Source organism: Ensifer sp. 1H6, from assembly GCF_001976035.1.
GTDB classification, from domain to species: Bacteria; Pseudomonadota; Alphaproteobacteria; order Rhizobiales; family Rhizobiaceae; genus Ensifer; species Ensifer canadensis.
The window spans coordinates 57,672-115,342 of record NZ_MOAI01000001.1 but is presented as its reverse complement, the minus strand read 5'-3'; the positions used below and the strand labels follow the sequence as shown (position 1 = coordinate 115,342).

Below are 57,671 nucleotides of genomic sequence, written 5' to 3'. Positions count from 1 at the left end.
AATCAGAGAGGAACGACGATGCAAGAGACGTTGGGAAAAGCTGTCATTACCGGTGCATCGAGCGGTATCGGTGCGCTTTACGCTGATCGCCTGGCTCGGAAGGGTTATGATCTGATCCTCGTCGCGCGAAACGGCGATCGGCTGTGGCGAGCTGCTGCAACCATTCACGAGCAGACGGGCCGCACGGTTGAAACGGTCACGGCCGACCTGACGGTCGCGGACGATGTGGCGCGGGTCGCGGCGCAGATCGCCGGTGATCCGCGGATAACTATGCTGGTCAATAATGCCGGCGTCGGCGCAACTGCGCCTCTGCTCCAATCTGACGCTCACGCCATGAGCGCGATGATCGCACTCAACGTCGACGCTCTGATGCGCCTCACCTATGCCGCGGTGCCTGCCTTCGTCGAGCGGAACAGGGGCACCATCATCAATATCGCTTCGATCGTGGCGGTTGCACCTGAGAGACTGAATGGCGTCTACGGCGGCACGAAGGCCTTTGTTCTCGCCTTCAGCCAGAGCCTGCGTCAGGAGCTCGCCGACAGCAACGTTCATGTGCAGGTCGTGTTGCCAGGCGCCACTGCGACCGACTTCTGGGATATCGCCGGCTTGCCCGTGCAGCACCTGCCCCAGGAAATCGTCATGCCGGCCGATGCCTTGGTCGACGCCGCGCTCATGGGTCTCGCCCGCAACGAATTCGTTACGATCCCCAGCCTTCACGATGTCGGCCAGTGGGACACCTTCGAGGCTGCCCGCCAGGCGATGGCCGACAATCTGTCTACGAACAAACCCGCCGACCGCTACCTGGCCAACTGACCACCATTGAGGGCACACGGGCGACAACGTCGACGCCCGGCAGTGCCCTCTCTTAGATCAAGGGAAGCGCGAAGGCTCTATCGCTGTGTAGCATAGAGAAACATTGGCCATGGAACGAGCAGACGGCGGGACCGCCTCGCTTGGCTTGGCAGATCGGGGCCAGTTATGGACAGGCAGTTTTATATCGGCGTTTTCGCGGCGATTTTTGCCGCATTCGCCTTTTCCCTCAACTTCATCGTGCCGTTCGTCATCGGCGATTACTCTACCTTCGATTTTGCTCTGATCCGCCATGTCGTTTCGGCGGTGGTTGGCGTGTATATCTTGGTGATCACCAAGGGGGTGGCGCAGTACCTTACCCCCGGCAACTGGCTCATCGCCACGTGGCTCGCCTTCATCGGCTATGTCGGCTATTTCCTCACGGTTACGGGCGCGGCCATCTATGCCGGGCCGGTGATTGCGCCCGCATTCCTCGGACTTGTCCCGATCGTTCTGGCCCTCATCGGCAATCGGCGGCAGGGATCCCTGCCGTGGCGATTTTTGATGATGCCGCTCATGCTGGTGTTGTTCGGTCTTGTTCTTGTCAACAGCGCCGCGTTCACCGAGGTCGGATTGGATTCTGTGCGTTCACTCTGGATTGGGGTTCCACTTTCTATCGCAGCCGTCGTGTTGTGGGTATGGTTTGCCATTGCTAACCAGGCAGCACTGGCCGCCAGACCGGGCATGCCTTCAGGTGTGTGGTCGGCTCTCATCCTCATCGGCGGCGGCATTTTGATGCTGGTTTTCTACCCGATTGGCGCAGCGATGGGGCTGTTCCAGCTTCCCAAGCTTGGTTTCGGATGGGGCACCGCTGCACCATTGTACCTGTGGGGTGTGTCGCTCGCTCTGGTGGCGACAGTTGGCGGCGTCTGGACCTGGAATGTGGCCGCGCGCAGCCTGCCGGTCGCGCTGGCGGCTCAATTGATCGTTTCAGAAACGGCCTTCGGCGTCATTGGTGGGCTCATTGTCCATGCTCGAATACCGACGGTTTTGGAAGGCGCCGGCGTTGCGATACTGATCGCCGGGGTCGTTCTGGCGATCCGTGTGTTCCACGGAAGAAGGGCCTGTTGAAGCGACCCATCATTCCATTTCTCCGGTAGCCTGGCGCGATTTTCGTCAGTTGGCTTCACCCATTGCCAGGACGATTTTTCCCTTCGGTCTCGGCAGCTCGCCTTCGAGCATCAAGTGCGCGTCCTTCGCTTGCTCAAACCGTAATGTCGCCCCGACATTCATCCGGAGGGCACCCCGGGAGACGAGAGAGGAGATGCGGGCAAGGCTTTCGGTCGATACGTCGACGAGAAAAAATTTGGACAGGACCTGGTGCCGTGCGGCCAGAGCCTGGTCCGGAACCGAAACGGCCGAAATCAATCGCCCTCCCTTTTTCAGCACCCGGAACGATCGCGTTTGGGTTTCTCCGCCCACCAGATCGATGACGGCATCGACATCGCGAATTTCGTCCTCAAATCTGGTTTTTGTATAGTCGATGACCGTTTCGCCACCGAGAGCAACAACGCTTTCGATGTCACCCGACGCGGCGGTGCACACTGTCCGAAGGCCCGCTTCTCTGGCGAATTGCACGGCATAGGCGCCGACGTTTCCCGCCGAACCGTGGATCAGCACAGTTTGGCCCTTTTCCAAACCAGCCTGATCGAAAAGTGCCTGCCATGCTGTCACCGCGATCACGGGCAGCGATGCCGCAGCGACGTGGTCAATCGACACTGGTTTGTGATCGAGCATGGAAGCACTGGCGACTGCGTATTGCGCGTATCCACCACAAAAGCGCTTGTTGGTGACGCCATAGACATCATCTCCAACCTTGAACCGCGTCACCCCAGCGCCGACCGCCCCGACCTCGCCTGAGATGTCCGAACCGAGAATGAGAGGGAGAGGCTGGGGCAGGGCGCTGTTGCCGGCGCGAATCCACCCATCCCAAGGGCCAACACCAGCCGCATGGACCTTGACGATGACCTCGTTCATCCCTGGCTCTGGAGTGTCCACGCGCTCCAACTGCATTACATCTGGCGGCCCGAACTGATGGACGCGCCATGCCTTTCCTGAGAAGGTCTTTGAGACATCCGGCATGTGTTTTCCTCTCGATGTTAGTGCAGTGACGAGCGCGCTGCTCACAGTGAAACAGCCCGGGCTCCACCGCCAAATCGCGTTGGGCCGCGCTGCGGACGCGCGATCGGCCGCGGTCCGCGAGCGCTGTTTCGAGGCTATCTGCCAATCGCCGCGTGGGGCACATTCCTGAAGCTTATGGCCATCCGATTGTAGGCGTTCATGAGGCTGATCGCGATCGTGAGATCGACGCGTTCGCGTTCGCTGAAGACGGCGCTGACAGCGTCATAGGCGTCACTAGGCACACCCGTCTCTGCCACGCGCGTCACTGTTTCGGCCCATGCGAGCGCCGCACGCTCGCGCTCGTCGAAGAGAGGGCCGGCTTCCCGCCAGGCTTGAAGCAACGCGATCTTCTCGATCTGCTGCCCTTTCTTCAAAAGATCCCGCGTGTGCATGTCGAGACAATAGGCACAGTTGTTGATCTGGGAAACACGCAGATAGACCAGCTCGAGCAAAACGGATGGGAGGCCGCTTTGCATGACGTAACCGTAGACACCGCCCAGCGCTTTCGCGCCGGCAGGAGCGATTTGGTTATAGTCCAGACGGGCTGACATCGGTTCATTCCTTTGCTTTGGCTGTGGTGGTCAGTTCCTTGTCGTCGGTGTCGACGACAAAGACAGCCAGAAGCTTCGCGGGTTCGGTCTTGCTCGCGTTGCGGCTTACGAGGTGGCTGGAGCCAGGGGTCTCGTAGAAGCTTTCGCCGGGACGATAGGTCCTCTTGGGCTCATCGTTCACCTGTGACTCGATTTCTCCCGACAGAACATAGGCAAAAATGAACGCCGATTTTGCATGGACATGTGGCAGTGACGCTCCGCCTGGACCGTAATCGACGACCACGGCGCGAACCGACTTGCCGGGAATGTTCGGAATATTCTGCTCGAAGGCCGGCGTAACTGTTTCGAGGGGATCATGCGCGGCGACGGGCATCGCAACGGCAATGGCGACTGCGGCGCAGGCTGCACCGATGATGGATCGTGCATTCATGATGACATTTCTCCTTTGTGGCCTGTTCATCTACTCGCTATAAATACCCCTCGACTGGTCCTGTATTAAGCACCAGGAACGCACGAAAATCTTGTACCACGGGACGGAATGGCTAAACCGCTTGAGCTGCAGATTGATCGCACTGCGAAGACCCCGCTGGCGGACCAGATCTGCATGGGCATCACTGCCGCGATCGACAGTGGCGTATTGGCATCAGGCGCGCGCCTACCCTCCTGGATAGACTTGGCGGCCCAACTTGGCGTCGCCCGTGGCACCGTTCGGCTAGCCTACGATAAACTGGCGGCGGCTCAGCTTATCGTTGCATCTCGCACAACGGGAACGCGTGTAACGGAGCGACCGATCCTATCCCGGCGACAGGATTCCCCACCGGAGCCTGGCTCCTTCATGGAGCGGTATCAGGAGATGATCGCGGGCCCGGCAATCTTCCAGATGGGCGTGCCGGCGAAGGAGACCTTTCCCGCAAAACTCTTCGCCAGGATCCGGTCCCAAAGTGTGCGCGCCGAGGCGAGCGCACCGGCGATGTATCCGGACCCACGCGGCGAACTCGAGCTGCGGCGAGAGATCGCCGCCTATCTTGCCATTGCGCGCGGGATCGAGTGTTTGCCCTCTCAGATCCTCATCACTTGCGGTTTTGCCAGCGGCCTTGGATTGACCCTCCACGCGCTTGGGCTCGAAGGACGCAAGGCATGGATGGAGGATCCTGGATTTCCGTTCACGCGGCGCGGGCTTGAGTTGGCGAGATTGTTGCCTGTCCCTGTCCCGGTTGACGCCGACGGCATCGATGTCGACTACGGCCTTCGCATCGCTCCGGACGCGGGGCTAGTCGTTGTGACACCTGGACAGCAGGCTCCAACTGGAATGACGCTTTCGCTCGGGCGACGGCTGCATCTTCTTGATTGGGCGGATCAGGCGGGAGCTTGGGTAATCGAGGATGATTATTTGGGCGAGTTGCAACTGACAGGCCGCGCCGCGCCGGCACTCGCCTCGATTGATCGTGCAGGCCGGGTCATCCATATCGGCTCGTTCAGCAAGACCATAAGTCCGACATTGCGCCTCGGCTTTGTCCTCGTGCCGCGGTCTCTGGAAGCCCGCTTCGCCGAGGTGGCGGCATGTTTGGCGCCTCCGCCCGGGCCATCCGTACAACTCGCCACCGCGGAGTTTATTTGCGAGGGGCATTTCTTGCGGCATCTGCGGCGCACGAAACGCGCATACACGGCACGCCGAGACGCATTGCTGCGGTGTCTGGAAGCGCGCGCAGACGGGATCATCGTCACGACAGCGGGTCTGGCCGTTCTGTTGCGCCTCGCCGATGGCGCGCCGGATGTTTCCATCGTGCGCGAAACGCTACCGTTCGGCCTGGCACCGGCACCCTTGTCGGTATGGCACGCGTCGCCAGCCTTCGCGAAACCCGGTCTGCTTTTGGGCGTTGCCACGTGTCCTCAGCAATATGTCGAGCGGTCTTGTGACCGCCTTCTCGAAATTATTCATCGCTGCACATCGTCGCGATGAGGAAGGCACCGGCCCAATCCGTCGGTCTTTTCTGACAGCCTGATCACGGATCCAATGTGCCAACCTTCAAAGGTGGCGGTCAACATACTCCGCCACTCGCGTGCACAAGGGCGAAAGAACGGAGCCTGAGGCCAGCAAGGGGCAGTTTATTGGAGCGCTGGTGATCGCGATCAATCACAGCCGGTGCTTGTCAGCTAGAGGCGCGGGGTTCTGGGTGAGAACTCCTCATCGAGATCCTCGAAATGAAAAGGCGGAGCGAGCGTTCCGTGTGCCTCAGTTGTGGCGAGGAGACCGGCACTGGACCGACTGATTGGCACGAACGGTGCCCTCTTGAAATCGCCCGAGTAAAACAGGGAGGCCGCTGCGGCGACGCAGAAGGCAAGGAAAAGATTGATGATGCCGGACATTTCACGTGCCTTGCTTTGATATTGGCGCCCAATCCGCGGCCAGTGTTCCAAGTGCTGCTTGCCCCGACCATTTACCGCCAAACCACATGGCCCGCAGGCAAGTCTCGACGCCTTGACACAGATCGATAACGCACCTGGAACACTGGTATTCGTTGCGCATGTAGACGTAACCTAGATTTCTCAAGCGTTTGTATCTGATGCCAACGAACCCATCTTCCTGCGATCGCGTATACCGGATATGTCTGCCTAGGGGCGTTTCTGTAATCATTTGTATCCGCGCAGGCGGATTGCGGCGGCGCCTCTATCGAGAGCGGTTATCGCAACGGCGCTTTCACGACCGTTTCTATCCTTGCGACACCCTCCAGCGTACGATGGACCGGGCATTTGTCGGCGATTTCAGCGATCTTGCCTCGAAGCTCCTCTGAGACCTCGCCGTCGATTGATATGACGCGTTCGAAGCGATCAATCCTGCCGCCAGTGCTGCGCTCAGATTCCGTGCATTCCACACAATCCCTGGCATGGATCTTCGTGTGGGAGACATCAACGCCGATGCGTCCGAGCGGCAGATTCTTGTATTCGGCGTATTGGCGCAGCGTCATCGACGTGCAGGCGCCGAGCGCAATGGACAGGAAGTCATAGGGTGACGGACCGGAATCGAGCCCGCCCATTGCCTTTGGTTCATCGGCGAAAAGACGATGGCTGCCGGCCTGGGTGGTGTTCTGAAATTTGCCGCCGCCTGTCTCCGTCACCCGCACATGCTCTATCGGCTCCGCGCCTTGCGGCGCATCGGCAGCGAGATAGCGCGTCATCCATCCTGAAATGACACGTCCGGCAAAGGCCGCGTCCTCAAGATTTGTGAGCAGGTGATCTGCCTTGTCCAGCGATATGAAGCTTTTGGGATGTCTGGCTGCGCCGAAGATTTCGGTAGCGTTGTCGATGCCGACGGTTTCGTCCAAGGGGCTATGCAAAATGAGCAGTGGCTTTTTCAGCGACGCGACGGCGCCCTTGATGCGGTGCGCACGCGCATCCTCGACAAATTGCATTTTGACGAGGAACTTGCGTCCGGCGAGATCCACTTCCGCCGAACCGGACGTCTCGATCTCCTTGAGGCTCGCGCCCAAGTTCTTCAACACGTGGCCGACATCGGCCGGTGCGCCAATCGTTGCAACCGCGCGGACTTCAGCAATGTCCTTGGCCGCCGCGAGCACTGCGGCCCCGCCGAGCGAATGACCGACCAGCAACGAGGGTGCCTGGAAGTGATGACGTAGATAGTCGGCCGCCGAGACAAGGTCGGCAACATTCGAGGAGAAATTCGTCGATGCGAATTCGCCTTCACTCGATCCCAACCCCGTGAAGTCGAAACGTAGGACAGCGATACCCTCTCGGGCCAGTTCCGCTGCGATCCGGCGCGCCGACGCCAGGTCCTTGGAACAGGTGAAACAATGGGCAAACAGAGCGTAGGCGCGCAGGGGCCCGCTGGGGAAGTCGAGCCGGGCGGCAAGAGTTGCTCCGGAATGGCCGGCAAATTGAAGCCGTTGCGAACTGAAAGCCATAGGAATGCTCCTTCGCTGCTGGGACGTGCGCAGTCTATATGAGCAGCGACGACCGGCTACCCGGATTCGTTCCGGACCCATTCTGCTCGTGCCCTTCACCTGAGCCAAGCGTTGCGGCAAGCTGCGTTCTCGCGGGTGACAAGCGCGCCAACTTTGCGACTGCAGCCAGGCAACCAACGTGGAGCATCAGACATGGATATCAATCAGGTCGGATACTTCCTCAATCTGGCTGAAACGTTGAACTTCACGGAAGCCGCGCGTCGAAGCGGCGTGTCGCAACCGAGCTTGACGCGCGCAATTCAGCGCCTCGAAGAAGAACTGGGCAGTCCACTGATCTACCGCGATGGCAAGGACAGCCGCCTGACAGCGCTTGGTCGCGACGTCCAGGCTGAATTCATGCGGGTGGAACTCGCTCTTCGAAACGTGCGCGAACATTCAGAAAGCACGGTCCACGGCCGCCGCCGTATTCTCGACATTGCCGTTGCCCCGACGATCGGCCCCGCCAAGTTCACGGCATTCTTTGACAAAGTGCTCAGCCAACTCCCTGCCGTAAACCTCAACATGCATCAGTTGTCGGCCGGCGAGGGTGCGCTGGAGGTGCTGTCGGGCAAGTATCATGCCTGCATCCTTCCGGAAGCGCCGCGTTTCAACCCCAAGCTCAACATCGTGCCGCTGTTTCGTGAGCGATTTCTCCTCGCCTGCGCTGATGGGCACCCACTTGCTGAAAATGACGTCGTCAGCGTCAAGGCCCTCGCCTCGTATCCATATGTCGACCGGCTCGCTTGCGAGTTCCATACCCAGATCACAGAGCACCTGATGAACCACAACGCGGTGATGCAGCCACGTTTCAGTGCCGATCGTGAGGACTGGGTCCAGCAACTGGTGGCGGAAGGCCGCGCGATCTGCATTATGCCCGAGCGTTCGGTCGTGGTTGAGGGGATAGTGACCCGCAGGATCGAAGGCATGTCATTGGAGCGAGAGGTGGTCTTGGCATCCGTTTCCGGTTCTGGCACGCCACTTGAGATGCGCAAGATCGCCCAGATGGCAGCCCGTCACGATTGGGCCTGAGGCGCCGGAACGCCCCATGGCATCGCTATTGAATCTATGCACGCCCTCTATTGGGAAAATCGCCGACCCAGCGCCATATTCTGGCAGCAAGTCCAATAGGAGTAATGGCTGTGAAGTACACGAAGACCGACGACGCGATCGCCAGGCTGACGTCGATTCAGTACCAAGTGACCCAGAAAAATGCGACGGAACGGCCCTTTACCGGGTCGTACAATGACAACAAGGAACCGGGCATCTACGTCGACATCGTTTCAGGCGAACCGCTGTTTGCCTCTGCCGACAAGTTCGAATCCGGTTGCGGCTGGCCGAGTTTTACGAAGCCGATCGTACATGCAAATGTTCGCGAATTGTCTGATGGTACTCATGGCATGATCCGCACCGAAGTGCGCTCAGCTCATGCCGATAGTCACCTCGGCCACGTGTTCACCGACGGTCCCGCAGATCGGGGTGGATTGCGTTATTGCATCAACTCCGCGGCACTGCGGTTCATTCCGCTCGGCGAAATGCAGGCCGAGGGCTATGGTGCCTATCTCAACCAAGTGGAGACTTTCAAATGACCGAGAAAGCTGTTTTGGCCGGTGGCTGCTTCTGGGGCATGCAGGATCTCATCCGAGCGTTGCCCGGCGTCATCAAGACCCGGGTGGGTTATACCGGCGGCGATGTACCGAATGCGACCTATCGCAATCACGGCACCCACGCCGAAGGTATTGAGATCGTGTTCGACCCCGAGACGATCAGTTATCGCCGGATTCTGGAGTATTTCTTCCAGATTCACGACCCAACGACGGTCGACCGGCAGGGCAACGACATCGGCAGTTCGTACCGATCTGCGATCTACGTTCTTGGCGATGAGCAAAGACGAATAGCCAAAGACACCATCGCCGACGTCGACGCGTCGGGACTGTGGCCAGGAAAAGCCGTGACGTCAGTCGAGCCGGTTGGAGATTTCTGGGAAGCGGAACCGGAGCACCAGGACTACCTGGAGCGCTATCCCAACGGCTACACCTGCCATTTTCCGCGCGCGAACTGGGTGCTGCCCAAGCGGGAAGCGGCCGCGTAACCGCCGGTACGTCAGCTTCAAGAGAATGGCATCCCAGCGTTCTGGTGATTTGCCGGAACACTGGGATGCCTCTGTACGCGGATGCGATCGCGAGCACATTGCCCGCGGTCGCTTTTCGGCAACCGTGCGTGGTTGGTAAAGACGCCGGGTCTGGGAACACATATCCGAGGTCTTCGCTCCCTCCCAATAGTTGCAAAATTCCCGGATTTTACCAAAATATTCTAATTAAGATTGCAGGGAGAGGGTGGTAAGGTGCGATCTGCGTCGCTGACCTTCCCATCCGCTATTTGACCGAGTGGCCCATGTCGATTTCAGATGCGATCTACCGTCCGTTCGAAACCTTGATCCGGCCCCTGGATATTCCTTACCGACCGCTGCCGTCCAAGGGGCCCGCAACCGTCCTTCTGCATTTCATATCGATGTTCCGCGGCGTGCTGATCGCGCTCGCGCTTTCGTCCATGGCGATTGAGGCCATCAACCTGACCATCGTCTGGGGGCTTTCTGTCATCGTCGATGGCGTATCGCAGAACGGTGCATCCGCCTTCTTGCACAGCGAATGGCCCCTCCTGGCTTTTCTCGGGCTGCTGATCTTTCCGGCCATGCCAGTCGCCTCGTTTCTATTGAACACGCTCAACTCGCATACGCTCGGCGTCGGCATGCCGGCCGCAATCCAATGGCAGGGTCACAAGGCGGTCGAGCGGCAGGATCTGGCTTTCTTCCACGATCTTTTTGCCGGACAGGTCGCTTCGCGCCTGTCACAAGTATCATCCGCCGTTCAGCAGCAGATCATCGCCGCCTTCCAGTCCATTCCACGTTTCCTGCTGCAGATGGTCGGTTCCGTCGTTTTGCTGAGCGCCCTATCCTGGCAGCTCGCCCTGCCGGTCATCGTCTGGATCGGGCTCAATGTGGCACTCGCCGTCAAGATGGCCCCGATTTTCGTGGAACGCTCGCGCAGCACTGCCAAGCAGCGAAGCTTGGTGTCAGGCGCCATCACCGACCTTTACACCAACATGCAAATGATCAAGCAGTTCGCTGCGGAAGACAGCGAGGCCGGCGCGATCCGTCGCATCATTCACAAAACCATACAGACGCAGCACAGGGAACAGCGCATCTACCGCACGTCTGAACTCATTGTCGTGGCACTGAACATGGCACTTTGGCTGGCGATGCTTTCGATTGGTTTTTCGGGCCTCGTCAACGCCTTTCTCACGGTCGGCGAGTTCGTCGGGGCGGTCTATATCCTCCAAAGGCTGTCCGGGCACACCTTCACCTTCCTGCAGATGGGCCAGCAGATCTTCCAGGCGATCGGGACGATCAAGGATGCGATGCCCGTGATGACGACGCCGCCGACCATAACAGATCGGCCTGACGCGACGGCCCTCGTGGTCAACAGCGGCGAGATCCGTTTCCAAGACGTCTGCTTCGCATACAAGTCCGGCAAGCCCGTCATCGCCAACCTATCGCTGACGATGCGGCCGGGGGAGAAGGTGGGGCTGGTCGGCCTCTCCGGGGCCGGCAAGACCACGCTGGTGAGCCTGCTGCTGCGCTTCTACGACATCAACGAAGGCGCGATCCTGATCGACGGGCAGGACATCCGCGATGTCACACAGACAAGTCTTCGCCGCAACATCGGGGTCATCGCGCAAGACGTCGCGCTACTGCACCGTTCGGTCGGCGACAATATCCGTTACGGCCGACCGGAGGCGACGCAGGAAGAGGTCGAAGAGGCGGCCAAAACGGCAAGGGCCGATGTGTTCATCGCCGATCTTGCTGATGGCGAAGGCCGTAAGGGCTATTGCGCCTTCGTCGGCGACCGCGGCATCAAGCTCTCGGGCGGTCAACGGCAGCGCGTGGCGATCGCCCGCGTTCTGCTGAAGGATGCGCCGATCCTCGTGCTGGACGAAGCGACCTCCGCTCTCGACAGCGAATCTGAGGCTGCCATCCAAGAAAAACTCAACCTGGTGATGGAGGGAAAGACGGTGATTGCCATAGCACATCGCCTTTCGACCATCGCCATCATGGACCGGATAATCGTACTCGATCAGGGGCGCATCGTGGAAGAAGGCAGGCCGGAAGAACTGGTTGAACAGGATGGCCTGTTTGCCCGTCTGTGGAAACGCCAGACCGGCGGCTTCATTCCTGAAGAGATAGGCTAGCCCTGAGACAGGCAGTTGGTGGCGAGATGGGCCATCGGAGCGGTTTCCAACATACCGTCACCTGGAAGCCTGCCGTGTGTTCAATCGTTTTCCGCCGTTGCGTCCATGTTCACGCAAATGCTCCGGCTGAAGGCTGCCGGTAAAGATTTCCGTCTGGAACGCCCATCGTAGCGGACCTTTATCGGCCTGTTGATGCAGCGGTGAAAACCGCTAATTGAGCGTCGAAAGCACGCTGGTAGGCGGGTCGCGCTTCGCCGCGGGTGATATAGGCGGCGAGGTTCGGATATTCGTCCAGTATGCCTGATCCTGCCAATCTGCGCAGCACCGTCACCATAAGAAGGTCACCGGCGCTGAACTCGCCGTCGAGCCAATCGGCATTGCCAAGCCTCCCGGAAAGTTCGCTCAGCCGTTTACGGATGCGGCCCTCGACGGCAGACATCCGCTGCTCGTACCAGGTCTCATCGCCTTCCAGATACCTGGCGATTTCGCGATCCACGATCGGCGGCTCCATCGTGTTGAGCGCGGCAAACATCCATGTGATCGCGCGTGCCCGGGCATTCGCATCGTGTGGCAGCAGGCCCGAACGGCGTTCGGCGATATGGAACACGATGGCCCCGGACTCGAACAGGGCGAGATCGCCTTCTTCATAGGTCGGGATCTGTCCGAAAGGATGAAGCGCTAAATGCGCGGGTTCCTTCATCGTTTTGAACGAAACAAGACGAACGTCGTAAGGTTGGCCCACTTCTTCGAGCGCCCAGCGAACGCGCATGTCACGCGCCATGCCCCTGCCGCGATCGGGCGACTGTTCAAATGCGGTAATGGTGATAGTCATCGCTGTTCTCCATAGCTCGTCTGTCTTGAAGACGATCGACTAAGCGAGATTCCGACACTCCGTGCTCGAGATTGCTCGGGGGTATTACCGCAATTCTGGCCTATGCCCTGCGGGCATCATATCGACGCAGATCAGACTTGGCAGCAATTGCATGGGGCCCCTCGCCACTACGTCGACTACTGAGAAGCCAGGCGATCGCAGAATGCCCCGTGAGCATCTTGCCGGATTCTATAGTCTTGGGAATAATCTCTGCGGAAAGAAGCCTACGGCTTCGGAAGCGCTGTCTGGAGCAAAGTTCCGACCTTACAAATGACGCGGCATCGACTAAAAAATAGGCAGCGGAAAATTTGTTAAGAAAATAGGCAATTCTGTTGCGGAAATTGCTGCGCTGCATCATGATCGCCTCATGACAAACCGCGACCTCACCATTCTCGTCATCGACGAGAACGCCATTCGTGCCTCGATCATCGAGGAAGGATTGCATGAGGCCGGGCATCGCAAGGTGACTGTCATTCATGAGGTTCAGGGTGTCGCGCGCGTCATAGACAGTCTCAGGCCGGATGTCATCGTCATCGACATCGAAAACCCCAATCGCGATATGATGGAGCATCTGTTCCAGCTGACGCGTACGGTCGGGCGGCCGATCGCGATGTTCGTGGATCGCTCCGACACCGCTTCGATCGAGGCAGCGGTGGAGGCAGGCGTGTCCGCCTATATCGTCGACGGTCTCAAAAAGGAGCGCGTCAAGCCGATCCTGGACATGGCCGTCAGTCGTTTCAACGCCTTCAGCCGATTGCAACGGGAACTGGCCGATGCCAGGTCCGCGCTCGAGGAGCGCAAGGTCATCGAGCGCGCCAAGGGCATCCTGATGAAGATCCGTGGTCTCTCGGAAGAGGAAGCCTTTGCCCTGCTGCGGCAGACGGCGATGAACGAAAAAAAAGAAGATGTCTGAAATCGCGCAAAGCGTGGTGACGGCCGCCGGCCTGCTGATGTGATGGCGGGCGCGGCGCATCTGCTTGGTCGCAAGGAGTGAATGGAGTGAACAGCATGGCCAATTTCGGCGATATCGGCAGCGGCCTCACCTCGTCCGGTCACGGTTTGCCGGCGCCGCAAAAGATGCGCAGCGAGGGCGCCCGCACGCTTCGTGCCGGCTTCATCCCGCTCGTCGATGCCTCGGTCCTGATCGCCGCCTCCGAGTTCGGTTTTGCGCGCAGGGAAGGTCTTGTGCTGGACCTGGTCAAGGATGTGTCCTGGGCAAATGTCCGCGACCGTTTGGCTTTCCGCCAGTTCGATATTGCCCACATGCTTTCTCCCATGCCGGTTGCTGCCGTGCTTGGGCTCGGCTCCAATCCTTCGCCGACGATCACGCCCTTCTCGCTCGGGCGCGGCGGCAATGCCATCACGCTGTCCAATCGGCTCTTTGCCCGCATGGTGGAGGAGGGGGGGGCTTGAAGGCGCCGAGGACGCGCTTGCCAATGCCCAAGCGCTCGCCGCCGTACTTGGGCGCATGAAAGCGAATGGCGATGCGCCGTCGACCTTGGGCGTCACCTATCCGTTCTCCTCGCACAATTACGAATTCCGGTACTGGTTGGCTGCCGGCGGCGTTGATCCGGATCGTGACGTCAAGCTTGTGGTCGTGCCGCCGCCGATGGCATCCGACGCGCTCGAAGCCGGCGCGATCGACGGTTTCTGCGTCGGCGCGCCCTGGAACATGGTCGCATCCGAGCGCGGTGTCGGACGTATTGTCGCCGCCAAGCAGGATATCTGGCCGTCGGCGCCCGAAAAGGTCATCGGCATGCGCCCCGAGTGGGCCGAAGCCAATCCAGAAACCGTTTCGCGGTTGATCGTGGCGCTGGATGCTGCCGCGCGCTGGTGCGACGATCCGCAAAATCGCGATGCCTTGTCCGAAGTGCTCGCTGACCAGCGCTATGTCGGCGCTCCGGTTGAAATCATCCGCCGCGTGCTTTCCGGTGAGTTCACCATCGACGCTCAAGGACAGCGTCGGGTCATCGACGACTATTTCGTCTTCCACCGCAACTTCGCCAACTATCCCCGCCCGGGCCACGCACTGTGGATCTACAGCCAGATGGCGCGCTGGGGACAGGCCGATCTAAGCCGGGAAGCGATGACGGCGGCAGCTTCGGCCTATCGCTCGGACCTTTATCGACTTGCGCTCGGGGCCGACGCGGCACCTGCGGATGCCGATATCAGGATCGAGGGCGCATCCGCTGAGGATCGCTTCATGGACGGGCATGTTTTCGATCCTGCGGCGATTGAGGCCTATGTCGAGGCGTTTCCTGTGCGCGCAGAGGGCAGCGTGGCCGCATCTGGCGCTGACAACTGATGGTTCGGCCGCTGCTTGTTTGGGCAGAGCGGCCGAGCCGGTTGTGTGCAGCGCACAATAATTCAGCAGATTCTATAATAGCTGTTTTGCTGGGCAATTACGCTCGTTCGTATTTTTATCATTCGATATCAAGCTATTAGTTCCTAGTTTGTCGAACTGGCACGGCTCTTGCTTTTAAGAAATTGCTTCGGTCAACGGCGATTGAAGCGAGTTCAAACGCCAGATCGCGTTTGCCAGAGACACTGACGTCGCACGGTTTTTGTTTCCCGAGGAATCCTCCTGATCCCGGACGCAATCTCCAAGCGGCGTTTTTTTTATGTCCGGTTTTGCCCGGCAGCAGCAGAGGAACCTGCGCATGATCAAGTTTTCGACTGGCGGACTGACCCGCCGCGGCCTGCTGAAAACCACAGCGACGGCCGCTCTACTCGGTGCCGTCAAGACGGCCTTCCCGACCGGCGCCTTTGCACAGTCGGCCGGTCCCGAGACTACCAAGGCGGTTCTCGGTTTCATTGCTCTGACAGACTCCGCGCCGCTGATCGTCGCCAAGGAAAAGGGCTTGTTCGACAAATACGGCATGACCGAAGTCGACGTGGTCAAGCAGGCCTCCTGGGGCACCACACGCGACAACCTCGTGCTCGGTTCGGCCGGCGCCGGTATTGATGGCGCCCATATCCTGACGCCGATGCCTTACCTGATCTCGACCGGCAAGGTGACGCAGAACAACCAGCCTCTGCCGATGGCGATCCTCGCGCGCCTCAATCTCGACGCGCAGGCAATCTCGGTCGGTGGCGCCTATGCCGATCTCAAGGTCGGCCTCGATGCATCGGCGCTGAAGCAAGCCTTTGCCAAGAAGAAGGCTGAAGGCGCTGCCGCCAAGGTGGCGATGACCTTCCCCGGCGGCACGCATGACCTGTGGCTGCGCTATTGGCTTGCCGCTGGCGGTATCGATCCGGACTCCGATGTCGAGACCATCGTCGTGCCGCCGCCGCAGATGGTCGCCAACATGAAGGTCGGCACCATGGACTGTTTCTGCGTCGGCGAGCCCTGGAACGAGCAGCTCGTCAACCAGAAGATCGGCTACACCGCCGTCAACACCGCCGAAATCTGGAACGAGCATCCGGAAAAATCCTTCGCCATGCGGGCTGACTGGGTGGAGAAGAACCCGCGCGCCGCAAGGGCGCTCACCATGGCCATCCAGGAAGCCGCGCAATGGTGCGACGACATGGCCAACAAGGAAGAACTGGCGAAGATCGTCGGCAAGCGCAGCTGGTTCAACGTGCCGCCGAAGGACATCGTCGACCGGCTGAAGGGCGAATACGACTACGGCAACGGCAAGGTCGTCGAGGCGAGCCCGCACTTCATGAAGTTCTGGCGCGACCACGCCTCCTATCCCTTCCAGAGCCATGACAGCTGGTTCCTGACGGAGAACATCCGCTGGGGCAAGTTTGCTCCCGACACCGACATCAAGGCGCTCGTTGCCAAGGTCAACCGCGAGGATATCTGGCGCGATGCGGCAAAGGAGCTCGGCGTCTCCGACATCCCGACCTCGACCTCACGCGGCATCGAGAAATTCTTCGACGGCAAGGTGTTCGATCCCGCAGACCCGCAGGCTTACCTGAAGAGCCTGAGCATTTCGCGCGTCGCCTGAGCCTTTTTGGCGGCGGGCTCGCCCGCCGCCGCTCGACTTGAACCTTTAGGAGAACGGTATGTCCGTCACCAATCTCAAGCTTCCGCAGGAGGCTGCTCAGCGGCCCGTGGCCCGGGTCATCGCCTTTACCCGTGCGACGAAGCCCGGCGGCAGCCGCCGGTTGCCGGCAGCACTCGCCACAGTCTTGACCAACCTCGTCCCGCTGGTGGTGACCCTGAGCTTTATCCTCGTCGCCTGGCAGGTGATCTGTTCTGCGCCCGACTCGAGCCTGCCGGCGCCGACACGTGTTCTGGAGGAAAGCTGGGAGCTGATCGCGCATCCGTTCTATGTCGGACAGGGCGTCGATCAAGGCCTGTTCTGGCATATTTCGGCCAGCCTTCAGCGCGTTGCGATCGGTTATGCGCTCGCCGCTGTCGTCGGTATCGCGCTCGGCGCACTCGTCGGCCAGAGCGCCCTTGCCATGCGCGGGCTCGATCCGATCTTCCAGGTGCTGCGCACCGTGCCGCCGCTCGCCTGGCTGCCGCTGTCGCTCGCCGCCTTCCAGGACGGCACCCCCTCGGCGATCTTCGTGATCTTCATCACCGCGATCTGGCCGATCATCATCAACACCGCCGTCGGCATCCGCAACATTCCGCAGGACTACCAGAACGTCGCCAAGGTGCTGCGGCTCAATGCCTTCGAGTATTTCGCCAAGATCATGCTGCCGGCCGCCGCCCCTTACATCTTCACCGGCCTTCGCATCGGCATCGGCTTGTCCTGGCTTGCGATCGTTGCCGCCGAGATGCTGATCGGCGGCGTCGGCATCGGTTTCTTCATCTGGGATGCGTGGAACTCGTCGCTGATCAGCGACATCATCGTTGCGCTCATCTACGTCGGCATCGTCGGCTTCCTCCTCGATCGTCTCATCGCCCTCATCGGTCGCGTCGTCACCCGCGGCACGGCAACTGCGTGAGAAAGGCAAAGACCATGACCAAGAGCTATCTCTCGCTTGAGCTTATCGACAAGAGCTTCGAACGCGGCGGTGTCAGGACGGACGTTCTGAAGCAGGTTTCGCTTTCCGTCGACAAGGGCGAATTCATCTCGATCATCGGCCATTCCGGCTGCGGAAAGTCGACGCTGCTCAATATCGTCGCCGGCCTGACGCAGGCGACCACCGGCGTCGTGCTCCTCGATGGCCGCGTTGCCGACGAGCCGGGACCGGACCGCGCCGTCGTCTTCCAGAACCATTCCCTGCTGCCCTGGTTGACGGTTTACGAAAACGTCCGCCTCGGCGTCGACAAGGTCTTCCGCGCGACCAAGGGCAAGGCCGAACGTCACGAATGGACCATGCGCAATCTCGAGCTGGTGCAGATGGCGCATGCCGCCGACAAGCGTCCGTCTGAGGTTTCCGGCGGCATGAAGCAGCGCGTCGGCATCGCCCGGGCGCTGGCCATGGAACCGAAGGTTCTTCTGCTCGACGAGCCGTTCGGCGCGCTCGATGCCCTGACCCGCGCCCATCTGCAGGACCAGGTGATGCAGATCCACGCCGAGCTCGGCAATACGGTGCTGATGATCACCCATGATGTCGACGAGGCGGTGCTGCTTTCCGACCGCATCGTCATGATGACCAATGGACCTTCGGCGCGCATCGGTGAAATCCTCGATGTGCCGCTTGCCCGCCCGCGCCGGCGCATCGAACTGGCGGCCGACCGAACCTACCTCAAATGCCGCGAAGCGGTGCTCAAGTTCCTCTACGAGCGCCACCGTTTCGTCGAAGCTGCGGAGTGATTTCCCATGGCTCATCAAACGCCCGAAAAACTCGTCATCATCGGCAATGGCATGGCGCCCGGACGCATGCTGGAGCACCTGTTCGAACAGCGCCGGGGCAATATCAGGTCACGATCTTCAACGCCGAACCGCGCGTCAACTACGACCGCATCATGCTTTCGCCGGTCCTTTCCGGCGAAAAAGACTACGAGCAGATCATCATCCACGGCGATGGTTGGTACATCAAGCACGGGATCACGCTCTACAAAGGCCACAAGGTCGTGGCGATCGACCGCGCGAAGAAGACTGTGACCTCTGATCACGGTGTGACCGAAAGCTACGACAAGCTTGTCATTGCGACAGGCTCAGTGCCCTTCATTATCCCGGTTCCCGGCAAAGATCTGCCCGGTGTTATTACCTACCGCGACCTCGATGACGTGCAGGCAATGTTGCTTGCCGCGCAGTCGCGCGAAAAGGCTGTCGTCATTGGCGGTGGCCTGCTCGGGCTTGAAGCGGCCGCCGGACTTGCCTCGCGCGGTATGGATGTGACCGTACTGCACGTGATGCCAACTCTGATGGAGCGCCAACTCGATCCGGCGGCTGGTTATCTCTTGCAGAAAGCCGTCGAGGAGCGCGGCATCAAGGTCATCTGCAGGGCCAATACCAAGGCAATCATCGGCGATGGCAAGGTCGAGGGAATCGAGCTCGACAACGGCACGATCATTCCCGCGACACTCGTCGTCATGGCTGTCGGCATCCGGCCGAACGCGGGCATCGCCAAGGAAGCCGGCCTAGCGGTCAATCGCGGCATCGTCGTCGACGACGGCATGCAGACCTCCGATGGCGATATCCTGGCGCTTGGCGAATGCGCCGAGGTCGGCGGCATGGTCTACGGCCTCGTCGCACCACTCTACGAAATGGCGCGCATCGCCGCATCGCATCTGGCGGGCGATCGCTCGCCCGCCTTCGTGCATTCCGACACGCCGACGAAGCTCAAAGTCACCGGCATCAACCTGTTCTCCCTCGGAGACTTTGCCGAAGGCGACGATCGCGAGGAGATCGTGCTGCGCGATGCAGCCGGCGGCGTCTACAAGCGGCTGGTGCTGAAGGACAACCGCATCATCGGCACAGTGCTTTATGGCGAAACCGCCGATGGCGCCTGGTTCAACGATCTGAAGAAGAAAGCCACCGATATCTCGGAAATGCGCGAAACGCTCATTTTCGGCCAGGCCTATCAGGGAGGGTCCCCGCTGGACCCTATGGCGGCCGTTGCAGCCTTGCCGGATGATGCAGAAATCTGCGGCTGCAACGGCGTGTGCAAGGGCAAGATCGTGGCGACGATCCAGGGCAAGGGACTGACGTCGCTCGACGATGTCAGGGCGCATACGAAGGCGTCCGCTTCCTGCGGTTCGTGCACTGGGCTCGTTGAGCAGGTGATGTCGCTGACGCTTGGCGAAACCTACAATCCCGCCGCCGTCCAGCCGATGTGCACCTGCACCGAGCTTGGCCACGACGATGTCCGCCGCCTGATCAAGGCCAAGGGCCTGAAGACCATTCCCGCCGTGATGCAGGAACTGGAGTGGAAGACATCCTGCGGCTGCGCCAAATGCCGCCCGGCGCTCAACTACTACCTCGTCTGCGACTGGCCGGACGAATATGCCGACGACTACCAGTCGCGCTTCATCAACGAGCGTGTGCACGCCAATATCCAGAAGGACGGCACCTACTCCGTCGTTCCGCGCATGTGGGGCGGCGTCACGAATTCCGGGGAATTGCGCGCGATTGCCGACGTCGTCGACAAGTTCGAGATCCCGATGGTCAAGGTCACCGGTGGTCAGCGTATCGACCTGCTCGGCATCGAGAAGGAAGACCTGCCGGCCGTCTGGGCCGATCTCGGCAAGGCCGGCTTCGTGTCGGGCCAGGCTTATGCCAAGGGCCTGCGCACGGTGAAGACCTGCGTTGGTTCCGACTGGTGCCGCTTCGGCACCCAGGATTCCACCGGCCTCGGCATCCGCATCGAAAAATTCATGTGGGGGTCCTGGACGCCGGCCAAGCTGAAATTGGCCGTCTCCGGCTGTCCGAGAAACTGCGCAGAAGCCACCTGCAAGGATATCGGTGTCATCTGCGTCGACAGCGGCTTCGAGATCCACTTCGCCGGTGCAGCCGGGCTCGACATCAAGGGCACCGAGGTTCTTGGTCTGGTGAGGACCGCGGACGACGCCCTCGAACATATCGTGGCGCTGACGCAGATGTATCGCGAGCAGGCCCGTTATCTCGAGCGCATCTACAAGTGGGCCAAGCGCATCGGTCTTGAAGAAATCCGCCGGCAGATCATGGACGATGCCGAACGGCGCAAGGCGCTCTTCGACCGCTTCGTCTTCAGCCAGAAATTCGCCCAGGTCGACCCATGGTCGGAGCGTGTCTCCGGCAAGGACAAGCACGAGTTCCGGCCGATGGCGACGGTCGGATTTTCAGAAGCAGCGGAGTGAGGGGATGGACATGAACTGGATCTCAATCGGTGACATCTCCGACATCCCGCTTCGCGGCGCACGCTGCGTGCGCACGCCCGAGGGCAAGATCGCCGTCTTCCGCACCGCCGAAAACGAGGTCTTTGCGATCGAAGACCATTGCCCGCACAAGGGCGGGCCGCTGTCGCAGGGCATTGTCCACGGGACGGCCGTCACTTGCCCGCTGCACAACTGGGTGATCTCGCTCGAAACCGGCAAGGCGCTGGGTGCAGACGAGGGGGGCGTGCGCACCATCCCAGTGCGCAACGATGGCGGTGCGCTGTTTATCGCACTCGAAAGCCTGATGATCGCGGCGGAGTAGTCATGGCAACCGAAGTCAAAACCACGTGTCCCTATTGCGGTGTCGGCTGCGGCGTGGTCGCGACGGTTGGCGATGACGGCGGCATCGGTGTGAAAGGCGACCCGGATCATCCGGCCAGCTTCGGCCGGCTTTGCTCCAAGGGGGCAGCGCTTGGCGAGACGCTCGATCTCGACGGGCGGCTGCTCTATCCCGAGATCGGTGGACAGGCCGCGGAGTGGGATGAGGCGCTCGACCTCGTCGCCGATCGCTTTTCGCAGGCGATTGCCGAGCACGGGCCAGATTCTGTCGCCTTCTATGTCTCCGGTCAGTTGCTGACCGAGGACTACTATGTCGCCAACAAACTGATGAAGGGGTTCATCGGTTCGGGGAATATCGACACCAACTCGCGCCTTTGCATGTCTTCATCGGTGGCCGGTCATCGCCGCGCCTTCGGATCGGACACCGTTCCAGGTTGCTACGAGGATCTGGAGCTTGCCGATCTCGTGGTGCTGACGGGCTCCAACCTCGCCTGGTGCCATCCGGTACTCTACCAGCGCCTCGTTGCTGCCAAGGCTGCACGGCCGCAAATGCAGGTCGTCGTCATCGACCCGCGCCGCACCATGACGGCCGATATCGCCGACATGCATCTGGCGATCCGGCCGGATGGCGACGTCGCGCTCTTCAATGGTCTATTTGCGCACCTGGCCTCCAGCCCGGCTTTTGATCAGGGCTACATTTCGGCGCACACCAGCGGATTCGCCGAGGCCTTCGCCGCAGCAAGCGCCTTCGATCAAGCCACACTGGCGCGACTAACTGGGCTCGCCGAACAGGAACTAGCCGCCTTCTTCCAACTTTTCGAGAGCAGCGAAAAGGTTGTCACCTGCTACAGCCAGGGGGTCAACCAATCGGTCTCCGGCACCGACAAGGTCAATGCCATCATCAACTGTCACCTGGCGACCGGCCGCATCGGCGACCCGGCATGGGACCGTTCTCCCTGACGGGCCAACCCAACGCCATGGGCGGCCGCGAGGTCGGCGGTCTTGCCAATATGCTGGCCGCCCATATGGACATCGAGAAGGCGGGAGACCGCGATCAGGTCAGACGTTTCTGGGGCGCGCCGGCCATCGCCGCAAGACCGGGCCTCAAGGCCGTCGACATGTTTCGCGCTGTCGCCGACGGGCGCATCAAGGCGATCTGGATCATGGCGACCAATCCGGTCGTGTCGATGCCGGATGCCGATGCGATCGAGGCGGCGCTCAGGGCCTGTCCCTTCGTCGTGGTCTCCGATGTCATCAGGCAAACAGATACGACCCGTCATGCGCATGTGCTGTTACCTTCGCTTGGTTGGGGCGAGAAGGATGGCACCGTTACGAACTCCGAGCGCCGCATCTCCCGCCAGCGCAGTTTCCTGACGGCTCCTGGTGAAGCCCGGGCGGACTGGTGGCAACTTGCCGAAGTCGGCAGCCTCATGGGTTTTGCCGGCGCCTTTGCCTACGCATCGGCATCCGAAATCTTTGCCGAACATGCCGGTCTTTCCGGTTTCGAGAACGATGGCCGGCGCGATTTCGATGTCGGCGCCTATGCCGAAATCGATGGTGCCGGCTATGATGCACTCATGCCGTTCCAATGGCCGCAGCCGCGGGGCACGGCAAGTACTGCGACGCGCTTCTTCGCCGAAGGCGGATTCTACCATCCGGATGGTCGCGCGCGCTTCATCGCGACCACAAGCCAGGTCGCCGATCGCGTCAGCGATGCCTTCCCATTCGCCCTCAATACGGGGCGCGTTCGCGACCATTGGCACACGATGACCCGGACGGGAAAGAGCGCGCGGCTCTCCGCCCATATCGGCGAACCCTTCGTCGAGATCCACCCCCGCGATGCGATGGAGCTTGATCTTTCTCCGGCTGATCTCGTGGTGCTGGAAAGCCCTTTTGGTGCGGTGGTCGTCCGAGCACTGATCACCGACCGCCAGGCGCGCGGCAATCTCTTCGTGCCGATGCATTGGAACGACCAGTTCGCGGCTAAGGCGCGCATCGATGCCTTGGTGCCGCCGATCACCGATCCTGTTTCGGGCCAGCCCGCCTCCAAGAACGTTGCCGTTTCCGCCCGCCGTTTCTCAGCCTCCACCTATGGATTTGCAGTCAGTGCCGCAAGGCCGGAAGGGCTTGATTGCGCCTATTGGGCCCTGGCCAAGGCAAGGGGCGGGTGGCGGCTCGAACTGGCGTCGCAGACCGAGCCTGATGATTGGGTCGCGTGGTGCCGACGCATCTTCGATATCCCGGCGGATATCGAACCAATCGGCTATGCCGACGGGCCGTCCGGCCATCGCCGGCTTGCCTTCTTCGATGGCGCCAAGCTGTTGCTGGCGCTTTATCTCGCGCCAGAACCCGTCGCCGTTGCCCGCAGCTGGGCGGTGGAGCAGCTCGGCGCCTCGCATGCCGATCTGCGACTTCGCTTTGCGCTCGTGGCCGGCCGACCGGGTGCGGATAAGCCCGATCCGGGAGCAACCGTCTGCTCCTGTTTCAATGTCGGGATCAACCAGATCGTTGCTGCCGTCCGTGGCGGCTGCCGCTCGGTCGAAGCTATCGGCCAGACGCTGAATGCCGGAACCAATTGCGGCTCGTGCCGCGCCGAGATCAGGGGGATCGTCGATGGATGCCTTGCTGCTGCCGCGGAATGAAAGGCGCCTGCGCGCGGACCCGCCGCGCATGATGCCTTTAGCGAAGCTGCCCGTGTTCTTTGCGCTCGAAGGCCGCCGTGTCGTTGTGGCCGGCGGCTCCGACGCCTGCGCCTGGAAGGCGGAACTGTTGGCGGCCTGCGGTGCCGAGGTGCATGTCTATGCACCGCCTGAGGAAATCGGAGAGGCCTGCGCCCGCCTGTTCGAGGCCGGTTCCTCTCACCCAGGCGGCAGGTTCACTCATCACCGCGAGGCCTGGACAAAGGAAGCGATCGCTGGCGCGGCGCTTGCGATTGCCGACTGCGAGGGCGATGAGGACGCGCGGTCCTTCTTCGAGGCGGCCAATGCGGCTGGCGTGCCGGTCAACATCATCGACAAACCGGCCTATTGCCAGTTTCAGTTCGGCTCCATCGTCAATCGCTCGCCGGTCATTGTCGCAATATCGACTGACGGCGCCGCGCCCATTCTTGCCCAGGCGATCCGCCGGCGCATCGAGACCTTGCTGCCGCCGGTCCTGAAGGATTGGGCGTCGCTGGCACAGGCGATCCGCGACAAGGTCAATGCGCGCCTCAAGCCCGGCGCGGCACGCCGCGCCTTTTGGGAGCGTTTTGTCGATCGTGCCTTTCAGGAGACACCGGAGGAGGGTGTCGAGATGCGGCTGGTGGCGGAGATGGATCGCCTTGCGGCGAACCGGACCGACACCGGCCGCGTCACGCTCGTCGGTGCCGGGCCGGGTGACGCGGAGCACCTGACGCTGAAGGCGGTGCGGGCTTTGCAAGCAGCCGATGTCATCCTTTTCGACGATCTTGTTTCCGATGAGGTGCTGGAGCTTGCCCGGCGCGAAGCCAAGCGTCTGCTTGTCGGCAAACGTGGTGGGCGCACGAACTGCAGCCACGAAGACCTCAACGACATGATGGTATCCTGGGCACGTGCCGGCAAACGGGTTGTCCGGCTGCAATCCGGTGACCCGGCGATTGTCGGCCGTGGCCGCGAGGAGATCGCCCGGTTGGAAGAAAGGGGCATTGCGGTCGATGTCGTCCCGGGCATCGCGGCGGCGAGCGCCATGGCGGCACGCCTGTGCGTCCCGGTTGGAGACCGGGATCATAGCGATCCCATCTTCCGTTGGGCGTGACGACGCAGACCGCCTTGATTGACAACGATCGCAAGGCGACAGTTGAGGGACGCATCTTAGATGCGCATTTCGCGCTGTGGTTCTATAGGCAGCAAACCGCCAGCAGCGTCGTCATTTCCTCTGGGACCGGCCGCTGCAGCATCTCTGTCATTCGCCCTGGGCGAAGCGCCACCATGAACTCTGATCAAGGCGCCGCTGCGGGATCCGCGCCGAAAGCAGGGCCGATCGGCAGCGCACGTTTATGTCCGCTCCCCCGATAAGCTGCAAGAATTCGCTCGGCGGCAGACTTGCTTATGGTCTTTCCTTCGAGGAAGTCATCGATCGCGTCATAGCCAATTCCATAGACCTCTTCATCGGGCTTCAGCGGGGCGTCTGTCTCCAGATCGGCTGTGGGGACCTTGGAGACGAGATCGGACGGTGCGCCCATGTAAGTGGCGATGGCGCGTACCCGTCTCTTGTTCAGCCCACTGAGAGGGACGACATCTGCGGCGCCGTCTCCGTGCTTGGTGAAGAAGCCCATCAGGGCCTCGGCGGCATGGTCCGTTCCAATCACCAGCCCGTTTGCGGCACCGGCGATCGCGTACTGGTAGATCATCCGCTGACGCGCCTTCACATTGCCGAGGTGGAAGTCGTCGCGAGCCGTGCCAAAAAGATCGCCAGCGGATTTTCGAACCTCAGTGAACAAAGCGTCGGCAGCCGGTTTGACATTTGCTTCCAGGCCAAGATCGGGGTTGATCACCGCCAGACATTCGCGAGCGGCCGCTTCGTCAGCCTGTGTCCCATAGGGCAGCCGAACGGCGATGAACTGCGCGAGATAGCCGTCCTCGCGCAACGCCCGGACGGCGGCCTGTGCAAGCAAGCCGGCAGTCAGGGAATCGACCCCACCGCTTATACCCAATACATAGGCCCGGGCATTTGCCTGTCGCAAATAGCCGGCCAAAAAAGCAATCCGCTCTCTTGCTTCCCTCTCTGCATCGAACGCGCCTGGCACGCCGAGTGCCCGAATGATCTCGAATTGCTCATCCACTGACCAATTTCCGGTCAAATCTGCCTCCCATTCGACGCGGACGCGTCAAGCGCTGTCATCGCCTGTTCGTCTTGTGTGGCGGTCTTCCCAATGTTGCTCGGCGCCCGGCACTGGGGCAAGCCAGGGCTCACGTCTCTTCACCCACAATTCATAGGTCGGAACCAGTTTGGTCGGTGCATCGTTCAAGGTGCCAAGCTGGACCTCGGCTTCATCTTCGTCATAGGCAAACATGTGGGAGCTGCAGCGTGTGCAGAAACGCTGTCCGTTATGGGCAAGCGTCGTCTCCCCGCTAGCGGCGAAATCGTCTCTGGCCCAAATGGCGTAGAATGTGAATGCCGATCCGCTCTCCCGACGGCAATTGGCGCAGTGACAGATACCAACTCGGATGGGTTCGCCTTTCACCTCGTATTTGACCTGCCCGCAGAGGCAGCTACCTGATCTCTTCGTCATGGTTGTGGCTCCGTTTCCCTCCACAGGCGGGGGCTGGTTCGATCATCAATGACTCACCGGGATCCAGATTGCCATTGCTGGGCCTCGAAAATGAAGGGAGCCAAAGCCGGTAGTATTTGCCAAGCCCAATGCATCCAAATGGAGGGTCAAACGTTGACGCCTTGAAATCATCGGAGCGTCTGATGTTGCCGAAACGCATCACAACGGATCCTGCGGCGGCAATAGCCGTAGTTGCGGTAGCGATGGTCGCCGTCAGTTTCCTTTTATCCCGGCAGACAGCGATACGCGCGCGAGGAGTATCGATGTCCAATGACCAGCATTCGATTGTGGAGGATGAGCACGGACGCTATGCATCGGTGCCGGAACAATTGCCAGCGCGAGGTTTGCGCGATGTGTTTTGGCGAGTCGTGCATGAGGTTGCTGAAGATCGGGTGGCTTTCGTTGCGGCCGGAGTGACCTTCTACTTGCTGCTCGCCTTGTTTCCAGCGCTTGCTGCTCTCGTATCGCTCTATGGGTTGATGGCAGATCCGGCCGTTATTTCCGACCATCTCCGCGACCTGGCAGGCATGCTTCCACCCGGAACGTTCGAAGTTTTCTCGGAGCAACTCCATGCCCTTGTCGAGCGGCGAGACACCACCCTCGGGATAGCGTTCCTCGTTGGGCTCATGATCGCTGTCTGGAGCACGCACAACGGCACTTTGGCTGTGTTTGACGCAATGAATGTGGCCTATGAGGAAAACGAGAAGCGTCGCTTCGTCAAATTGAACCTGATAGCGCTTGCGTTTACGTTCTGCGCAATACTCGCCGCAGTCTTCCTGATAGGCGTAATGGCGCTACTGCCTGCGATCCTGCAACTTGTCTGGCTCGAGCCATGGAAGGAAACGCTGGCGTTGCTTGTTCGCTGGCCCATCCTCATGCTCGTATCGTTGCTGGCGATGACCGCCGTATACCGCTTCGGGCCCAGCCGGCAGCCCGCCAGGCTTAGGTGGCTGACCTGGGGCGCGCTCTTCTCCACCTTGGCCTGGGTAGTCATGACCCTGTGCTTTTCCTGGTACCTCGACAAGTTCGCCGACTACAATGCAACCTACGGCGCTTTAGGCGGTCTCGTTGGGTTTATGATGTGGATCTGGTTATCGGTATGCATTCTGATCGTCGGGGCCGAACTCAATGCCGAACTCGAGCACCAGACATCTCGAGACACTACGACTGGCGCTCCACTGCCGATGGGAGCGCGTGGAGCGTACATGGCCGACAACATTGGCAGGATCGTCAACTAGTAAGCGCCAGATCAATGCGGCGCGGTGCAATCTGTCGGTTCGCCTACAAGCCGGCGGCGGGCGGTGTCTAAATCGCGCGGATACTTATTGTTGAGGACGAAATACTCGTTGCCACGCTCATTGAAGATACGGTCAGCGATCTTGGCCATCAGATCATTGGGCCGGCGATGCGGTAGAAGTCGCCTTGGCTGCCGCGGACAATGAAGACTTCGATTTCGCCATCCTGGACATCAACCTGGCCGGCAAACAATCATCCCCCGTGGCATACCGCCTGACGGAGCGCGGGATACCCTTCATGTTTGCCAGCGGATACCCGCGTTACCGGCCTGGTCGAGCCTTGCCTCGATGCACCGACGGTTCTGCATTTAGGCGCACGTTCTCGTCTGAAGCATGCATTGTTTGTGGCGAGCAAAACTGGCTGCCGCCTCCTGCACGCCGGTGCTCACAATGCGAAACCCGAAATTTATCCTCGTCAAATCTAAGAGGGCTTGGCGAGCGATCGTGATCGTGTTCAGATTGTTGCGCGTGGGGATCTCCGGGGTGGCGAGCGGATGATTCTGCGCTGTCGTGGCAAGTGATGGTCGTTTTGACCTGGCACATAGCCATAAGAGGGCAAGATAATGGTCCCGTTACCGCATGCCGACCAATCCGCCCATTCATCGGCCGGTACCCTGCGCCCGGACATGATCGCGGGCCTGACGGCGGCTGCCGTGGTGCTGCCGAAGGCCATGGCCTATGCGACCGTTGCCGGCCTTCCTGTCAGCGTCGGGCTCTACACCGCCTTTGTACCGATGATCGTCTATGCCCTGCTCGGCACCTCGCGCGTGCTCAGCGTCAGTTCGACGACCACGCTCGCGATCCTGACCGCGAGCCAGCTTGCGCTCGTCGTACCGGATGGGAACCCTGAACGATTGCTCACAGCGACCGCAACGCTGACGGCGCTCACGGGACTGCTTTTGATCGCGGCTTCGGCGCTTCGTTTGGGTTTCGTGGCAAATTTCATTTCGTCGCCGGTGCTCACGGGTTTCAAGGCCGGGATCGGCCTCGTCATCGTGTTGGACCAGGTGCCAAAACTGTTCGGGCTGCATTTTACCAAGGAGGGGTTCTTCCGGGATATTCTGAGCCTCGTCCACCATTTGCCCGAGACGTCGCTCGTTACATTCGCAGTCGGTGCCACGGCGCTGGTGCTCCTGCTGGTCATGGAAGGCCGTTGGCCGCATTCTCCGGCTCCGCTCGCTATAGTCGCGGCCGGGATAGCGATCTCGTGGTTGGCGGGCCTTGGACCGGCAGGCGTCGCCACAGTCGGGCACATTCCGCAGGCTCTGCCTTCATTGGTACTGCCGAATATCGACCTGGTCCTGCAGCTCATCCCTGGGGCGTGCGGCATCGCATTGATGAGCTTCACCGAGACGATTGCTGCCGGGCGAGCCTTCTCGGTCGCGGGGGAGCCTCCGATCCAGCCAAACCGCGAACTGATGGCGACGGGCGCTGCCAATCTGGCCGGCGGGCTGTTCGGCGCGATGCCGGCAGGCGGCGGCACATCGCAGACGGCGGTGGTGCGCGCCGTCGGTGGGCGCACACAAAAGGCCTCGCTGGTCACGGCAGCGGCGGCAGCGGCGACGATGCTCGTTCTTGCACCGTTGCTCGGCCTCTTGCCGCAGGCCGTGCTCGCGGCCATCGTCATCGTCTACTCCGTCGGTCTCATCAAACCCACCGAGTTCGTCTCGATACGCAAGGTTCGCCGGATGGAGTTTCGCTGGGCACTCGCCGCCTTCCTCGGCGTGCTCTTGTTCGGCACGCTCCAGGGCATTCTGGTCGCTATCACTCTGTCGCTCGTCGGTCTCTCGGGCCAGGCGGCAAACCCGCGCGTCCATGTCGTAGGCCGCAAACGCGGCGCAGACGTCTTGCGGCCGCTTTCGGCCGAGCATCCAGACGACGAAACCTTCGAGGGAATGCTGATCGTGCGCCCGGAGGGGAGGCTCTTCTTCGTGAACGCCCAGCAGGTCGGCGACCGTATTCGTACGCTGGCCAATGAACAAAAGCCGCGCGTTCTGATGCTGGACCTTAGTCGCGTTTTCGACATCGAATACTCGGCACTCCAGATGATCATTGATGGCGAGCGAAGCCTTGCGCGCGGGGGCATCGAACTCTGGCTCGCAGGCCTCAACCCGGATGTGCTCGCCTATATCAGGGCATCGGGGTTTGCCGACCAGCTTGGCCCTGACCGCATGTTCTTCAATACCCGCTCTGGTATCCGCCACCACCAGGACAGCCTCACGGTCGCGCCGTCACAGCCCGGTGCGGCAACGACCTGACGTGTCGGCGCACCGGGATCCGGCTTTCGCGCTTCACTGTGTTTGTTTTCGGCCGCTCCTCCTGGAGCATAGTTCCAAGGCGTGGATGCGCCTTCCGACCAAACTCGGGAAGTAATGACGCATCAATCAGTTCAAGGGCCAGAAAAGAACCAAAACACTGTGTGTTCCTTGGTTTGGCGCCGTATTTGAAAGTTTCGGATATCATACTATTTTTATTCTGAATAACGCCTTGAAACGAGTGTGTAAGGGTGTATTCTCGCAGAAATAGCGATGAGGATTTAGTCAGATTTGGTTCCCGATTTCCGAGTAACAGGGGAAGCTCTATGATTGACTGGTTTGTAAATACGCTTCGCACTTATCCCGAAATTGCAATATTTCTCTCTTTGGCGCTTGGATACTACTTCGGTTCGTTCACCTACAAGGGCCTGGGCCTTGGTGCAGTGACCGCCACGCTCGTTGCTGCCGTCATCATCGGGCAGATCGGGATCACCATATCGCCACCGCTCAAGGCTACGTTCTTTCTGATGTTCCTGTTCGCGATCGGCTACGGTGTCGGGCCGCAATTCGTGCGCGGCATTGCCAAGGATGGCATCCCGCAGGCATTGTTCGCCGTGGTTGTGTGCGTCTTTTGCCTCGGGGCGCCCTTTATTGCCGCCAAGATAGCCGGTTATGATGTCGGTTCCGCGCTGGGGCTCTATGCCGGTTCGCAGACAATCTCCGCGTCGATGGGTTTGGGAACGGACGCAATCAATCGTCTTGGTCTGGCACCGGAAGAAGCCAAGCGGCTGCTGGACGCGATGCCGGTCGCCTATGCCGTCACCTATATTTTCGGCACGGTGGGGTCGGCTATTGTGCTGGCCCTGATCGGCCCCGCGCTGCTGGGTATCGATCTGGAGGCGGAATGCAAGCGCTACGAGGCGGAACAGGGCGGCAAGAAGGAAGTTGGCGGGGCGGGAACCGCTTGGCATCACTACGAGTTGCGCGCCTATCGCGTTCGGGAGGGAGGGCCGGTCGTCGGCAAGACGGCACGTGAAGCCGAATCCTTGATCCCCGAGCAGCGGGTTTTCATCGAGCGTATCCGCCGAGGATCGAAGATCGAGGATGCAACGGCGGACACGGTCATCCAGGCGGGCGATGTCGTTGCCGTGGCAGGCCGACGCGAAGTGCTGGTGAGCCTGATCGGTCATGCTGCAGAAGAAGTCGACGATCGCGAGTTGCTGGCCGTTCCTGTGGAAGGTGTCGATGTCCTTGTCACGACCAAAGAAGCGAACGGGAAGACGCTGGCCGAATTGGCGCAATGGCCGTCATCGCGTGGCGTGTTCCTGCGCCGGATCGCGCGTGGTGCCACGGCGACGGAAATTCCGATCCTTCCGAACACCCAGATCCATCGCGGGGACATTCTGACGATCGTCGGACGGACGCAAGATACTGCCGCGGCCGCCAAGGCACTCGGGGTGGCCGACCGTCCGAGCGACGTTGCCGACGTCGCGTTCATCGGCGCTGCGATTACAATCGGCGCTTTGATCGGCGCACTCGTCTATAAGGTCGGCGATGTGCCATTTACGCTGTCCACATCAGGGGGGGCGTTGATCTCCGGGCTCTTCTTCGGTTGGCTGCGCTCCGTGCGGCCGAAGTTCGGACGCATACCGACATCGACGGTCTGGTTCATGAATTCAGTCGGCCTCAATGTCTTCATCGCCGTGGTCGGCATATCGTCAGGGCCAGGCTTTGTTGCAGGCCTGCAGCAGCTTGGTTTCAGCCTGTTCCTTTGGGGCATTTTCGCAACGACCGTGCCGTTGGTACTGGCAATGTATGTCGGGAAATATGTGTTCCGGTTCCACCCCGCCATTCTCTTGGGGTGCTGCTCCGGCGCGCGCACGACGACTGCCTCCCTCGGCATGATCAACGATCGCGCCAAGAGCCAGATCCCCGGGCTCGGCTATACCGTTACCTATGCCGTCGGCAACACCCTGCTGACGATCTGGGGCATGGTGCTTGTGATGATGATGACCTAGAGCTTTTCGAGGAACAGTGCGAAGCGGTCTTCTGTCAGGAAATGCGTAAAGACAAAGAGATAGTGCGTTTGCGACTCCGTTTAAATCGGAAACGCTCTAGCGACCTGTTTCGGACCGTAAGGGATCGTCTTTCGAAGTGCATAAGTCTCATTTTGCGACCGGAATTGTAGCTGCCACTGAGTGAGAGCCGCGGACTGGTGACAGTGGACAGCCGATTCAGAACAGAGTTGGGAGCGCGTTATGCCAAGCAAAACCACACATGTAGATCAGTTTCTGCTCATCCATTCGGCACGGGCCGATAATTGGCGCGAGATCACGACATTGGCCGATGCCTGGGCCGCTAACCGGGGTGAGCGGACAGCGCTGGAGGCGGCGATCGCCGAAGTGGCACCGGCCGAGGAGTACCACGCCTATCCGGGTGGGCGATTGCTTTCGGCGCTGGCCGAGCGCATCGCCACCAACGATGCCGGCGGGGCGGCGAAACTCGCGCGGCGCATCTCCAACGGGCTTCTTTCCCATTCCTATCGCGGCGCCCGAGCGAGTGGGATGTCCATGACGAGATGTCCGTGACAGACGTGCCCGATATCATGCCTCCCGGAACCGGGGAAGCGGGCGGCCGCCGGCCATACTTCGAAGTTCTGTTCGTCAACAGCCAGCCGGCCGTGCGGTGGGAGGCGTTCGCAGCCGAGATCCGCAGGCTACGCCGGCCCGAGGATGGCTTCATCTACGAGCCTGTTCTGGTGGGATCCTTTGAGGATGCGTTCTGTGCGGCCGCATTGAACCCGGCCATCATTGCCGTCGTGCTCGCCGAGGGTTTTCCCTATCGCTCGCGTCACGACGCGCCGGTGCTCCGCTCCGTGCTTGATCCGCTTGGAGAAGCCGAGGGACCGGACATGTCGGCGCTGCGTCTGGCGCGCGGGTTGAAGCGGATCCGGCCGGAGCTCGACGTCTATCTGCTGTCTGACCGTCAGGTGGAAAAGATCGCCGGCGATCCGGCCGCAGATGCGGTTCGGCGTGTGTTCTACGCGGTCGAGGAACCGCTGGAGATGCATCTCGCCATCCTTGAAGGCGTGCAGGCGCGCTACGAAACGCCCTTCTTCGACAATCTGAAGAAATATGCGCGGCGGCCCATCGGCACATTTCATGCCCTGCCCATCGCCCGCGGCAAGTCCGTCTTCAAGTCGGACTGGATCCGCGACATGGGCGAGTTCTATGGGCTCAACCTGTTCCTGGCGGAAAGTAGCGCGACGACAGGCGGCCTTGATAGTCTCCTGGAGCCTACCGGCACGATCAAGCGCTCTCAGGAGTTGGCCGCACGCGCCTTCGGCGCTGACCACGTCTTCTTCGTGACGAATGGCACGTCCACCTCCAACAAGATGGCGGTGCAGGCGCTTCTGGCGCCCGGCGACATCGCGGTTGTCGATCGCAACTGCCACAAGTCGCACCATTACGGCATGGTCCTGACCGGCGCACAGCCCTATTACGTCGAAGCTTTCCCGATGACGGAGTATTCGATGTATGGCGCCGTGCCGCTCGCCACCATCAAGCGCGCGCTGCTGGCCTTGCGGGCGGAAGGGCGCCTCGACCGGCTGAAGCTGCTTGACCTCACCAACTGCACTTTCGACGGACATATGTACAATGTCAGGCGGGTGATGGAGGAATGCCTAGCCATCAAGCCAGACCTTATCTTCCTCTGGGACGAGGCGTGGTCCGGGTTTGCCCGGTTTTCGCCCTTCCTGCGTCCACGCACGGCCATGGGGGCGGCAGCCGATATCGAGGATTGGCTGCGCGATCCGGCCTCGGTCGACGCTTATGAAAAGCAGCGCGCCGACCTCGGCAAGGATCCCTCCGATGAAGCACTGCTCGCCGCTCGCCTGATCCCAGATCCGCGCCTTGTCCGCCTTCGGGTCTACCAGACCAACTCGACGCACAAATCAATGTCGGCGATCCGGCAGGGCTCAATGTTGCTGGTCAAGGATGTCGATTTTCACAACGTCGAGGCCCAGTTCCACGAGGCGGTATTCACCCATGCCTCGACCAGTCCGAACCAGCAGTTGATCGCCAGCCTCGACATTGCACGCAGGCAGATGGAACTCGACGGTTACGGACTGGTGATGAACGCGATCGAGATCGCGCTCAAGATCCGCCGGGCGATCAACGAGCACCCGCTGATTTCGAAATACTTCCGTGTTCTTGGTGCCGATGAGATGATCCCGGCGGAGTACCGGCAATCAGGATTCAAGGACTATCTGGCGCCCGGCTCGACCTGGGCCACAGCGGTCAAGGCGATGAACGAGGACGAGTTCTACCTCGATCCCACGCGCATGACGCTGGTGTGCGGGACGGCTGGTTTTGATGGAACGCAGTTCAAGGGATTGTTGGCGAACGAATATGATATCCAGCTGAACAAGACGTCGCGCAACAGTGTGCTGCTACAGTCCAACATCAACAATACCCGCAGCGATATTGCGCATCTAATCCGTGTTCTGGTCGAGATCTGCCGTGGCATCGAGAAGCGCCTGGCCGACGGCGGGGAGGGCGAGCGTGCGGCTTTCGCGGCACGGGTAAAGTCGCTGATGACCGATGTGCCCGACCTTCCCAATTTCAGCCACTTCCACGAAGTGTATCGCAGCGATGCAGGGCGAACGACGCCGGAGGGCGATATGCGAGCCGCCTTCTTCAACGCCTATGACGCGTCTGTGTGCGAATATGTGCCGCTCATCGGTGCCGAATGCGATCGGCGCCTGAAGGACGGGCCGGAAATGGTCTCCGCCAACTTCGTCATTCCCTATCCGCCCGGATTTCCGATCATGGTGCCGGGTCAGGTACTGACGCAGGAGACGATCGACTTCATGCGCAAACTGGATGTGAAGGAGATCCATGGCTACGAGAAGGCGCGCGGACTGAAGCTGGTCAAGCCAGACGCAGTCGCCACCAAGGCGAAGCGTCAATCAAAAGCACGGTAGCGCCGGGATATATCGGCGCTCAATTGTTTCGATTTGGTCATTCTCGTGGCGATCCAGCGCGCACGGGCGACCGGAGCGGCAGCCAGCTACAGCGGTTGGCTGGGTGATTACGACCCGGTGCGTCGTGGTCGCTTTTTTATGGCTTAACTTTTTGCATGAGCGTTTGGGGTCGGCAGTGAAGGCGTCGTAGCCCCGGATCGGGGCGAGGGGGGAGCTAATCTGGACATGGTTTGGGTCGAGCAATTCCTGATCAAATATCCCGAGCTTGCCGTATTCCTTGCTATCAGCATTGGATATCTGATCGGCGGTCTCAAGTTCGGTGGCTTCAGCCTCGGACCCGTTACCGGCTCGCTGTTTGCGGGCATCCTGATCGGGCAGTTCGCCCATGTGCCGATTGCCGGGATGGCGAAATCGCTGCTCTTTCTCTTGTTCCTCTTCGGCATCGGCTACTCGGTCGGACCGCAGTTCCTGCAAGCCCTGAAGCGGGACGGGATGAAGCCCGTACTCCTTGCGGTCGTCGTCTGTGTGACCGGGCTGCTCATGTCTGTCGTGGTCGCCAAAATCCTTGGTCTCGATCCCGGCTTTGCAGCCGGGCTTCTGTCCGGCTCCCTCACCGAAAGCCCGGCTATGGGCACGGCAACCGAAGCGATCAATGCGTTGCCGCTGCCCGAGGCGGATCGCGCGCGGTTTGTGGCGCATATCGCTGTGGCTGACGCTGTTTGCTACGTCTTCGGCGCGGTTGGCGTCATTCTGTTTTGCAGTGTCGTCGGCCCCAGGCTGCTTGGCATCGACCTCGTTGCCGAGGCGCTGAAACTGGAGAAGGAGTACGGAATTACCCGCAAGGTGGCCGGTGTCTCCTCCGCCTGGCACAGGTTCGAAATTCGCGCTTACCAGATCGTGGACGCCGCGCCAGTCGCTGGCCTGTCAATAGCCGCCGCCGAGGCGACGTATCCAGAGCACAGGCTCTTCATTCAGCGCCTGCGTCGGAGGGGCGCAATCATCGAGGCGGCCCCGGAGGTCGTGATCAACCCCGGTGATATCGTCGCTGTATCCGGGACGAGGGAGGCGCTGGTCAGCGTCCTTGGGCCGCGCGCCGAGGAGATCGAGGACCGTGAACTGCTCGATGTCCCGGTATCGGTTTCCGATGTGCTGCTGACAAGCCCTGATCTCAAGGGGAAAAGCATCGCGGATGTCGCTAAGGAAAGCTGGACACGCAGCCTCTACCTGCGCGCCATTACGCGCGGGGGGCAGGATATTCCTATCGCGCCGGGGATTACGGTGGAGCGTGGTGATATCCTGCGCCTGGTGGGGCCGGAAGCCGTCGTGTCGAGCGCCGCCAAGCGCATTGGCGTTGTGGTCGCGCCGACGACGGCGACAGACTTCCTGGTCCTTGGTTTTGCGATATTCCTTGGTGGGCTTGTCGGCGTTCTCGTCACTTTTCCCATCGGTGACATGCGGATTTCGCTCAGCACCAGTGTGGGCACGCTCCTGGCTGGGTTAACGGTGGGGCATCTGCGCACGCGCTTCCCGCTCTTCGGCCGAATACCGGATGCCGCCGTGTCGCTCATGACCTCGCTTGGTCTTGCCGCCTTTGTCGCGATGACCGGCCTTCATGCCGGACCCGTGTTTGCCTCCGCCATCGCCGAAGCGGGTATCGGTCTTCTGTTCGGCGGTATGATCGTTACCATGATACCGCTGATCGTTGGTCTGTACTTCGGGCGCTACGTGCTTGGCATGAACCCGATATTGCTGCTGGGCGGGCTCGCAGGGGCGCAGACCATGACAGCCGGCATGGCGGCCGTTCAGGACAGGTCGGGAAGCACCGTTGCCGTCCTTGGCTACACGCCGGCGGTCCCCATCGGCCATATCCTGCTCACGACTTGGGGAACGGTCATTGTCGGTATCGTCGCGGGATGAAAATAGGCAGGTTTAATCAATCAGCGGCGACGCTGCTGCATGCTAGAATTCGCAACAGACTTTCACAGTAAAAAGACGAATACTGAATGCGAATCGACGATGCGAATCGCCAATGATCTGAAAGGTGCTTTTGATGCGACAGACACTATACATTGTTCCGCCCGCACTTCTCATCGCTGCACTGGCGGCCGCAGAGCCTGTGTCGGCGCAGGAGGCGGTAAAACCGGCGGTGCAGCCCACGGAGGCCAGCAAGGCTCCGGAACACTGGATTCCCAAGCTGCGGGTCGGCGACGACAATGCCTATTTTGAATTCTACGGCCAGATCAACAAGGGCCTGCTGGTCTACGATGACGGCGGGGCAACGGATAACTACTTTCCGGTCGACAACGGCAACTCGTCCACGCGGGCGGGCTTTCGCGCATACACCCTCATGGAAAAGGGTTGGTCGTTCGGCGCCAATCTCGAATGGGAATGGAACCCTTATTCGACAACCAACGTCAACCAGTTGAACAAGGACCACTATGATTGGGGGACTGACCTGCTGCGCAAGGCGGAAATTTACCTCGACTCGAAGGAATACGGCAAGTTCTGGCTCGGCCAGGGCAGCATGGCGTCGGACTCGACGGCTGAGGTAGATCTGTCCGGCACGGGCGTGGTCGGCTATTCGCTTGTTTCCGATATGGCCGGGGGACCGTTTTTCCGCAACGATGACGGGACGCTTTCGACGGTAAAGGTCAAGGACGCGTTCACCAACTATGATGGTCTCGGCCGCAAGTTCCGCGCCCGATATGACACGCCTTCGTATGGCGGATTCAGCTTTGCGAGTTCGGTCGGCACACAGGTCGTGCCCGAAGAAACCGACGTTACCGTGTGGGACATGGCGGTTCGATACGATGAGACCTACGATGCCTTCAAGGTCGGTGCCGCAGTTGCCTTTTCGAGGCCAGGCGACGGCAACTCGATTTACGACGCGTCCGTTTCCGTCCTGCATATCGATACCGGTCTCAGCCTCACCCTTGCCGCGGCCTATTCCGACAAGGAAACGGTCGATGGACACTATGGCTACGTGAAGGTCGGCTATCAGACTGATATTTTCGACGTCGGCAAAACCGCGTTTTCGGTCGACGCCTATTTCGGCAAGGACATTGCGGGCAAGGGCAGCAACAGCGATTCCTTCGGGGCACAGATTGTCCAGAATCTCGACTATCTGCAGACGGAACTCTATCTTGGAGCCCGGACCTACTCCTTAGATCAAGAGACCGCCGACCTCCAGGATAGCTTCGCTGTTCTGGGCGGCGCCAGAATAAAGTTCTGAAGCAACAGTCGGCAGCGTGCTGCCGGCCGTGCCACACGATCATCGTGCATTCGTTCACTATTGTTTCGACTTGGCCGCTTCGGCGGACCTTGCAGTTCACAGGGAGGAATGACTCATGGCAGACATCGACTATCGCGAATACGAGAAGATGAGCCCGTTCGAAATCAAGGACGGCCTCATGAAGCTTGCCAAGCGCAGCGCACAGAAATCGACGAATGCTCTGCTCAATGCCGGCCGTGGAAATCCAAACTGGATCGCAACGACCCCGCGCGAGGGGTTCTTCCTCTTCGGCCAGTTCGCCCTGACCGAAAGCCGGCGGACCATGGACAACCCGGCGGCGGGCCTCGGTGGCATGCCCCAGATGAAGGGTATCGCGGCGCGCTTCGACGCGTGGCTGGCAAAACATGCCGAGGACCCGGGCGCCGACTTCCTGTCGAGGATGGTCGAGCACGGCGTCAAGATGTTCGGTTTCGATGCCGACGCCTTCGTTTTCGAACTGACGGACTCGATAATCGGCGACAACTATCCCGTCCCGGACCGGATGCTGGTGCATGCCGAGCAAGTCGCGCATCGCTACCTGATGTGGGCAATGGGCGCAAATGCGCCGATCGGCAAGTTCGATCTCTACGCCGTTGAAGGGGGAACGGCGGCGATGTGCTACATCTTCAAGTCGCTGATCGCCAATCGCATCCTCAAGAAGGGCGACACGATCGCGATGGGCACGCCGATTTTTACCCCCTATATCGAGATTGCGGAACTCGAGGACTATGCGTTCAAGGCCGTCCATGTCAGAGCGACGCAGGAGCACCGCTTCCAGTATTCCGACGAGGAGATCCGCAAGCTCGAGGACCCGAAGATCAAGGCATTCTTCGTCGTCAATCCGGGCAATCCGACGTCGATGGCAATCGATCCGCAGACGATGAAAAAGCTGGTCGATCTGGTCAATACCAAGCGGCCGGACCTCATCCTTCTGACCGATGACGTCTACGGGACGTTCGTGCCGAACTTCCGCTCGCTGATGTGCGAGCTGCCCTACAACACCATCTGCGTCTATTCCTATTCGAAGTATTTCGGCTGCACGGGATGGCGTCTCGGCGTCATCGGCATCAACGAGAAAAACATTCTCGACGATCTCTTGACCAAGCTCCCGGCCAAGGAACTGGAGGCGCTGGACAATCGATACCGCTCGATCACGCTCGAACCGCGCAAGCTCAAGATGATCGATCGCATCGTTGCCGATAGCCGCGACGTCGCGCTCAATCACACCGCGGGGCTCTCGTTACCGCAACAGGTGATGATGACCATGTTCTCGATCAGCGAACTGATGGACACGGACAAGGTTTACCAGAAGGCCTGCATGGCGATCTGCACCGACCGGGTGAACATGCTGCTCGAGGGACTGCCGCTCGACCTGCAGCCGAATGCAAACTTTGCCGGCTACTATGGAACGATCGATTTCGAGTTCTGGCTGCGCAAATATGTCGGCGAGGAGATGGTGGCCTGGCTGAAAGCGAATGTGCATCCGCTCGATCTGGTCTACCGGCTGGCGGAGGATCATTCGATCGTGCTGCTCAATGGCGGCGGCTTCGATGCGCCGAACTGGAGCGTCCGCGTCTCCTTCGCCAATCTTCCAGACGATGTCTACGACGACATCGGCCGCGGGGTCCGTGCAGTCGGGCGCGGTTATGTGGATACGTTCAACGCGCTGAAAGGGAAGTAACACTCCCCTTCCGGCATGCCGGCAGATTTTCCAACAGCGGTTCGCAAATTACTGCGAACCGCTCTCGCTGCGCGAGTCACGGCCTCGGCTCGCTGCGGCGCAAGACGTCCGACGAGGTATCTACCGTCAGAGGTAGATGTTGTTCGTACCAGCAAGCAGTGCGCGATAGTCAAATTCACACGTCAGTGAGAAGGAGTCATTCGATGCTAAGCACATCCACAACGATGCTCGACTACAAGGAACACAAAGGTATCGGACAGAGAGCCGGCGGGATCACATCGCGGCATCGCGGGTTGGTCAGACGACTGCTCGTGACGGTCGCCCTTTTGGCGGCCGCCCCCACCTTGGCCCAGAACATGCAGGAGCCTTCCAAGCAATACAGCAAGGAAGAGATGCAACAGGCACTAGAGACCAGGGAACAGTACGACGTTCACGGTCTGCGCTTCGCAATGTCGGAAGCGACATTGCGACCTGGAGCGGAAGGACTTCTTGACGACATCGCTGCGGCGCTCAAGAACTTCCCTGAATGGGGCCTGAGAATTGTCGGCCATACCGATACCAGCGGTAATGAGGAGACCAACCTGCGCCTTTCCGCCGAGCGTGCAGAGGTCATCAAGGCGGCTCTCGTCGAACGCGGAATCGATGCCGCCAGGCTGACGACGGGAGGCGTCGGACAGGCCCAGCCGATTGCCAGCAACGATACGGCCGATGGCCGGGCTCTCAACCGCCGCGTCGAGCTCGTCCGGGTCACCGACTCGGCCGAAGCCAAGAAACTGCTCAAGGCCATGACCGACTACCTGGCGGCTCAGAATGCCCTGTCGTTCGGCTATGATTCCACCTTCCAGGTCGTCACCAACAGTGATCAGAAACTCGGACTGGCAAGCTCGGGGACAGTGACCCTCAGTCGGCCCGACAAGGTACACACGACCCGTTCGGGCGGCTTTGTCGACAGCGAGGCGCTGTTCGATGGAAAGACGCTGACACTCCTGGGCAAGAACCTCAACAAATACACGCAGGTCGAAATACCCGGGACAGTCGATCATCTGATCGACGAGCTGAAGGACAAGTACAACTTGCCTTTGCCGGCCGCCGACCTGTTGATGACCGGTGCATATGACGAATTGATGCAAGGGGTGTATGATTCTAAGGATCTGGGAAGCGGCGTCGTCAATGGCGTGGAGTGCGATTCTCTCGCCTTCCGCAAAGACGATGTCGATTTCCAGATCTGGATCGCGCACGGGGCAGAGCCCTATCCCTGCCGCCTGGTCATAACCTCCGGGCAGGTGAAGGGTGGGCCGGAATACAGCATCCAGATCAGGGATTGGAAATCCGGGGCGGCCGTTGCGCCGGGTGATTTCGACTTCAAGAATGCGTCGAATGCCGAAAAGATCGATGTGAACGACCTCCAGCACAACCTGGGTGAATTGCCAGAGAACTTCAAGGTAGGAGATAAAAAATGACCTTCCGTAAGCGCGCAGCAATGATCTGCCTTGTTTGGGCAGTTCTGTTTGGCATCGGCGAGCTGGCGAAGGATGTGCCAGTTCTCGCGATCCCCACCTTTACCTCTGACGCCGTTGCCGTGGTCGGCCGGCCGTTGACGCCGGTCAGTGTGGCCGGTGCCGCGCGGCGCACGACCCGGCGCTGTGCCGCAGGCGTTTATAACTGCTAGAAGAGCGCGTGGCCGTTCGGCAGGCATGGCCGATTTCGGATAGGAATTCGGACGGTTGATGCTGTTCGGCCCGCACTATCTCGGCTCCAGCACATTCCGACACTTTTGCCGTCAAGGCTGGAGCGGGTCTTCTGCATGCCTCCAATTGCGTGGTGAACCGCTGCGAAGGCGTTGCTCCTAAAACTGCGGTCTATCGCCGGTCAGGCGCGAGTTGCTGCGCCCGACGGCTTGGCATCGCCTGCCGTGACGTCTTCTGCACTTTGTGTAAGTTTGCGCGCTATTTCATAGAATGCATGGACAAGTTTCCCGTTGCTGCGTTCGCGCAGGCAGATGAGCGCTTCGTCCATCAGCATTTCCGGGGCATCGATCTTGATCGGCACGAGACGCGTGTCCTGGCCGAACTCGGCGGATGAGACGAAACCGACGCCGCCGCCGGCAGCGACGATCTCGCGAACCGCCTCGCGGCCCTCGGCCTCGATCAGCGGCGTCAGCGTGACGCCGCATTGTGCGGCCATGGCCTCGAGCTTCTGGCGGGTCTTGGAACCTCGCTCGCGCATGACGAGCGGATGTTTTGCAAGCTCTGCGAAGGTGGCGCTCTGACATGTCGCCAAAGGATAATCGCGGCTTGCGAAGGCGACGATCGGCGTCGAATTGAGCTTCAGAACGTCGAAGTCGCCGGCCTGCGGGACTTCGCCGAGAACGCCGATATCCGCTTCATAGGCGTGCAGGCTGGTGATGACGGTTTCCGTGTTGCCCGCATCGATCGAAACCTGCACGGTCGGGTAGGCCCGCCGGAAGGCGGCCAGGATGTGCAGCAGATGGTGTGCGGCATCCGCGACGATCCGCAGCTTTCCAGCCCTTAATGCGCGCGACTCCGAGAGAAGATCGAGTGCCTGTTGCTCGACGTCGAACATGCGCCGGGTGACTTCGAGAAGCTGCTGGCCCGCCTGGGTCAGCGTCACCTGCTTCTTGTTTCGATTGAAGAGCAGGACGTCATACTCCTCCTCCAACTTGCGAACCTGATCGGAGACGGCGGGCTGCGTCAGGAAGAGCGCCTCGGCTGCCCGCGAGAAGCCGCCGTGGATGGCCACATTGTGAAAGGCACGGAGCTGGACATAGCGCACGGTAACATCCCCACAGATAAATTCTATCTATGGAACCATCAGAACGAACGATTTGATTTATGTAAAGGGGCAAAAGATAATTTCCGGAGTTAACCCTTTCCGGAGCGCGCCTATGAATCTTTCGGCTGTCGCCCTTGAACTTACCGCCGCAACAGTCCTGCTGCTTTATGCCGTCAGCCTCGTCAAGAAGGGCGTCGAAGCTGCCTGCGGCGACGTGGTCACCCGTGCCGTTGGAGGGGCTGGCGGCAGGCCCCGCGCGGCAGCCTACGGCTGTTTGATTGCAATTGCCCTGCAGAGTTCGACGGCGGTTGCGATGCTCGCCGCCAGCTTTGCCGTGAGCGGAGCTCTGAGCCTCGAAGTCGGGCTGGCGGTCCTTCTCGGCGCGGACCTGGGCTCTGCCCTTGTCGTCAAGATCTTGAGTTTTGATTTGCACTGGCTGGCGCCATTGCTGATTGCCGCCGGCGGCCTCCTGCATCTCAAGGCGTGCGCTCGCAAGCCGGTCGAGGCCGGGCGTGCGGTTCTCGGGATCGGCCTGTTGCTCCTGTCGCTGCAGATGATCGGCCATGCGACCCTTCCGCTTGGTCAAAGCCCATTGCTGCCGGCAGCGATCGACATGCTGAGCAAAGACCCTCTCACGGTCATGATCGTGGCTGCGGTCTTCACCTGGGGCCTGCATTCCAGCGTCGCGGCCATCCTTTTGATCCTGACCTTTGCCGCAAAGGGCCTGCTGCCGCTCGATGTCGGCATTCCCCTGATCCTTGGCGTCAACCTTGGTGGTGGGCTGATCGCCCTGTGGCTGACCCGAGGCCTGCCGGTGGAAGGCAGGCGGCTGCCGCTTGGCAATCTCGTCTTTCGCGCGCTGTTCAGTGCCGCAGTCTTTGCGCTGTTTTCCGCGCAGCTCTCTTTTGCGTGGCTGCCTGGCACGACGGTCGCTGCCGAGCTCGTCAATCTGCACGTGCTGTTCAATGCTGCACTGGTGCTCCTGGGTCTCATATCGTGTGGTCTGATGGCGCGCATCGTTCGCGTTCTCACGCCTGACAACGCTGGGGGAAAAGATGCCGGTCTTGCAGCGCATGTCAGTGCGCTCGACCGGTCTCTGATCGAAAAGCCGGCGCAGGCTTTGGCGGCGGCCGCTCGCGAAGTGCTCCATATGGGCAACCTGATCACGCGTTTACTCGAACCGGTCATGGGGGTAATCGCGTCGCCAACGCCCGAGACGGTCGATGCGCTGCGCCGCATCGACGGCGACATCCATCGCGCACATAGCGAGATCAAGCTCTTTATCGCCGCAGTTAATAGAGGTGTGCTGACGGAGGAGCAGTCCCGGCGCGGCATCGAACTCACCGAGGCGGCCATTCATCTGGAATATGCCGGCGACGTGGTGTCGAAGAGCCTGTTGCGCATGGCAGAGGAGCGGCTGGAAGGGGCGGGCGCCTTTTCGCAAGCCGGCTGGCACGAACTGACGGCGCTGCATGACGCAGTGTTTTCGAACGTGAAACTTGCCGCCAATCTGCTGGTCTCGCCCGAACCGGTGATTGCCCGCGAGATGGTGCGCCAGAAGGAACACGTGCGCCGGCTGGTGCAGGAAAGCAGTCAAAGCCACCTTGAGCGGCTGAGGCAGGGAATTGCTGCCAGCATCCAATCGAGCGACATGCATCTGGAGATCGTGCGTGCGCTGAAAGAGCTCAATTCACTGGTCACGACGATGGCCTATCCCCGTCTTCGCGAGACCGGGGATCTGCTCGAAAGCCGCCTCGTTCCGGCGGCATAGATGTATAAGTGAAGCTTATAGATTCATACAAAAGAACGATTTTACATATATACCCGTCCACCGCATTGTCGGTTCCGGAGACGCCAACGTGAGGACGGACAATGCCAAACACCGCTTCTGACAGAACCATCGCACCGCTGGAAACGCCGAGACTGGGCGAGCCCTATCTGCTGACGCCCGGTCCGCTGACGACGGCCTATGAAGTCAAGGAGGCTATGCTTAGGGACTGGGGATCATGGGACGGTGATTTCCGTGCGATGACTGCCGACCTGCGTCGCCAGCTTCTCGATATTGCCGGCGATGCCAAGGGCGAGTTCGATTGCGTTCCGATGCAGGGCAGCGGTTCGTTCTCGGTCGAGGCGATGCTGGGCAGCTTCGTTCCCCGCGACGGCAAGGTGCTGGTGCTGATGAACGGCGCCTATGGCAAGCGCATCGCCCAGACGCTCGCCTATCTCGGCCGCGACCACGTGACGATCGACAAGGGCGATTACATGCCGCCACGCGGACCCGAGGTTGCCGCTGCGCTCGACGCGGATCCGGCCATTACCCACGTGGTCGTCGTCCACTGCGAAACCAGCTCCGGCATCCTCAATCCGCTGAAGGAAATCTCCGAGGTCGTCTATGCCAGAGGCCGCAAGCTGCTGGTCGACTCGATGAGCGCCTTCGGTGCCGTACCGGCCGGCGTTGCCGACTTCCGCTACGAGGCGATCGTTTCCTCAGCCAACAAATGCATCGAAGGCGTGCCTGGCTTCGGCTTCGTCATCGCCCGCAAAAGCGAACTGGAGGCCGCCAAGGGCCGCAGCCACTCGCTCAGCCTCGACGTGCACGCGCAATGGGACTACATGAACAAGACCGGTCAGTGGCGCTACACGCCGCCGACGCATGTCGTCGCTGCATTCCTGGAGGCCCTTCGGCTGCATCGCGAGGAAGGCGGAGTCTCCGCCCGCGGCGCGCGTTATGCCCGCAACCGCGACGTCATGGTCGCCGGCATGCGCGAGGCAGGCTTCGAGACCCTGCTTGCCGACCGGTGGCTGTCGCCGATCATCGTTACCTTCTTCAGCCCTGCCGATCCGGCTTTCGCCTTTGATCGCTTCTACGACCTGATGAAGGAGAAGGGGTTCATCATCTATCCCGGCAAGCTGACGGTCGTCGACAGCTTCCGCGTCGGCTGCATCGGCCGCATGGATGAACATGTGATGCGCCGCGTGGTCGAGGCCGCGCGCGCATCCCTCACCGAAATGGGGGTCGCCAGTGCTGCGCCTCCGGCGATCGCCCTTGCCGAACGCAGCCGTCTCGCCGCCTGAATGAACGATAGGATTTTCCCGATGAACCAGATGTCCAAGATCAACGTCGCCGTCACCGCGAACCGGCGCAGCTATCCCTGGCCAAACGTCCCAGCCATCGCCATCTGCCTCGATGGCTGCGAGCCGGCCTATCTCGACGAGGCCATCAAGGCCGGGTTGATGCCGACACTTGCCCGCATGCGCCAGACGGGCACGGAGCGCACCGCGCTCAGCGTCATCCCGAGCTTCACCAACCCCAACAACCTCTCCATTGCGACCGGCCGTCCGCCGGCCATTCACGGCATCTGCGGCAACTACCTCTACGAACCGCAGACCGGCAACGAAGTGATGATGAACGATCCCCGCTTCCTGCGCGCGCCGACCATCTTCAAGGCCTTCTACGATGCCGGCGCGAAGGTCGCGGTCGTCACCGCCAAGGACAAGCTCCGTGCGCTTCTCGGTCACGGCCTGAAGTTCGACGAGGGCAGGGCGGTCTGCTTCTCGTCCGAAAAATCCGACACCTCGACCAAGGCGGAACACGGCATCGAGAATGCCTCGGCCTGGCTTGGGCGGCCGGTGCCGGAAGTCTACTCGGCGGAACTGTCGGAGTTCGTCTTTGCCGCCGGTGTGAAGCTGCTGAAGGAGTTTTCTCCCGATGTCATGTACCTGACAACGACCGATTACGTGCAGCACAAATATGCACCGGGCGTCCCGGCGGCGAACGCCTTCTACGAGATGTTCGACAAGTACCTGACCGAACTCGACGCGCTTGGTGCGGCGATCATCGTGACGGCCGATCACGGCATGAAGCCGAAGCACAAGGCCGACGGTTCTCCCGATGTCATCTACGTGCAGGACGTGCTCGACGAGTGGCTCGGAAAGGACGCTGCCCGCGTCATCCTGCCGATCACGGATCCCTACGTCGTGCACCATGGTGCGCTTGGTTCGTTTGCGACCGCCTACCTGCCGGAACGCGCCGACAAGGAAGAGATCATCGAGCGGCTGGCAGCGATCGACGGCATCGACCTCGTGCTTTCGCGGCCCGAAGCCTGCATTCGTTTCGAACTGCCGGATGACCGCATCGGCGATATCGTCATCATCTCGTCGGAGAACAAGACGCTTGGCACCAGCGAGCATCGCCACGATCTTGCTGCGCTGAACGAACCGCTACGCTCGCATGGCGGCCTCACCGAGCAGGAGGTGCCCTTCATCTCGAACCGCAAGTTGCCCGAACTTGTTTCCGCGGCCACGCTGCGCAACTTCGACGCCTTCTACTATGCGCTCGTCGCGGCGGCGCAGCCGGCAAACTAGGGAGCGGACGATGACCAAGGTGGAAACGACATTCGCCATTCGCCATGAGCCGATGCGTATCGCCGGCAGACACGTCGATGCCGAAGGGCTGATCGAGGTGCATTATCCCTGGAACGATGCCGTCATCGGCACCGTTCCAGCCGGCAACGCCGAACATGCTCGCAGGGCCTTCGAGATCGCGGCGGCCTACCAGCCGAAGCTGACACGCTACGAGCGCCAGCGCATCTTGCTAAAGGCGGCCGAAATGCTGTTCGCCCGCAAGGAGGAGATCTCCGATGTCATCACGCTGGAGCTCGGCATATCGAAGCAGGACTCGCTCTACGAGGTCGGCCGCGCCTTCGACGTTTTGACGCTGTCGGGTCAGATGTGCATTCGCGATGACGGCGAGATCTTCTCCTGCGATCTCACCCCGCACGGCAAGGCGCGCAAGATCTTCACGATGCGCGAGCCGCTGACCGCCATCTCGGCGATCACCCCCTTCAACCACCCGCTCAACATGGTGGCGCACAAGGTTGCGCCGGCCATTGCCACCAACAACTGCGTGGTGCTGAAGCCGACGGAGCTGACGCCGATGACGGCGCTCATTTTCGCCGACATTCTCTATGAGGCCGGATTGCCGCCGGAAATGCTGTCGGTGGTGACCGGCTGGCCGGCGGATATCGGGATGGAAATGATGACCAACCCAAACTTCGACCTCATCACCTTTACCGGCAGCGTGCCAGTCGGAAAGCTGATCGCGGCGAACGCCCACTACAAGCGCCAGATCCTCGAACTCGGCGGCAACGACCCGCTGATCATCCTCAATGATCTGTCGGATGACGACCTGGCAAAGGCGGCGGACCTGGCGGTCGCCGGCGCGACGAAGAACTCGGGCCAGCGCTGCACGGCCGTCAAACGTATTCTGTGCCAGGAAAGCGTGGCCGACCGCTTCGTGCCGCTCGTTCTGGAACGGGCCAAGAAGCTGCGCTTCGGTGACCCGATGGATCGGGCAACGGAACTGGGCACGGTCGTCCATGCCCGAGCCGCCGAAACCTTCGAGCGTCGCGTGCACAAGGCTGCCGAAGAGGGAGCGGAGATCCTCTACGATCCCGGCCGCCGCGGCGCCCTGCTGCCGCCGATCGTGGTCGATCGCGTGCCGCATTCGAGCGAACTCGTGATGGAGGAAACCTTCGCGCCGATCATCCCGATCGTGCGGGCACCCGATGATGACGATGCCCTGATTGCGCTGTCCAACTCTACCGCCTTCGGCCTGTCGTCGGGCGTCTGCACCAACGACTTCCGCCGCATGCAGAAATACATCGCCGGTCTCAGGGTCGGTACGGTGAACATCTGGGAAGTGCCCGGTTATCGCATCGAGATGTCTCCTTTCGGCGGCATCAAGGATTCCGGCAATGGCTACAAAGAAGGTGTGATCGAAGCGATGAAGAGCTTCACCAACGTCAAGACGTTTTCCCTGCCCTGGTGATCAGGGCCCTGGTGATCCGGGTGTCCCCTGCCTGACCACCATTTCTGGGAGCTGTCGACCGACAGCTCCCTTTTTCTTGGGGCCTGTTGCGAGCCGCATTGTCTGCATCTGCCGCTCGCTGATGCAGGCGTTCGCTTCTTCATCAATCGGCAGCAGATGCCAGTGAGACGGCAGAAGACCTATAGATTTTACTTTGCTAATGATAAGAATAATAAATTTTACTAATTGAATGCACCCACGCAGAATGGCTCCTGAAGCGTGCAAGACAAGGGCAGCTTCAGATTGCCCGCCATGCTTCCCGGATTTTTCCAGGCCTCCAGAGGAGATTTTCAGCATGAACAGACACGTGTTTTTTATGCTTGCCGGCGCCATGTCCGTGGCTCTTCCCGTCATTGCTTCCGCCCAGACCGAGCTCACCGTTTACACCGCTGTCGAAGCTGTCGACCTTGATCGCTACAAGGCAACCTTCGAGAAGGCGCATCCCGATATCACGATCAACTGGGTCCGGGATTCAACCGGCGTCATGACGGCAAAACTGCTCGCCGAAAAGGACAACCCGCAGGCGGACGTCGTCTGGGGACTTGCTGCCACATCGCTGCTTCTCCTGAAGACTGAGGGCATGCTGGAGGCGTATCAGCCCAACGGCGTCGAGGCGCTCGACAAGAAGTTCGTCGACGGTGACACACCGCCGAGCTGGGTGGGAATGGACGCCTATGTTGCGGCCCTCTGCTACAACACGGTCGAGGGCGCAAAGCTCGGGCTGAAGGCCCCTGCAAGCTGGGACGACCTGACGAAGCCTGAGTACAAGGGCCACATCGTCATGCCGAACCCGAGCTCGTCGGGCACCGGCTTCCTCGACGTCTCCGGCTGGATGCAGATGTGGGGTGAGGAGAAGGCCTGGTCCTTCATGGACAAGCTTCATGAGAATATCTCGGCCTACACGCATTCCGGCTCGAAGCCCTGCAAGATGGCCGGTGCTGGCGAGGCTGTCATCGGCGTTTCCTTCGAGTTCCCCGGCGCCAAGGCCAAGAGCGCCGGCGCGCCGATCGACATCATCTTCCCGAGCGAGGGCTCGGGCTGGGAAGCCGAGGCGACGGCGATCATTGCCGGCACGGCAAACCTTGAAGCCGCCAAGACCCTCGTCGACTGGTCGGTCACCAAGGAAGCCAACGAAATGTACAATGCCGGCTATGCCGTGGTCGCCTATCCGGGTGTCGCCAAGCCGGTCGAGCATCTGCCCACCGACATCGCTTCAAAGATGATCGACAACGACTTCGAGTGGGCCGCGAACAATCGCGCCACCATTCTGAAGGAATGGCAGAAGCGCTACGACGCAAAGTCGGAACCGAAGAGCTGATCGGCCCAGGCGGAGCGCATGCGCGCTCCGCCTGTCGCATTCTCTCCTTGGGTCGCATTCGATTTAAGGATGAAAACATGCAGCAATTCAAAGTGCTACAGTGACCTTAGTGCGTCCCTTATGACGCGCGGCGCTGCAGAAATCCCTGACAGCCAGCGGAGCTTGCAGATGAGACATGCCATGTCGATCGAACCGACACCCACGAGCATTCCCCGCGCCTCTGACCAGGAGACCACACCGTCATCCCCCTGTCTCGAAATCCGCGATCTCTGGAAGAGCTATGGCGATTTCACGGCGCTGCGCGACATCTCGCTCGATATCGGCAAGGGTGAATTCGTCTGTTTCCTCGGCCCGTCGGGCTGCGGCAAGACGACCCTTTTGCGGGCGATCGCCGGCCTCGATCTGCAGACACGCGGCGTCATTCGGCAGGATGGCCGCGACATTTCGGTTCTGCCCGCGTCGAAGCGCGACTACGGCATCGTCTTCCAGTCCTATGCGCTCTTTCCCAACCTCACCATCGAGCAGAACATTGCCTTCGGCCTGGAAAACACCGGCCGCTCGAAGGCGGACGTCGCGGCACGTGTTGCCGAACTGCTTGAAACGGTTGGGCTTTCGGCGCAAGCCAAGAAATATCCCGCCCAGCTTTCCGGCGGACAGCAGCAGCGCATCGCTCTTGCCCGCGCCATCGCCATATCCCCTGGGCTGCTTCTGCTCGACGAACCGCTGTCTGCCCTCGACGCCAAGGTGCGCGTTCATCTGCGCCATGAGATCAAGTCGCTGCAAAGGAAGCTCGGTGTCACGACCATCATGGTGACGCACGATCAGGAAGAAGCGCTCGCCATGGCCGACCGGATCGTCGTGATGAACCACGGCGTCATCGAACAGGTCGGATCGCCGACCGAAATCTATCGTCATCCCAAGACCCTGTTCGTTGCCGACTTCATCGGCGAGACCAACCAGTTCCAGGCAAAGGTCCTGCCGGATGGTCAGGTCGAGATCGGGAATTCCGCCTTCTGTTGTCCAACGGATGGCTTTGCCGTCGGGGATCCGACCACGGCGGTGGTCCGCCCTGTCGATATCATCCCGCACGGCGCCGACGCACACGCGGTCCATTCGCTCGATCGGCCGGCGACGCCGCAGAATCTGATCGATGCCGAAGTGCACGAGATGGAGTTCCTCGGCATGTTCTGGCGGACGCGGCTGACCGCGCCGCGGCTCGGAGATCGGCCCCTCGTCGCCGATTTCTCGGTCAATGCGGTGCGCCGGCTGCGGATCGAAACGGGCGGGGTCATCCAGGTCGAGATACCGCGGGAACGCCTATTGCTCTATCCGAGGGGCATCTGACAATGAGCATAACGATCGACTACGCCCCACCGGGCAAAAGACTGCGCCAGCAGGCCTCGCGCGACGACCTCGTCAAACTCGGCTTCATGGCCGTCATCGGGCTCTACCTGATCGTCGCACTGGGCGCGCCGCTTTTCGTCATGCTGTCGAAGTCGATGTCAACCTACCGCTTCGATCTGAGCGCCTTCGAATTTCAGGTGAGCGACGAGACGGGGAAGAATTGGGCGACGGCAGTCACTGCGGATGCGCTCAACCGGGAACTCGGCGTTGTCGCCGAGAAGGACCTTGTCACAAACTCGGACGGCCGCCTGGCGGCGACGAAATTCTTCCCGCAGTTCAACTTCCGCAGCCCCGTCCATTATCGCATTCGTGGGACCACGGACGGTACGGCGTTCCTCGCCGGCTCCACGCTGGAGAAGGGTACGCAGTGGCGCGAATATGATTCCGCCACCTTCCGCCGGGTTGTGTTGCGCCCGGCCAGCACCATCGGCGTCGAAAACTTCAAGACTTATTTCTCGACGCCGGCGCTCGCCCGTTCGATCTACAACTCGGTTCTGATGGCGTCGATCAGCACGGTGGTGACGGTTTCGATCGCGTTTGCGCTCGCCTATGCATTGACGCGCAGTTGCATGCCGCTCAAGGGGCTGTTCCGGGGCATCCTCACGATACCGATCCTCGTGCCGTCGCTCTTGCCCGGCATTGCGCTGGTCTATCTCTTCGGCAATCAGGGTGTCTTCAAGGACTGGCTGCTGGGCTATTCCATCTACGGTCCGATCGGCATCGTCATCGGCTCGGTGTTCTTCACGCTGCCGCATGCCTTCCTCATCATCTTGACGGCCCTGTCCGTTGCCGATGCGCGCCACTATGAGGCCGCGGCATCGCTCAGGGCCGGTAAGTGGCGTACTTTTACCACCGTGACGGTGCCGGGCGCGCGTTATGGCCTCGTGTCGGCCGCCTTCGTCGTCTTCACTTTGGTCATCACCGATTTCGGACTGCCCAAGGTGATCGGCGGGCAATACGGCATGCTGGCAGTCGATATCTACAAGCAGGTGATCGGCCAGCAGAATTTCGAGATGGGGGCTGTCGTCTCGGTCATTCTTCTGGTGCCGGCGGTGCTCGCTTTTGCCGTCGACCGCAGGATGCAGAAGCGCCAGGTGGCGCTGCTGTCGGCGCGGGCGGTGCCCTATGCGCCGAAGCGCAATGTCCGCATGGACGGCTTCTGCTTTGCCTTCTCGTGCCTCGTCAGCCTGTTCATTCTCGGCATGATCGCCATGTGTCAGATCGCGGCACTGGTGAAGTTCTGGCCGTACGACTTGACGTTGACGACCAAGAATTTTGCCTTCGACCTGATGGATGGCGGCGGTTGGGCGGCCTATGCCAATTCGATCAAGCTCGCCTTGCTGACGGCATTCTTCGGCTCGGTGATCGTCTTTGCTGGCGCCTATATGGTTGAGAAGGCCGACGGGTTCCGCTTCGGCAGAGGCGTCTTTCATTTTCTCGCCATGATGCCGATGGCCGTGCCGGGCATGGTGCTGGGCCTGGCCTACATCTTCTTCTTCAACAACCCGGCCAATCCGCTCAACTCCATTTACGGCACGATGACGATCCTCGTCGTCTGTACGGTGACGCACTTCTACACCGTGGCGCATCTGACGGCCCTGACCGCCCTGAAGCAGATGGATCCGGAATTCGAATCCGTCGGGGCGTCGCTCAAGCAGCCCTTCCACCGGCTGTTCTTCCGGGTCACTTTGCCGGTCTGCCTGCCGGCGATCCTCAACATCGGCATCTATCTCTTCGTCAACGCCATGACGACGGTTTCCGCCGTGGTCTTTCTCTATTCAACCGACACCAAGCTTGCGTCGGTCGCCGTGCTCAACATGGATGATGCCGGCGACATCGCGCCGGCTGCGGCCATGGGCATGATGATCTTCTACACCAATGTCGTCGCCAAGCTCATCCATGCGGGGGTCACACGCGGGCTACTCGCGCGCACGCAGGCGTGGCGGTAGGCCTTACGGTGTCGGCGCAGGGTGGCGTTCGGCTGCCGGGAGTCGGCGTGAGATGCCGGGCTTCTCCCCTGGCAATCTCGGGCCGAGGCCCCGCCGGCGCCTAGGCGACCTTCATGTCGGGCAGCACACGACCAGGCTCTCCTGATGTCGATCGCGAAGGCTGGCGGTGCGCCAGTTCTGCCAGGCGCGTGCGCTGCGGCGTACAGCCGTAGGTCTCCCTGTAGGTCCGGGAAAAATGCGAGGCCGAGGAAAATCCGCATGCCACGGCGATCTCGAAGACGGGAAGCGATGAATTGACGAGAAGCAGGTGCGCGCGCTCCAGCCGCAGCTGGAGATAGTAGCGCTTGGGGGAGCGTCCCATCTCGCGCCGAAACAGGCGTTCTATCTGACGGCGCGACAATCCAGTCGTGGGAGTTATGTCGGCAAGTTTCAATGGATCGGCGAGGTTCGCCTCCATCTGTTCGATAATGTCAATCAGCAGACGGTTATCGATGCCGACGCGGGCCTGAAGCGGCAGCCGCTGGCGCTCTCCGGCGCTGCGGACCCGTTCCGATAGAGCCAGCTCGCAAACGCGATTTGCTACGTCCCGTCCGAGATCATCTTCGACAATGCGCAGGAACGGGGCATTGCCGCCGGCGCAGGTATAGAGGTCGCTGTCGATCTCGAAGGCCGTCTGGCGGGCTTTCGTCGTGAAGAACCGTTCGGAGAAATCCGGAAAGTGCTCCCAATGCACGGCGCAGCGACGCCCGTCGAGCACGCCGGCCCGTGCCAGGCTGTAGAGGCCGCCTGCGAGCCCGGCGATGGCAATGCTTCCCCGCCGGGACAGCCGCAGCCAGCCTTCGGCCTTTCCGTCGGCAGGGGGAATGGCGCGGCCGCCGCAGACCACGATCATGTGGGGACGCCCCGGTTGTTGCAGCCCGTCCCGCTCCGAGGTGAGCGCTGCGTCGGCCATCAAGCGCATGCCGCAGCTTGACAGCGCAGGCTGGCCGTCGCGTGTCACGGTACGCCAGCTGTAATGTGGCCTGCCCAGGACATCATTGGCGAGGCGAAGCGCTTCAAGCGCTGAGGTGAATGCGTACTGCGTGAAGCCGTCGAGCAGGTAGAAGGTAAATCGGCGGCCTTGTGTGCATGCCTGTTGCACTGCCTGCCTCCCTTTGCGTCAATGAGTGCTTGAGATCAAGATGCAAAGAATAGTTACATTGTGCAACATAAATAGACATCTTTCATGCGTGATTATGCGCGGGCCCAGTGGTTTGATGCGCTTCAGACCGGGCGAATGAAGGCGAAATTGGGTTGCGGTGACGCGGTTTGCGACGCGTCTTGTCAAAACACCAAAAATGATCGCAGATACCCGCATGTCAGATACTCAAAGCGCTCGTGCCCTTGCTCCCCGCCGTCATGGCGAAATCCTCCGCCGTCTAGCCGCCGATGGCACGGTTGGCATCACCGAGCTTGCCGATTTTTTCGATGTGTCGCGGCAGACGATCCGTCGCGACCTGAGGCACCTGGCGGAGCGCGGCCAGCTTGATCTCGTTCACGGCGGCGCGACGCTGTTCGAGCCGACCGAGGCCGCCTTCACAGAGAGGCGTGGTGAGAATGCTGCGGCGAAGGCATCGATTGGCAGGGCTGCAGCGGGTCTCGTGCGCGACGGCATGGTCGTGTTTCTCGATTCCGGCACGACGACGCTTGCGGTGGCCCATGCCCTGTCAGAGCGAAAAAACCTAACGATTTGTACGACTTCCCTTTCGATAGCGCTGCAGATGTGTCGCCAGCCGCTGGTGCGGGTGCATATGCTCGGTGGTGAGATCGACCCGGCGGAAGAGGCGGCCGTCGGTATCGATGCGCTTGAGGCGATCGGCCATTTCCGGGTGGATGTGGCTTTCCTCGGCGGCGGCGGATTGTCGCCGGACGGTGAGGTGACTGACTTTACCCGCAATGGTGCTGAGCAGCGCTCGCGCATGATCGCGATGGCAGCGAAGGCCTACTTCATTCTCGATAGCTCGAAGTTCGGCCGGCTGACGCCGCTGCGCATTCCGCGCTTCGAATTGGCAGCCGGGGTAATCGTCGATGCGCGACCGCCGCAGGCGATCTGCGAAGCGCTGGAGCGCCGAGGTCCAGGCCTGATTGTCGCGACGTAATGTAATATTTTGTAACTTATTGTCTTGTTATTTGCTCTTCCGTTGTTATGGTGTGGCCTTCCATGGCTTCGGGAGGCTGTTTCATGGCTCAGAATTTTCCAACGCAGGCACAGGTCGTCATCATCGGCGGCGGCATTATCGGCTGTTCGGTCGCCTATCACCTCACCAAGCTCGGCTGGACGGACGTCGTGCTTTTGGAGCAAGGGCAATTGAGCGGCGGCACCACCTGGCACGCAGCCGGCCTTGTCGGCCAGCTGCGCAGCCACGCCAACATGACCAGCCTCATCAAATATTCGACGCAGCTCTATAGCGAGTTGGAGGCTGAAACCGGGCTCGCCACGGGCTGGAAGAATTGCGGCTCCGTTTCCGTCGCGCGATCGGCCGACCGTATGACGGTGCTGAAGCGCACGGCCGCGTCCGCCCGCGCGCAGGGCGTTGCCATCGAGGTGATTTCGCCGAAAGAGGCCCAGGATCTCTGGCCGGTGATGGCCATCGACGACCTGGCCGGCGCCGTCTGGTTGCCCGGTGACGGCAAAGCCAATCCGACCGATCTGACGCAGTCGCTGGCAAAGGGCGCACGCAACCGTGGTGCGCGCATCATCGAGCGTGTGCGCGTCACCGGCATCGTCACCGCTGATGGTGCGGTTACCGGTGTGGAAACGGATCAGGGGACGATCGCCGCCGAGATCGTCGTCAATTGCGCCGGCCAGTGGGCACGCAAGGTCGGGCTGATGTGCGGGGTGTCGGTGCCGCTGCATTCGGCTGAACATATGTACATCGTGACCGGCAGGATCGAAGGCGTGCATCCGGACCTGCCGGTCATGCGCGATCCCGATGGTTACATCTACTTCAAGGAAGAGGTGGGTGGCCTGGTCATGGGTGGTTTCGAGCCGGAGGCAAAACCGTGGGGCATGGCCGGCATTCCGGGTGATTTCGAATTCGCCTTGCTTCCTGATGACTGGGACCAGTTTGAAATCCTGATGCAAAGCGCCCTGCAACGGGTGCCACAACTGGCGACATCAGAGGTGAAGAAGTTTTATAACGGCCCTGAAAGCTTCACGCCCGACAACAACTTCATGCTCGGCGAGGCGCCGGAACTGAAGAACTTCTACGTCGGCGCCGGCTTCAACTCGATGGGTATCGCCAGCGCCGGTGGCGCCGGGCGTGCGCTGGCGGAATGGATCGTCAACGGCGCGCCGACCATGGACCTCTGGCCGGTCGACATCCGTCGTTTTGCAAACTTCAACAACAATCCGCGCTGGCTGCATGACCGCGTCAAGGAGACGCTCGGGCTGCACTATGCCATGCCCTGGCCCAACCGCGAGCTGGACACGGCGCGGCCCTTCCGCCGCTCAGCCCTCTATGATCGGCTTGCGGCAAAGGGCGCCTGCTTCGGCTCGAAAATGGGCTGGGAGCGTGCCAACTGGTTTGCGGCCGAGGGCGAAAAGCCGGTGACGGACTATGCCTTCGGCCGGCAGAACTGGCACGAGGCGGTCAAGCGCGAGATGAAAGCAACGCGCGAGGTGGCCGGCATCTTCGACCAGACCTCCTTTGCCAAGCTTCTCGTCCAGGGGCGCGATGCCGCAGCAGCACTCAACCGCATCTGCGCAGCCGATATCGACGTTGCGATCGGTCGTTCCGTCTATACCGGGCTCCTCAATGTGCGCGGCGGCTATGAAAGCGACCTGACGGTGCTGCGGCTGGCTGCGGACCGCTTCCTTCTGATTACCGGTTCGGCGCAGCCGGTGCACGACGCCGACTGGATCCGCAAGAACCTGCCGGCCGAAGCGCATGTGACGCTGACTGACGTCACCTCTGCCTACGCGGTTCTGGCGCTCATGGGTCCGCGTGCGCGGGATATCCTGGCGCGGTTGACATCAGCCGATCTCTCCAATGCCGCTTTTCCCTTCGCGACGATCCGGGAGATCGATATCGGCTATGCCACGGCCTATGCCAACCGCATGACCTATGTCGGTGAACTCGGCTGGGAACTGATCGTGCCGACGGAGTTCGCCGTCGGTGTCTACGAGGCGTTGCACGAGGTCGGGCGCGATTTGGGGTTGAGCGATTGCGGCTACTATGCGCTCGAGGCGCTCCGGCTGGAAAAGGGCTATCGCGCCTGGAGCCGCGAGCTGACGCCTGATGTCAACCCTTACGAGGCGGGCCTTGCTTTCGCGCTCTCGCTCGACAAGCCGGACGGCTTTCTCGGCCGTGACGCGTTGATCGCCGCAAAGGAGAAGGGGGTGCCCACGCGGCGCATCGTGCAGTTCACCGTCGATGATCCGT

39 protein-coding genes and 6 pseudogenes (1 of these 45 only partly in view) are annotated in these 57,671 nt (G+C 60.8%); 34 read left to right on the top strand and 11 right to left on the bottom strand.

The features are described 5' to 3' along the window. Window positions 1-18: 18 nt before the first annotated feature. Window positions 19-813, top strand: coding sequence for an SDR family oxidoreductase (locus BKP54_RS00480; protein ID WP_025430191.1), 795 nt, complete (start codon window positions 19-21; stop codon window positions 811-813). A 165-nt stretch (window positions 814-978) separates the two neighbouring features. Beyond that, on the top strand, window positions 979-1,920 hold the full coding sequence (locus BKP54_RS00475) for a DMT family transporter (RefSeq protein WP_025430190.1): 942 nt from the start codon (window positions 979-981) through the stop codon (window positions 1,918-1,920). Window positions 1,921-1,965: 45 nt separating this feature from the next. On the opposite strand, the gene BKP54_RS00470 is transcribed toward BKP54_RS00475, so the two are convergent. The 3 genes from BKP54_RS00470 to BKP54_RS00460 form a co-directional block, all read right to left on the bottom strand. Beyond that, the gene (locus BKP54_RS00470; protein ID WP_025430189.1) at window positions 1,966-2,931 is read right to left on the bottom strand and encodes an NADP-dependent oxidoreductase; all 966 of its coding nucleotides are present in this window, start codon (window positions 2,929-2,931) and stop codon (window positions 1,966-1,968) included. A 134-nt stretch (window positions 2,932-3,065) separates the two neighbouring features. Further along, window positions 3,066-3,521: a carboxymuconolactone decarboxylase family protein gene (locus tag BKP54_RS00465; RefSeq protein WP_025430188.1), complete on the bottom strand. Its 456-nt coding sequence runs from the start codon at window positions 3,519-3,521 to the stop codon at window positions 3,066-3,068. A gap of 4 nt (window positions 3,522-3,525) precedes the next feature. Beyond that, complete coding sequence (locus tag BKP54_RS00460; protein ID WP_025430187.1) at window positions 3,526-3,951, bottom strand: cupin domain-containing protein; 426 nt, start codon at window positions 3,949-3,951, stop codon at window positions 3,526-3,528. Between the two features lie 108 nt (window positions 3,952-4,059). On the opposite strand from BKP54_RS00460, the gene BKP54_RS00455 reads away from it, so the two are divergent. After that, window positions 4,060-5,481, top strand: a complete 1,422-nt coding sequence (locus tag BKP54_RS00455) for a PLP-dependent aminotransferase family protein (RefSeq protein WP_025430186.1) — start codon at window positions 4,060-4,062, stop codon at window positions 5,479-5,481. 194 nt (window positions 5,482-5,675) lie between these two features. Here BKP54_RS00455 and BKP54_RS00450 read toward each other — a convergent pair whose 3' ends face one another. Together BKP54_RS00450 and BKP54_RS00445 are read right to left on the bottom strand one after the other, a co-directional pair. Continuing rightward, the gene (locus BKP54_RS00450; protein WP_025430185.1) at window positions 5,676-5,888 is read right to left on the bottom strand and encodes a hypothetical protein; all 213 of its coding nucleotides are present in this window, start codon (window positions 5,886-5,888) and stop codon (window positions 5,676-5,678) included. 314 nt (window positions 5,889-6,202) lie between these two features. Next, on the bottom strand, window positions 6,203-7,441 hold the full coding sequence (locus BKP54_RS00445) for a bifunctional alpha/beta hydrolase/OsmC family protein (RefSeq protein ID WP_084813991.1): 1,239 nt from the start codon (window positions 7,439-7,441) through the stop codon (window positions 6,203-6,205). 192 nt (window positions 7,442-7,633) lie between these two features. Between BKP54_RS00445 and BKP54_RS00440 the strand changes: the two genes are divergently transcribed. The 4 genes from BKP54_RS00440 (at window position 7,634) to BKP54_RS00425 (ending at window position 11,725) form a co-directional block, all read left to right on the top strand. After that, window positions 7,634-8,509: a LysR family transcriptional regulator gene (locus BKP54_RS00440; RefSeq protein WP_084813990.1), complete on the top strand. Its 876-nt coding sequence runs from the start codon at window positions 7,634-7,636 to the stop codon at window positions 8,507-8,509. A 110-nt stretch (window positions 8,510-8,619) separates the two neighbouring features. Beyond that, window positions 8,620-9,066, top strand: a complete 447-nt coding sequence (gene msrB / locus BKP54_RS00435) for a peptide-methionine (R)-S-oxide reductase MsrB (RefSeq protein WP_025430182.1) — start codon at window positions 8,620-8,622, stop codon at window positions 9,064-9,066. Continuing rightward, window positions 9,063-9,569: a peptide-methionine (S)-S-oxide reductase MsrA gene (gene msrA, locus BKP54_RS00430; RefSeq protein ID WP_025430181.1), complete on the top strand. Its 507-nt coding sequence runs from the start codon at window positions 9,063-9,065 to the stop codon at window positions 9,567-9,569. The genes msrB and msrA overlap by 4 nt, the downstream gene beginning before the upstream one ends. A 302-nt stretch (window positions 9,570-9,871) precedes the next feature. Further along, the gene (locus BKP54_RS00425) at window positions 9,872-11,725 is read left to right on the top strand and encodes an ABC transporter ATP-binding protein (RefSeq protein ID WP_025430180.1); all 1,854 of its coding nucleotides are present in this window, start codon (window positions 9,872-9,874) and stop codon (window positions 11,723-11,725) included. A gap of 178 nt (window positions 11,726-11,903) precedes the next feature. On the opposite strand, the gene BKP54_RS00420 is transcribed toward BKP54_RS00425, so the two are convergent. Further along, on the bottom strand, window positions 11,904-12,557 hold the full coding sequence (locus BKP54_RS00420; protein WP_025430179.1) for a glutathione S-transferase family protein: 654 nt from the start codon (window positions 12,555-12,557) through the stop codon (window positions 11,904-11,906). Window positions 12,558-12,963: 406 nt separating this feature from the next. Between BKP54_RS00420 and BKP54_RS00415 the strand changes: the two are divergent. From BKP54_RS00415 to cysG, 9 genes and pseudogenes are all read left to right on the top strand, one after another. After that, a pseudogene (locus BKP54_RS00415) lies at window positions 12,964-13,552 on the top strand (ANTAR domain-containing response regulator). 52 nt (window positions 13,553-13,604) lie between these two features. Continuing rightward, window positions 13,605-14,901: pseudogene (locus BKP54_RS00410) on the top strand (CmpA/NrtA family ABC transporter substrate-binding protein). 355 nt (window positions 14,902-15,256) lie between these two features. Beyond that, entirely contained in the window at window positions 15,257-16,549 is a 1,293-nt protein-coding gene (locus tag BKP54_RS00405) for a CmpA/NrtA family ABC transporter substrate-binding protein (RefSeq protein ID WP_025430176.1), read from the top strand. A 58-nt stretch (window positions 16,550-16,607) separates the two neighbouring features. Next, a complete protein-coding gene (gene ntrB / locus BKP54_RS00400; RefSeq protein WP_084813989.1) occupies window positions 16,608-17,501 on the top strand; it encodes a nitrate ABC transporter permease in 894 nt (297 codons plus the stop codon). Between the two features lie 14 nt (window positions 17,502-17,515). After that, entirely contained in the window at window positions 17,516-18,316 is an 801-nt protein-coding gene (locus BKP54_RS00395; protein WP_025430174.1) for an ABC transporter ATP-binding protein, read from the top strand. Between the two features lie 6 nt (window positions 18,317-18,322). Further along, window positions 18,323-20,784: pseudogene (gene nirB / locus BKP54_RS00390) on the top strand (nitrite reductase large subunit NirB). A gap of 4 nt (window positions 20,785-20,788) precedes the next feature. Beyond that, window positions 20,789-21,124 carry a nitrite reductase small subunit NirD gene (gene nirD / locus BKP54_RS00385; protein WP_025430172.1) on the top strand — a complete coding sequence of 112 codons (336 nt, stop codon included), beginning with the start codon at window positions 20,789-20,791 and terminating at the stop codon, window positions 21,122-21,124. A 2-nt stretch (window positions 21,125-21,126) separates the two neighbouring features. After that, window positions 21,127-23,783: pseudogene (locus BKP54_RS00380) on the top strand (nitrate reductase). Beyond that, window positions 23,755-24,888, top strand: a pseudogene (gene cysG / locus BKP54_RS00375) (siroheme synthase CysG); the annotation flags it as partial. The pseudogenes BKP54_RS00380 and cysG, both read left to right, overlap by 29 nt. Before the next feature lie 208 nt (window positions 24,889-25,096). Here cysG and nadE read toward each other — a convergent pair. After that, on the bottom strand, window positions 25,097-25,939 hold the full coding sequence (gene nadE, locus BKP54_RS00370; protein WP_025430169.1) for an ammonia-dependent NAD(+) synthetase: 843 nt from the start codon (window positions 25,937-25,939) through the stop codon (window positions 25,097-25,099). A gap of 45 nt (window positions 25,940-25,984) precedes the next feature. After that, the gene (locus BKP54_RS00365; RefSeq protein ID WP_025430168.1) at window positions 25,985-26,389 is read right to left on the bottom strand and encodes a GFA family protein; all 405 of its coding nucleotides are present in this window, start codon (window positions 26,387-26,389) and stop codon (window positions 25,985-25,987) included. Window positions 26,390-26,571: 182 nt separating this feature from the next. On the opposite strand from BKP54_RS00365, the gene BKP54_RS00360 reads away from it, so the two are divergent. The 9 genes and pseudogenes from BKP54_RS00360 (at window position 26,572) to BKP54_RS00320 (ending at window position 41,583) form a co-directional block, all read left to right on the top strand. Next, on the top strand, window positions 26,572-27,666 hold the full coding sequence (locus tag BKP54_RS00360; RefSeq protein WP_025430167.1) for a YihY/virulence factor BrkB family protein: 1,095 nt from the start codon (window positions 26,572-26,574) through the stop codon (window positions 27,664-27,666). A gap of 620 nt (window positions 27,667-28,286) precedes the next feature. Beyond that, window positions 28,287-29,981, top strand: a complete 1,695-nt coding sequence (locus BKP54_RS00355; protein ID WP_025430166.1) for a SulP family inorganic anion transporter — start codon at window positions 28,287-28,289, stop codon at window positions 29,979-29,981. 323 nt (window positions 29,982-30,304) lie between these two features. After that, on the top strand, window positions 30,305-31,996 hold the full coding sequence (gene aspT, locus BKP54_RS00350) for an aspartate-alanine antiporter (RefSeq protein WP_025430165.1): 1,692 nt from the start codon (window positions 30,305-30,307) through the stop codon (window positions 31,994-31,996). Between the two features lie 240 nt (window positions 31,997-32,236). Beyond that, window positions 32,237-34,962, top strand: a pseudogene (locus BKP54_RS00345) (decarboxylase). Window positions 34,963-35,187: 225 nt separating this feature from the next. Further along, window positions 35,188-36,879 carry an aspartate-alanine antiporter gene (aspT, locus tag BKP54_RS00340; RefSeq protein WP_025430163.1) on the top strand — a complete coding sequence of 564 codons (1,692 nt, stop codon included), beginning with the start codon at window positions 35,188-35,190 and terminating at the stop codon, window positions 36,877-36,879. 133 nt (window positions 36,880-37,012) lie between these two features. Next, window positions 37,013-38,194 (top strand): porin, encoded by a 1,182-nt coding sequence (locus tag BKP54_RS00335; protein ID WP_025430162.1) that lies wholly within the window; start codon window positions 37,013-37,015, stop codon window positions 38,192-38,194. Between the two features lie 115 nt (window positions 38,195-38,309). Continuing rightward, window positions 38,310-39,914, top strand: coding sequence for a bifunctional aspartate transaminase/aspartate 4-decarboxylase (locus tag BKP54_RS00330; protein WP_025430161.1), 1,605 nt, complete (start codon window positions 38,310-38,312; stop codon window positions 39,912-39,914). Between the two features lie 311 nt (window positions 39,915-40,225). Next, window positions 40,226-41,374 carry a DUF2092 domain-containing protein gene (locus BKP54_RS00325; protein WP_309141657.1) on the top strand — a complete coding sequence of 383 codons (1,149 nt, stop codon included), beginning with the start codon at window positions 40,226-40,228 and terminating at the stop codon, window positions 41,372-41,374. After that, window positions 41,371-41,583 (top strand): hypothetical protein, encoded by a 213-nt coding sequence (locus BKP54_RS00320; RefSeq protein WP_025430159.1) that lies wholly within the window; start codon window positions 41,371-41,373, stop codon window positions 41,581-41,583. The genes BKP54_RS00325 and BKP54_RS00320 overlap by 4 nt, the downstream gene beginning before the upstream one ends. 200 nt (window positions 41,584-41,783) lie before the next feature. On the opposite strand, the gene BKP54_RS00315 is transcribed toward BKP54_RS00320, so the two are convergent. Beyond that, window positions 41,784-42,707: a LysR substrate-binding domain-containing protein gene (locus BKP54_RS00315; protein WP_025430158.1), complete on the bottom strand. Its 924-nt coding sequence runs from the start codon at window positions 42,705-42,707 to the stop codon at window positions 41,784-41,786. A 112-nt stretch (window positions 42,708-42,819) separates the two neighbouring features. On the opposite strand from BKP54_RS00315, the gene BKP54_RS00310 reads away from it, so the two are divergent. From BKP54_RS00310 to phnY, 4 genes are all read left to right on the top strand, one after another. Continuing rightward, entirely contained in the window at window positions 42,820-44,478 is a 1,659-nt protein-coding gene (locus tag BKP54_RS00310) for a Na/Pi cotransporter family protein (protein ID WP_057217080.1), read from the top strand. A 101-nt stretch (window positions 44,479-44,579) separates the two neighbouring features. After that, entirely contained in the window at window positions 44,580-45,782 is a 1,203-nt protein-coding gene (locus BKP54_RS00305; RefSeq protein ID WP_084813988.1) for a 2-aminoethylphosphonate--pyruvate transaminase, read from the top strand. A gap of 21 nt (window positions 45,783-45,803) precedes the next feature. Next, a complete protein-coding gene (phnA, locus tag BKP54_RS00300; protein WP_025430155.1) occupies window positions 45,804-47,072 on the top strand; it encodes a phosphonoacetate hydrolase in 1,269 nt (422 codons plus the stop codon). A gap of 10 nt (window positions 47,073-47,082) precedes the next feature. After that, window positions 47,083-48,537, top strand: a complete 1,455-nt coding sequence (gene phnY, locus BKP54_RS00295) for a phosphonoacetaldehyde dehydrogenase (protein WP_025430154.1) — start codon at window positions 47,083-47,085, stop codon at window positions 48,535-48,537. Here phnY and BKP54_RS00290 read toward each other — a convergent pair whose 3' ends face one another. Then, entirely contained in the window at window positions 48,538-48,873 is a 336-nt protein-coding gene (locus BKP54_RS00290; RefSeq protein WP_025430153.1) for a hypothetical protein, read from the bottom strand. A gap of 19 nt (window positions 48,874-48,892) precedes the next feature. On the opposite strand from BKP54_RS00290, the gene BKP54_RS00285 reads away from it, so the two are divergent. From BKP54_RS00285 to BKP54_RS00275, 3 genes are all read left to right on the top strand, one after another. Beyond that, on the top strand, window positions 48,893-49,894 hold the full coding sequence (locus tag BKP54_RS00285; RefSeq protein WP_244445555.1) for a putative 2-aminoethylphosphonate ABC transporter substrate-binding protein: 1,002 nt from the start codon (window positions 48,893-48,895) through the stop codon (window positions 49,892-49,894). A gap of 168 nt (window positions 49,895-50,062) precedes the next feature. Then, complete coding sequence (locus BKP54_RS00280; RefSeq protein ID WP_057207260.1) at window positions 50,063-51,238, top strand: putative 2-aminoethylphosphonate ABC transporter ATP-binding protein; 1,176 nt, start codon at window positions 50,063-50,065, stop codon at window positions 51,236-51,238. A gap of 2 nt (window positions 51,239-51,240) precedes the next feature. Then, complete coding sequence (locus BKP54_RS00275; protein WP_025430150.1) at window positions 51,241-53,247, top strand: putative 2-aminoethylphosphonate ABC transporter permease subunit; 2,007 nt, start codon at window positions 51,241-51,243, stop codon at window positions 53,245-53,247. Between the two features lie 100 nt (window positions 53,248-53,347). On the opposite strand, the gene BKP54_RS00270 is transcribed toward BKP54_RS00275, so the two are convergent. After that, window positions 53,348-54,388 carry a GlxA family transcriptional regulator gene (locus tag BKP54_RS00270; RefSeq protein ID WP_025430149.1) on the bottom strand — a complete coding sequence of 347 codons (1,041 nt, stop codon included), beginning with the start codon at window positions 54,386-54,388 and terminating at the stop codon, window positions 53,348-53,350. A gap of 214 nt (window positions 54,389-54,602) precedes the next feature. On the opposite strand from BKP54_RS00270, the gene BKP54_RS00265 reads away from it, so the two are divergent. Both BKP54_RS00265 and BKP54_RS00260 read left to right on the top strand, forming a co-directional pair. Next, the gene (locus BKP54_RS00265) at window positions 54,603-55,385 is read left to right on the top strand and encodes a DeoR/GlpR family DNA-binding transcription regulator (RefSeq protein WP_025430148.1); all 783 of its coding nucleotides are present in this window, start codon (window positions 54,603-54,605) and stop codon (window positions 55,383-55,385) included. A gap of 83 nt (window positions 55,386-55,468) precedes the next feature. Further along, window positions 55,469-57,671: the 5' portion of an FAD-dependent oxidoreductase gene (locus BKP54_RS00260; protein ID WP_057220019.1), read on the top strand. It continues 248 nt past the right edge of the window; 2,203 of the gene's 2,451 nt are visible here — the first part of the coding sequence; its start codon is at window positions 55,469-55,471; the stop codon falls past the right edge of the window.

Coding starts and splice junctions, on each gene's coding strand:
- BKP54_RS00480 (WP_025430191.1), top strand. CDS start 19: ATGCAAGAGACGTTGGGAAAAGCTGTCATTACCGGTGCATCGAGCGGT.
- BKP54_RS00475 (WP_025430190.1), top strand. CDS start 979: ATGGACAGGCAGTTTTATATCGGCGTTTTCGCGGCGATTTTTGCCGCA.
- BKP54_RS00470 (WP_025430189.1), bottom strand. CDS start 2,931: ATGCCGGATGTCTCAAAGACCTTCTCAGGAAAGGCATGGCGCGTCCAT.
- BKP54_RS00465 (WP_025430188.1), bottom strand. CDS start 3,521: ATGTCAGCCCGTCTGGACTATAACCAAATCGCTCCTGCCGGCGCGAAA.
- BKP54_RS00460 (WP_025430187.1), bottom strand. CDS start 3,951: ATGAATGCACGATCCATCATCGGTGCAGCCTGCGCCGCAGTCGCCATT.
- BKP54_RS00455 (WP_025430186.1), top strand. CDS start 4,060: ATGGCTAAACCGCTTGAGCTGCAGATTGATCGCACTGCGAAGACCCCG.
- BKP54_RS00450 (WP_025430185.1), bottom strand. CDS start 5,888: ATGTCCGGCATCATCAATCTTTTCCTTGCCTTCTGCGTCGCCGCAGCG.
- BKP54_RS00445 (WP_084813991.1), bottom strand. CDS start 7,441: ATGGCTTTCAGTTCGCAACGGCTTCAATTTGCCGGCCATTCCGGAGCA.
- BKP54_RS00440 (WP_084813990.1), top strand. CDS start 7,634: ATGGATATCAATCAGGTCGGATACTTCCTCAATCTGGCTGAAACGTTG.
- msrA (WP_025430181.1), top strand. CDS start 9,063: ATGACCGAGAAAGCTGTTTTGGCCGGTGGCTGCTTCTGGGGCATGCAG.
- BKP54_RS00425 (WP_025430180.1), top strand. CDS start 9,872: ATGTCGATTTCAGATGCGATCTACCGTCCGTTCGAAACCTTGATCCGG.
- BKP54_RS00420 (WP_025430179.1), bottom strand. CDS start 12,557: ATGACTATCACCATTACCGCATTTGAACAGTCGCCCGATCGCGGCAGG.
- BKP54_RS00405 (WP_025430176.1), top strand. CDS start 15,257: ATGATCAAGTTTTCGACTGGCGGACTGACCCGCCGCGGCCTGCTGAAA.
- ntrB (WP_084813989.1), top strand. CDS start 16,608: ATGTCCGTCACCAATCTCAAGCTTCCGCAGGAGGCTGCTCAGCGGCCC.
- BKP54_RS00395 (WP_025430174.1), top strand. CDS start 17,516: ATGACCAAGAGCTATCTCTCGCTTGAGCTTATCGACAAGAGCTTCGAA.
- nirD (WP_025430172.1), top strand. CDS start 20,789: ATGGACATGAACTGGATCTCAATCGGTGACATCTCCGACATCCCGCTT.
- BKP54_RS00365 (WP_025430168.1), bottom strand. CDS start 26,389: ATGACGAAGAGATCAGGTAGCTGCCTCTGCGGGCAGGTCAAATACGAG.
- BKP54_RS00360 (WP_025430167.1), top strand. CDS start 26,572: ATGTTGCCGAAACGCATCACAACGGATCCTGCGGCGGCAATAGCCGTA.
- BKP54_RS00355 (WP_025430166.1), top strand. CDS start 28,287: ATGGTCCCGTTACCGCATGCCGACCAATCCGCCCATTCATCGGCCGGT.
- aspT (WP_025430165.1), top strand. CDS start 30,305: ATGATTGACTGGTTTGTAAATACGCTTCGCACTTATCCCGAAATTGCA.
- aspT (WP_025430163.1), top strand. CDS start 35,188: ATGGTTTGGGTCGAGCAATTCCTGATCAAATATCCCGAGCTTGCCGTA.
- BKP54_RS00335 (WP_025430162.1), top strand. CDS start 37,013: ATGCGACAGACACTATACATTGTTCCGCCCGCACTTCTCATCGCTGCA.
- BKP54_RS00330 (WP_025430161.1), top strand. CDS start 38,310: ATGGCAGACATCGACTATCGCGAATACGAGAAGATGAGCCCGTTCGAA.
- BKP54_RS00320 (WP_025430159.1), top strand. CDS start 41,371: ATGACCTTCCGTAAGCGCGCAGCAATGATCTGCCTTGTTTGGGCAGTT.
- BKP54_RS00310 (WP_057217080.1), top strand. CDS start 42,820: ATGAATCTTTCGGCTGTCGCCCTTGAACTTACCGCCGCAACAGTCCTG.
- BKP54_RS00305 (WP_084813988.1), top strand. CDS start 44,580: ATGCCAAACACCGCTTCTGACAGAACCATCGCACCGCTGGAAACGCCG.
- phnA (WP_025430155.1), top strand. CDS start 45,804: ATGAACCAGATGTCCAAGATCAACGTCGCCGTCACCGCGAACCGGCGC.
- phnY (WP_025430154.1), top strand. CDS start 47,083: ATGACCAAGGTGGAAACGACATTCGCCATTCGCCATGAGCCGATGCGT.
- BKP54_RS00290 (WP_025430153.1), bottom strand. CDS start 48,873: ATGCTGAAAATCTCCTCTGGAGGCCTGGAAAAATCCGGGAAGCATGGC.
- BKP54_RS00285 (WP_244445555.1), top strand. CDS start 48,893: ATGCTTGCCGGCGCCATGTCCGTGGCTCTTCCCGTCATTGCTTCCGCC.
- BKP54_RS00280 (WP_057207260.1), top strand. CDS start 50,063: ATGAGACATGCCATGTCGATCGAACCGACACCCACGAGCATTCCCCGC.
- BKP54_RS00275 (WP_025430150.1), top strand. CDS start 51,241: ATGAGCATAACGATCGACTACGCCCCACCGGGCAAAAGACTGCGCCAG.
- BKP54_RS00265 (WP_025430148.1), top strand. CDS start 54,603: ATGTCAGATACTCAAAGCGCTCGTGCCCTTGCTCCCCGCCGTCATGGC.